53 protein-coding genes (2 of these 53 running past the window's edge) are annotated in these 55,932 nt (G+C 66.5%); 15 read left to right on the forward strand and 38 right to left on the reverse strand.

Annotation, left to right across the window (positions count from 1 at the left end):
- The 3 genes in view from shn_RS16535 to shn_RS16545 are tightly spaced (at most 33 nt apart) and all read right to left on the reverse strand, a layout consistent with a single transcriptional unit that may run on beyond the window.
- On the reverse strand, nt 1-507 hold the 5' portion of the coding sequence (locus shn_RS16535) for a DUF2249 domain-containing protein (RefSeq protein WP_064331386.1). It extends 27 nt beyond the left edge of the window; the window shows 507 of its 534 coding nt (coding positions 1-507); the start codon lies at nt 505-507; its stop codon lies off the left edge, out of view.
- 3 nt (nt 508-510) lie between these two features.
- Nucleotides 511-1,863, reverse strand: a complete 1,353-nt coding sequence (locus tag shn_RS16540; RefSeq protein WP_064331387.1) for a hypothetical protein — start codon at nt 1,861-1,863, stop codon at nt 511-513.
- A gap of 33 nt (nt 1,864-1,896) precedes the next feature.
- Nucleotides 1,897-2,175, reverse strand: coding sequence for a DUF2249 domain-containing protein (locus shn_RS16545; protein WP_064331388.1), 279 nt, complete (start codon nt 2,173-2,175; stop codon nt 1,897-1,899).
- Nucleotides 2,176-2,402: 227 nt separating this feature from the next.
- Here shn_RS16545 and hemN point away from each other — a divergent pair, with 227 nt between their 5' ends.
- Complete coding sequence (gene hemN / locus shn_RS16550) at nt 2,403-3,755, forward strand: oxygen-independent coproporphyrinogen III oxidase (RefSeq protein WP_064331389.1); 1,353 nt, start codon at nt 2,403-2,405, stop codon at nt 3,753-3,755.
- A gap of 66 nt (nt 3,756-3,821) precedes the next feature.
- Here the strand turns inward: hemN and shn_RS16555 are convergent, their stop codons facing one another.
- The 6 genes from shn_RS16555 to shn_RS16580 all read right to left on the reverse strand — a co-directional run bounded on the left by shn_RS16555 (nt 3,822) and on the right by shn_RS16580 (nt 9,483).
- Nucleotides 3,822-5,720 (reverse strand): nitric oxide reductase activation protein NorD, encoded by a 1,899-nt coding sequence (locus shn_RS16555; RefSeq protein ID WP_064331390.1) that lies wholly within the window; start codon nt 5,718-5,720, stop codon nt 3,822-3,824.
- Between the two features lie 9 nt (nt 5,721-5,729).
- Nucleotides 5,730-6,542, reverse strand: a complete 813-nt coding sequence (locus shn_RS16560) for a CbbQ/NirQ/NorQ/GpvN family protein (RefSeq protein ID WP_064331391.1) — start codon at nt 6,540-6,542, stop codon at nt 5,730-5,732.
- A 65-nt stretch (nt 6,543-6,607) separates the two neighbouring features.
- The gene (locus shn_RS16565) at nt 6,608-7,954 is read right to left on the reverse strand and encodes a nitric-oxide reductase large subunit (RefSeq protein WP_064331392.1); all 1,347 of its coding nucleotides are present in this window, start codon (nt 7,952-7,954) and stop codon (nt 6,608-6,610) included.
- An 84-nt stretch (nt 7,955-8,038) separates the two neighbouring features.
- Nucleotides 8,039-8,491 (reverse strand): c-type cytochrome, encoded by a 453-nt coding sequence (locus tag shn_RS16570; protein WP_064331393.1) that lies wholly within the window; start codon nt 8,489-8,491, stop codon nt 8,039-8,041.
- Between the two features lie 157 nt (nt 8,492-8,648).
- On the reverse strand, nt 8,649-8,924 hold the full coding sequence (locus shn_RS16575) for a cytochrome C oxidase subunit IV family protein (RefSeq protein ID WP_064331394.1): 276 nt from the start codon (nt 8,922-8,924) through the stop codon (nt 8,649-8,651).
- A gap of 7 nt (nt 8,925-8,931) precedes the next feature.
- Nucleotides 8,932-9,483 (reverse strand): cytochrome c oxidase subunit 3, encoded by a 552-nt coding sequence (locus shn_RS16580; RefSeq protein ID WP_133033755.1) that lies wholly within the window; start codon nt 9,481-9,483, stop codon nt 8,932-8,934.
- A gap of 109 nt (nt 9,484-9,592) precedes the next feature.
- On the opposite strand from shn_RS16580, the gene shn_RS36440 reads away from it, so the two are divergent.
- Nucleotides 9,593-9,748, forward strand: coding sequence for a hypothetical protein (locus tag shn_RS36440; protein WP_023514989.1), 156 nt, complete (start codon nt 9,593-9,595; stop codon nt 9,746-9,748).
- A 9-nt stretch (nt 9,749-9,757) separates the two neighbouring features.
- The gene (locus tag shn_RS16585) at nt 9,758-10,219 is read left to right on the forward strand and encodes a hemerythrin domain-containing protein (protein ID WP_064331396.1); all 462 of its coding nucleotides are present in this window, start codon (nt 9,758-9,760) and stop codon (nt 10,217-10,219) included.
- Nucleotides 10,220-10,225: 6 nt separating this feature from the next.
- Here shn_RS16585 and shn_RS16590 read toward each other — a convergent pair whose 3' ends face one another.
- From shn_RS16590 to shn_RS16600, 3 genes are read right to left on the reverse strand one after another with little or no spacing between them, the layout of a single operon-like run.
- A complete protein-coding gene (locus tag shn_RS16590; protein WP_064331397.1) occupies nt 10,226-11,161 on the reverse strand; it encodes a U32 family peptidase in 936 nt (311 codons plus the stop codon).
- 9 nt (nt 11,162-11,170) lie between these two features.
- A complete protein-coding gene (locus tag shn_RS16595) occupies nt 11,171-12,148 on the reverse strand; it encodes a peptidase U32 family protein (RefSeq protein ID WP_064331398.1) in 978 nt (325 codons plus the stop codon).
- Nucleotides 12,139-12,645: an SCP2 domain-containing protein gene (locus tag shn_RS16600; RefSeq protein WP_064331399.1), complete on the reverse strand. Its 507-nt coding sequence runs from the start codon at nt 12,643-12,645 to the stop codon at nt 12,139-12,141. Before shn_RS16600 ends, shn_RS16595 begins: the two co-directional genes overlap by 10 nt.
- Before the next feature lie 104 nt (nt 12,646-12,749).
- On the opposite strand from shn_RS16600, the gene shn_RS16605 reads away from it, so the two are divergent.
- Both shn_RS16605 and shn_RS16610 read left to right on the forward strand, forming a co-directional pair.
- Nucleotides 12,750-14,261, forward strand: a complete 1,512-nt coding sequence (locus shn_RS16605; RefSeq protein ID WP_064331400.1) for a UbiD family decarboxylase — start codon at nt 12,750-12,752, stop codon at nt 14,259-14,261.
- Nucleotides 14,258-14,836 (forward strand): UbiX family flavin prenyltransferase, encoded by a 579-nt coding sequence (locus shn_RS16610; RefSeq protein ID WP_064331401.1) that lies wholly within the window; start codon nt 14,258-14,260, stop codon nt 14,834-14,836. The genes shn_RS16605 and shn_RS16610 overlap by 4 nt, the downstream gene beginning before the upstream one ends.
- A gap of 53 nt (nt 14,837-14,889) precedes the next feature.
- On the opposite strand, the gene putA is transcribed toward shn_RS16610, so the two are convergent.
- On the reverse strand, nt 14,890-18,576 hold the full coding sequence (gene putA / locus shn_RS16615) for a trifunctional transcriptional regulator/proline dehydrogenase/L-glutamate gamma-semialdehyde dehydrogenase (protein ID WP_064332655.1): 3,687 nt from the start codon (nt 18,574-18,576) through the stop codon (nt 14,890-14,892).
- A 176-nt stretch (nt 18,577-18,752) separates the two neighbouring features.
- On the opposite strand from putA, the gene shn_RS16620 reads away from it, so the two are divergent.
- Entirely contained in the window at nt 18,753-19,226 is a 474-nt protein-coding gene (locus tag shn_RS16620) for an Lrp/AsnC family transcriptional regulator (RefSeq protein WP_064331402.1), read from the forward strand.
- Nucleotides 19,227-19,232: 6 nt separating this feature from the next.
- Here the strand turns inward: shn_RS16620 and shn_RS16625 are convergent, their stop codons facing one another.
- The 12 genes from shn_RS16625 to shn_RS16680 all read right to left on the reverse strand — a co-directional run bounded on the left by shn_RS16625 (nt 19,233) and on the right by shn_RS16680 (nt 31,228).
- Nucleotides 19,233-19,982: an ABC transporter ATP-binding protein gene (locus shn_RS16625; protein WP_064331403.1), complete on the reverse strand. Its 750-nt coding sequence runs from the start codon at nt 19,980-19,982 to the stop codon at nt 19,233-19,235.
- Nucleotides 19,979-20,812 (reverse strand): ABC transporter ATP-binding protein, encoded by an 834-nt coding sequence (locus tag shn_RS16630; RefSeq protein WP_064331404.1) that lies wholly within the window; start codon nt 20,810-20,812, stop codon nt 19,979-19,981. Before shn_RS16630 ends, shn_RS16625 begins: the two co-directional genes overlap by 4 nt.
- On the reverse strand, nt 20,809-21,726 hold the full coding sequence (gene nikC / locus shn_RS16635) for a nickel transporter permease (protein WP_064331405.1): 918 nt from the start codon (nt 21,724-21,726) through the stop codon (nt 20,809-20,811). The genes shn_RS16630 and nikC overlap by 4 nt, the downstream gene beginning before the upstream one ends.
- Entirely contained in the window at nt 21,723-22,769 is a 1,047-nt protein-coding gene (locus shn_RS16640) for an ABC transporter permease (protein WP_064331406.1), read from the reverse strand. Before shn_RS16640 ends, nikC begins: the two co-directional genes overlap by 4 nt.
- A gap of 39 nt (nt 22,770-22,808) precedes the next feature.
- Nucleotides 22,809-24,458 (reverse strand): ABC transporter substrate-binding protein, encoded by a 1,650-nt coding sequence (locus shn_RS16645; protein ID WP_064331407.1) that lies wholly within the window; start codon nt 24,456-24,458, stop codon nt 22,809-22,811.
- A 222-nt stretch (nt 24,459-24,680) separates the two neighbouring features.
- On the reverse strand, nt 24,681-25,646 hold the full coding sequence (locus shn_RS16650) for a glucokinase (protein WP_064331408.1): 966 nt from the start codon (nt 25,644-25,646) through the stop codon (nt 24,681-24,683).
- A 10-nt stretch (nt 25,647-25,656) separates the two neighbouring features.
- Nucleotides 25,657-26,682: a Gfo/Idh/MocA family protein gene (locus tag shn_RS16655; protein WP_064331409.1), complete on the reverse strand. Its 1,026-nt coding sequence runs from the start codon at nt 26,680-26,682 to the stop codon at nt 25,657-25,659.
- A complete protein-coding gene (locus shn_RS16660; protein WP_145925949.1) occupies nt 26,673-27,740 on the reverse strand; it encodes a Gfo/Idh/MocA family protein in 1,068 nt (355 codons plus the stop codon). Before shn_RS16660 ends, shn_RS16655 begins: the two co-directional genes overlap by 10 nt.
- Nucleotides 27,741-27,799: 59 nt before the next feature.
- A complete protein-coding gene (locus shn_RS16665) occupies nt 27,800-28,843 on the reverse strand; it encodes an ABC transporter substrate-binding protein (RefSeq protein WP_064331411.1) in 1,044 nt (347 codons plus the stop codon).
- A 23-nt stretch (nt 28,844-28,866) separates the two neighbouring features.
- Complete coding sequence (locus shn_RS16670; RefSeq protein ID WP_084438078.1) at nt 28,867-29,646, reverse strand: ABC transporter permease; 780 nt, start codon at nt 29,644-29,646, stop codon at nt 28,867-28,869.
- Nucleotides 29,643-30,434: an ABC transporter permease gene (locus shn_RS16675; RefSeq protein ID WP_064331412.1), complete on the reverse strand. Its 792-nt coding sequence runs from the start codon at nt 30,432-30,434 to the stop codon at nt 29,643-29,645. The genes shn_RS16670 and shn_RS16675 overlap by 4 nt, the downstream gene beginning before the upstream one ends.
- Nucleotides 30,431-31,228: an ABC transporter ATP-binding protein gene (locus tag shn_RS16680; protein WP_064331413.1), complete on the reverse strand. Its 798-nt coding sequence runs from the start codon at nt 31,226-31,228 to the stop codon at nt 30,431-30,433. The genes shn_RS16675 and shn_RS16680 overlap by 4 nt, the downstream gene beginning before the upstream one ends.
- Nucleotides 31,229-31,486: 258 nt before the next feature.
- Between shn_RS16680 and shn_RS16685 the strand changes: the two genes are divergently transcribed.
- The 8 genes from shn_RS16685 to shn_RS35860 all read left to right on the forward strand — a co-directional run bounded on the left by shn_RS16685 (nt 31,487) and on the right by shn_RS35860 (nt 40,713).
- Nucleotides 31,487-32,590, forward strand: a complete 1,104-nt coding sequence (locus shn_RS16685; RefSeq protein WP_168168921.1) for a GntR family transcriptional regulator — start codon at nt 31,487-31,489, stop codon at nt 32,588-32,590.
- A 154-nt stretch (nt 32,591-32,744) separates the two neighbouring features.
- A complete protein-coding gene (locus tag shn_RS16690; RefSeq protein WP_064331415.1) occupies nt 32,745-34,295 on the forward strand; it encodes a hypothetical protein in 1,551 nt (516 codons plus the stop codon).
- Between the two features lie 76 nt (nt 34,296-34,371).
- Nucleotides 34,372-35,727, forward strand: coding sequence for an extracellular solute-binding protein (locus tag shn_RS16695; RefSeq protein WP_168168922.1), 1,356 nt, complete (start codon nt 34,372-34,374; stop codon nt 35,725-35,727).
- Nucleotides 35,728-35,737: 10 nt separating this feature from the next.
- Complete coding sequence (locus shn_RS16700; protein ID WP_064331417.1) at nt 35,738-36,673, forward strand: carbohydrate ABC transporter permease; 936 nt, start codon at nt 35,738-35,740, stop codon at nt 36,671-36,673.
- Nucleotides 36,670-37,497: a carbohydrate ABC transporter permease gene (locus shn_RS16705; RefSeq protein WP_064331418.1), complete on the forward strand. Its 828-nt coding sequence runs from the start codon at nt 36,670-36,672 to the stop codon at nt 37,495-37,497. The genes shn_RS16700 and shn_RS16705 overlap by 4 nt, the downstream gene beginning before the upstream one ends.
- Nucleotide 37,498: 1 nt before the next feature.
- Entirely contained in the window at nt 37,499-39,034 is a 1,536-nt protein-coding gene (locus tag shn_RS16710; protein ID WP_064331419.1) for a sulfatase, read from the forward strand.
- Complete coding sequence (locus tag shn_RS16715; RefSeq protein ID WP_064331420.1) at nt 39,027-40,091, forward strand: ABC transporter ATP-binding protein; 1,065 nt, start codon at nt 39,027-39,029, stop codon at nt 40,089-40,091. Before shn_RS16710 ends, shn_RS16715 begins: the two co-directional genes overlap by 8 nt.
- A gap of 412 nt (nt 40,092-40,503) precedes the next feature.
- Nucleotides 40,504-40,713, forward strand: a complete 210-nt coding sequence (locus shn_RS35860; RefSeq protein ID WP_145925950.1) for a hypothetical protein — start codon at nt 40,504-40,506, stop codon at nt 40,711-40,713.
- A gap of 179 nt (nt 40,714-40,892) precedes the next feature.
- Here shn_RS35860 and shn_RS16720 read toward each other — a convergent pair whose 3' ends face one another.
- Genes shn_RS16720 through shn_RS16755 form a run of 8 tightly spaced genes read right to left on the reverse strand, consistent with a single transcriptional unit; the run spans nt 40,893 to nt 50,209 of the window.
- Entirely contained in the window at nt 40,893-41,777 is an 885-nt protein-coding gene (locus shn_RS16720) for an ABC transporter ATP-binding protein (RefSeq protein WP_064331421.1), read from the reverse strand.
- Nucleotides 41,774-42,577, reverse strand: a complete 804-nt coding sequence (locus shn_RS16725) for an ABC transporter ATP-binding protein (RefSeq protein WP_064331422.1) — start codon at nt 42,575-42,577, stop codon at nt 41,774-41,776. Before shn_RS16725 ends, shn_RS16720 begins: the two co-directional genes overlap by 4 nt.
- The gene (locus shn_RS16730; RefSeq protein WP_064331423.1) at nt 42,574-43,464 is read right to left on the reverse strand and encodes an ABC transporter permease; all 891 of its coding nucleotides are present in this window, start codon (nt 43,462-43,464) and stop codon (nt 42,574-42,576) included. Before shn_RS16730 ends, shn_RS16725 begins: the two co-directional genes overlap by 4 nt.
- 1 nt (nt 43,465) lies before the next feature.
- Nucleotides 43,466-44,446, reverse strand: coding sequence for an ABC transporter permease (locus shn_RS16735; protein WP_064331424.1), 981 nt, complete (start codon nt 44,444-44,446; stop codon nt 43,466-43,468).
- A 51-nt stretch (nt 44,447-44,497) separates the two neighbouring features.
- The gene (locus shn_RS16740; protein WP_064332657.1) at nt 44,498-46,147 is read right to left on the reverse strand and encodes an ABC transporter substrate-binding protein; all 1,650 of its coding nucleotides are present in this window, start codon (nt 46,145-46,147) and stop codon (nt 44,498-44,500) included.
- A gap of 5 nt (nt 46,148-46,152) precedes the next feature.
- The gene (locus shn_RS16745; protein WP_064331425.1) at nt 46,153-46,650 is read right to left on the reverse strand and encodes a GNAT family N-acetyltransferase; all 498 of its coding nucleotides are present in this window, start codon (nt 46,648-46,650) and stop codon (nt 46,153-46,155) included.
- A gap of 15 nt (nt 46,651-46,665) precedes the next feature.
- Nucleotides 46,666-48,687, reverse strand: coding sequence for a beta-N-acetylhexosaminidase (locus tag shn_RS16750; RefSeq protein WP_064331426.1), 2,022 nt, complete (start codon nt 48,685-48,687; stop codon nt 46,666-46,668).
- A 28-nt stretch (nt 48,688-48,715) separates the two neighbouring features.
- The gene (locus tag shn_RS16755) at nt 48,716-50,209 is read right to left on the reverse strand and encodes a M81 family metallopeptidase (RefSeq protein WP_064331427.1); all 1,494 of its coding nucleotides are present in this window, start codon (nt 50,207-50,209) and stop codon (nt 48,716-48,718) included.
- Between shn_RS16755 and shn_RS35865 the strand changes: the two genes are divergently transcribed.
- Nucleotides 50,208-50,456: a hypothetical protein gene (locus tag shn_RS35865; RefSeq protein WP_145925951.1), complete on the forward strand. Its 249-nt coding sequence runs from the start codon at nt 50,208-50,210 to the stop codon at nt 50,454-50,456. The genes shn_RS16755 and shn_RS35865 overlap by 2 nt on opposite strands.
- A 279-nt stretch (nt 50,457-50,735) precedes the next feature.
- Here shn_RS35865 and shn_RS16760 read toward each other — a convergent pair whose 3' ends face one another.
- The 5 genes from shn_RS16760 to shn_RS16780 form a co-directional block, all read right to left on the reverse strand.
- Nucleotides 50,736-52,241 carry an aldehyde dehydrogenase gene (locus tag shn_RS16760; protein ID WP_064331428.1) on the reverse strand — a complete coding sequence of 502 codons (1,506 nt, stop codon included), beginning with the start codon at nt 52,239-52,241 and terminating at the stop codon, nt 50,736-50,738.
- A 21-nt stretch (nt 52,242-52,262) separates the two neighbouring features.
- Complete coding sequence (locus shn_RS16765; RefSeq protein ID WP_064331429.1) at nt 52,263-53,051, reverse strand: ABC transporter permease; 789 nt, start codon at nt 53,049-53,051, stop codon at nt 52,263-52,265.
- Between the two features lie 10 nt (nt 53,052-53,061).
- Entirely contained in the window at nt 53,062-53,931 is an 870-nt protein-coding gene (locus tag shn_RS16770; RefSeq protein ID WP_064331430.1) for an ABC transporter permease, read from the reverse strand.
- Nucleotides 53,928-55,037, reverse strand: a complete 1,110-nt coding sequence (locus shn_RS16775) for an ABC transporter ATP-binding protein (protein WP_064331431.1) — start codon at nt 55,035-55,037, stop codon at nt 53,928-53,930. Before shn_RS16775 ends, shn_RS16770 begins: the two co-directional genes overlap by 4 nt.
- Nucleotides 55,038-55,112: 75 nt before the next feature.
- Nucleotides 55,113-55,932, reverse strand: partial view of an ABC transporter substrate-binding protein gene (locus tag shn_RS16780; RefSeq protein WP_064331432.1) — the 3' portion only. It continues 239 nt past the right edge of the window; only the last 820 of its 1,059 coding nucleotides appear in the window; its start codon lies beyond the right edge, outside the window; the stop codon is at nt 55,113-55,115.

Consider the following 55,932-nt stretch of genomic DNA (forward strand, 5'->3'; position numbering starts at 1 on the left):
CAGGATGCGATAGGCCGAACCCGTCTCGTCGAAATTGCCGGCCCACTGGTGGCCGCGCTTCGTCAATTCGGGGAACAGGAACAGTGGCTCGCGGGACAGGAGCGCGAAGAGGACCTCGCCCGGTTCCAGCGTCTCGGCCGCCGCAAGGATGCGGACCATCGGCTCGGGCGGATCGAGGTCGCTGAGGTCGAGATGAAGCGAGGGATCCGGCCAGGTCTCCGGGCGGTCCGCATTGTCGGAGGTCTCGACCGGCGCGGCCGCCTGCTGCGGCGTGAAGAGGACCTCCCAGTCGCCGCCCTCGATCTCATGGGCCTCATGGTCGAAGCCGCGGCTCGCCATGACGCGGAACAGCGGCTGGGGACGGAAGGTGGCGAAGAGCCGGAGCCCTTGCCCGGGGCCGAGCGACTGCACCGCCTCCATGATCGCCTGGAACGGCTCGCCGCCGCTTTCCAGGATCGGCCGCACGTCGAGGGTCTTGGGGGCGATGGCGTTTGAGACGTCGGACATCGGTTATCTCCTTGAAACAAATGTAGGCAGGAAGAGATGGGGGCGCACCGTGCCGACCGGCGCCCGCAGCGCTTTCGGCACGATGCAAAGCCGGCGCGCGCGGATGAATTCTCCTATCAACCCCAGCGTCGCGGCCAGTTGCACGAGGACCGCCGCGCGAAAAACGCCGGAAGTCTCCGAGAAAAGCGCGAGCGTGGCCGCCGCCACCGCGCCGTAGTAGAACCAGAACAGGACGCGACCACGCCCTTCATCGACCAGATCCTGCACGCGCGGCACCGGCGCGCGGCCGAGCACCGGCCCATAGGCCTCCAACCATGTCAGGAAGGCGACGATCTTGTAAAGCTGGGCAAGCCCCAGCCCCGTCAGCCAGCCGAAGACGAAAAGGTAGACGACCGCCGCAAGCCCCTCGCCCGCCCGGATGCCGGGCAGGTTGAGCAGGGCAACGGACAGCACAAGTGCGCCAAAGGCGGCGAAGGTCGCCCGGATGTTCAGTTCCGCCTGCTTGCGCTTGCGCGCACGGTAGAGATGCACGACGTCACCGCCGTAGAGCAGCGCCGCGGCAAGCGTCAGAAGGAGGGCGGCGGCAAACAGCGCCGTCACGCCGGAGGCGGCGAGAAGGATGACGGGAATGCAGGCGGCGACAAGCCCGATGGCAAGGCTTGCCGCCCACCAAACGATGCGGCTCGTCGGCCGCTCCGTCTCGGGCGCCAGCAGGAACATGGCGAGCAGCCGGTAGCTGACGCCGACCGCGGTGACGCTCAGCCAGCCGCCAAGGCCCAGCGCCGCATGCAAATCCACGCCGTCGGCGACGAGCCGGACAAGCAACAGGCTGTCGCTGGTGCCGGAAAGGGCAAGCGTGAAAGCGAAACCGGCAAGGGCAGCGCCGACGAGCGCCGACAGCCCGACGGCGACGAAGCGCGCCGGTAGCGGCAGGGGCCGCGCCGCAAGAAGCGTGGCGGCAAGGATGGCGGCGAGGAGGACGAAACCGGCGAGCAGCAACCCTCCCCCCACCGGCAGGAGCGCGAGCGGCAGGTCGATGGCGCCGGACAGCGCCACGAAGCCGCCGACCAGCGCGCAGAGCCCGGCAACGATCAGAAGCAAGGCAGGCGCCGCAAACTGCCCGCCGACCAGCGGGCGGGCGATCAGCACCGGCACGAACTGCAGGAGCGCCCCCGCCATCAGGAGGCTCAGCCAGCCGATCGCGAGGATATGGACGAGCACCAGGGTTTCCGGCGCGCTGACGGCGACGGCCGGATAGCCGTAGCCCGCCAGCATCAGGCCCTGACCTGCGACGAGCATCAGACAGGCCAGGGCGAAATAGGACATGGTCCAGCGGGAGAGCGTCGCGCCCTGCATAAGGTTTCCCCTTCGCCGTGTGCCGTCTGCTGCCTAGTGGTCCGAGCCGCAGCAGCAATCGCAGCCGCGATCCTCGATCCGGTCGATTTCGACGCGCCAGACCTCCGGTCCCTGTTCGAGATAGTCCCAGCCGAACTGGCCCGGGAAATTCGTCTCCAACTGATAGTGCAGCGGCCGCGGGTCGTGGTCGCTGGTGATCAGCATCGATTTACCGGGAAGCAGCGCGCCGAGCATGCCAAAGATGCGCGGATGACGTTCGCGCGGGGCAATGGTGCGGACATCGATGGAAGGCTTGGCCTGGTCGTCTGACATGGTTTTCTGTTCCGTCCCGGCCGCTCCGATCCCGTTCCGGAAGGCACGGCCCGACCGACCGGAACCAGCCGACGCTAACCCCGCGACCTGCCCGCCACTTTGACGTTGCGCAAACAATTCCGGAAATGCGCGGCCGCGACGTCCCGCTGCTTGGCTTTTCGCAAAGAAGCACTCCGGCTCGGCCCCTAGGCTCCTCCCATTCATCCACCCGGACAAAGGAATGCGCCATGCAACAGGCCCTGATCGAAAAATACGGCGAGGCACGGCTGCCGCGGTATACGAGCTATCCGACGGCGCCGGGCTTTTCGCCGACCGTCGGCACCGGCACCTATGGCGACTGGCTTGCCGCCATCCGGCCCGGCACCGATGCCTCGCTCTACCTGCACATCCCCTTCTGCCGCTCCATGTGCTGGTACTGCGGCTGTCACACGACGATCACCCAGCGCGACGAGCCGATCCTCGACTATATCGACATGCTCCGAAAAGAGATCGACCTCGTCTCCAGGACGGTCGGCGGCCGGCCGACCATCCGCCATGTGCATTTCGGCGGCGGCACGCCCACCATCATGCAGCCGGAGGAGTTCCGCGACCTGATCGGCCTCTTGCGCGCCCGCTTCGCCTTTGCCGGCGGCGCGGAGATCGCCGTCGAGATCGACCCGCGCACCCTCTCCGCCGAGATGGCGACGGCGCTCGGCGCGGCAGGCGTCACGCGCGCGAGCCTCGGCGTGCAGAGCTTCGACCCCGTCGTGCAGAAGGCGATCAACCGCATCCAGAGCGAGGCGCAGACGGCCGAGGCCGCCACGCGGCTGCGCAAGGCCGGGGTCAGCGGCATCAATTTCGACCTCATCTACGGCCTTCCGCACCAGACGGTCGCCTCCTGCATCGCGACCGCGCAGGCGGCGATCCGCATGCGGCCGGAGCGTTTCGCCGTCTTCGGCTATGCCCACATCCCGTCCTTCAAGAAGCACCAGCGGCTGATCGACGAGCGGGCGCTGCCCGACGCGGCCCTTCGCAGCGCGCAGGCCGAGGCGATCGCCGAAACGCTTGGCGGCGCCGGTTATGTGCGCATCGGCCTCGATCACTATGCCCTGCCGGAAGACAGCCTCGCCCTCGCCGCCAAGCGCGGCCGGCTGCGCCGCAACTTCCAGGGCTATACGACGGATGCCTGCACCACGCTGATCGGCTTCGGCGCCTCGTCGATCGGCCGCACGGCGGAAGGCTACGTGCAGAACGAGGTGCCGCCCGGCCTCTATGCCCAGCGCATCGCCTCCGGCCGCCTCGCCACCGCCAAGGGCTACCGGCTGACGGCGGAGGACCGGCTGCGCGCCGAGATCATCGAGCGCCTGATGTGCGATTTCCGCGTCGACGTGACGGGCATCGCCGCGCGGCACGGCTTCGATGCGGCCCCGCTTCTCGACGGCAATGCCAAGCTGGCGGCGCTTGCAGAGGATGGCGCGATCGACATCCGCGGCGGCACCGTCACGGTGCGGCAGGACCACCGCTTCATCATCCGCGCGGTCGCCGCCGCCTTCGACGCCTATATCGACCGGTCGGCCCGCACGCACAGCAAGGCGGCCTGAAACCCAAACGAAAAAGGGCCCGGCATGGTGCGGCATGCCGGGCCCTTCCTCGCAGATCTTGCGCCTCTATCCGACAAGACCGCGATAGATCGCCGGCAGCGCCGCAGGCAGCCGAGCGATATTGCTGACGATGGCATAGCCGTTGCGGCCGAAGATGGCCGGCACATAGGCCTGCGCCTCCCGGTCGACCGTCACCCCGAACACGCTGACGCCGGTGCGCCGCGACTCGTTCACCGCCCGACGGCTGTCCTCCAGCGCGAAGCGGCCCTCATAGTGGTCGACGTCGTTCGGCTTGCCGTCGGTGAGCAGCAGGAGGAGCTTTCGCCGGTTCGGCTGCTCGCGCAGCTTTGCCGCCGCATGGCGGATCGCCGGGCCGATGCGGGTGTAGAAACCCGGCTTCAGCGCCGCGATGCGCGCTTCCACGGCATGGTTCATCGTCTCGCCGAAATCCTTGACCGTCTCGACCCGCACCCAGGAGCGCCGCCGCGAGGTGAAGGTGAGGATCGAGTGGCTGTCGCCGCAGGCGGCAAGACCGTGCGCCAGCACCAGCAGCGCCTCCTTCTCCACGTCGAGCACCCGGCGGTTGTCGAACCAGGCGTCCGTCGAAAGCGACACGTCGACGAGGATGGTGACGGCAAGGTCATGCGCCTGCGGCCGGCTCATCAGGTGGATGCGGTCGCTGCCCTGCCCGCCGGCGGCAAGGTCGCTGCGGGCGCGCACCACGGCATCGAGGTCCAGCTCCGCCCCGTCGAGCTGCGCGCGCAGCATTTCATGGCGCGGCCGCAGCACTTCGAACTGCCGGCGTACGCGGCCGATCAGGCTCTTCGTGTCGGCGTCGGCCTCGGGCACGGCAGCCATGTCGGGTGCGGGAGAAGCAAGCACCCGGCAATGGTCGGGCAGGTAGGTGCCGGTACGGAAATCCCATTCGGGATAGGTGTGCTCGCCGGTCAGCCGCGTGCGGTCGAGCGCTTCCGGCGGCAGGTCGAGATCGAAATGGAAGCGGGCGGACGGGCGGCCCTTGCGCTCGCCGAGCGTCATGTCGTCCAGTTCGTCGGCGGCGCTCGAATCGTGGTCGTCGCTATCATCGCCGGGGCGGTCGACATTGACCATCTCCGCCATGGCGAGGATCTTCTCGAAGCGGTTGAGAATGAAGGGGCTGCGCTCGTTCTTGCGGTTCTCGGCCTTTTCGCGCAGCGCGACATGGCGGCCGGTCTCCGGGGTCTCGGGCGTGCCGCCCGTTGCCGGCTGGTCCTCCTCGCCGCGCCCCTCGCCCTCCTCGCGCAGGAGCGCATCCGGCCATAGCGGCACAGGCAGCATCGGCAGGTATCCGGCCGGCGCCCGGTGCGGGAAGATGACCGGCAGCGTATCGTCCGCAAGGCCGGCGCCCTTCCTCAGGAGGCTGAGGATACGGTTCTCCACATGCCGCTCGACGGAGGGAAGCGGCCGGCTGCGGCGCGCCGAAAGCGTGGCGGCCGAAAGCCGCCGGTAGCGCCGCGCAAGCCCCGGAAAGGCCGAAAGCACCGCCTTCACCGTCGCCTCCGCCCGCTGGAGAATGGCAAGGTCGCGCTGCAGAGGATCGCTCTCGACAACCGGGTCGAGCGGCATCACCGCCATCGTCGCCGCGAGCCAGACGTAGAGGTCCCGGTTGAGGCTACGATCGGCGAAGAGGTCGATCGCGCCGGGCAGCATCAGGCTCGCATGGTCGCGGCCGGGCTGCACCAGCTTCTCCTCGCCGAGCCCCATGCGCTGGCGCAGCCTCAGGCGATGCGCCGAGGTGCGCCCGCGGGCGGGCGCGATCTGCACCGCGCCCTCGCCGCCGAAGCCGCGGAAGCAGACGGCGAGCACCGGCCGGACATCCTCCAGCCGCACGGCATGCTCCGGATGACGCGGCCAGGTGCCGGTATTGCCAACGAGCCGGTGCCAGGCCCGGCCGACCGTTTCCTCAAGCTCCAGGAAATCCAGCATGGCGGTTCCTCAGCGGATCATCGCGTCGGCGATTTCGAGAAGGGCGGCCCGGACATCCGGCTCGTCGGTCAGCGGCTCGATCATCGCCGCCCGCACCGCCTCGCGCATGGTCATGCCGCTGTCGATGAGGCAGGCGCAGTAGACGAGGAGGCGGGTGGAGACACCCTCTTCCAGGTCGTGCCCCTTGAGCGCCCTCAACCGATGTGCCAGCGCGACGAGCGGCGCGACCTGCGCTTCGTCCAGCCCGCTTTCACTCGCGACAACGGCGATTTCCTGGGGTTTCGGCAGGAAGTCGAACTCGATGGCGACGAAGCGCTGGCGGGTGGAGGGCTTCAGCGCCTTCAGGAGGTTCTGGTAGCCGGGATTGTAGGAGACGACGAGCATGAAGCCGGGCGGCGCTTCCAGCACCTCGCCGGTGCGCTCCAGCGGCAGGATGCGCCGGTCGTCGGTGAGCGGATGCAGCACGACGGCGACGTCCTTGCGCGCCTCGACGATCTCGTCGAGATAACACACGCCACCCTGGCGCACCGCCCGGGTCAGGGGCCCGTCCACCCAGACCGTATCACCGCCCTTCAGGAGGTAGCGGCCGGTGAGGTCGGCGGCCGAAAGATCGTCATGGCAGGAGACGGTGGAGAGCGGAAGGCCGAGCCTTGCCGCCATGTGGCTGACGAAACGGGTCTTGCCGCAGCCGGTCGGCCCCTTCAGGAGCAGCGGAAGCTGGCGCGTCCAGGCCGTCTCGAACAGGGCGCATTCGTTGCCGGAGGGGCTGTAGGCCGGGATATCCGGAACGGGACGGGGCGTATCCTTGAGGAGGACGTTCATTCTGATCTCCAAGAAACTGTCGAAAGAAGGTGCCGGCCCCGCGGGATGACGGGGCCGGCCAGCGCTCACTCGGCCGGCTGGACCATCCGGGTGAGGCTGTCGCTACGCTCCCGGCCGGGCACGAGCACCGCCCAGATGAACATCAGCGCCGAGACGAGCACGACGGCGCCCGAGCCGAGGCGCACCCAGTAGAACAGCGCGAGCTGGTCCTGGACGTCCATGAAGCCCTCGCCGAGCACGCGCTGCAGGTGGACCTGCACGACGCCGGCGAAGGTGAGCGCGAAGGTCATGACAGACATGGCCGTGCACATGATCCAGAAGCTGGCGATGGAGAGCCACTGGTTGAACGGCGCGCGGCCGCGGATTTCCGGGATCGCATAGGCCATCATGGCAAGGTTCAGCATCACATAGGCGCCGAAGAAGGCGAGGTGCCCATGCGCGGCGGTGACCTGCGTGCCGTGGGTGTAGTAGTTGACCGACGACAGCGTGTGCAGGAAGCCCCAGACGCCCGCGCCGAAGAAGGCCATGACCGAGCAGCCGATCGACCAGAGGAGAGCCGCCTTGTTCGGGTGGTTGCGGCCGGCCTTCCAGGTCATGACGAAGGTGAAGATGACCATGGTGAAGAAGGGCGCCACTTCCAGCGTCGAGAACAGCGAGCCGATCCACTGCCAGTAGCCCGGCGCGCCGATCCAGTAATAATGGTGGCCGGTGCCGAGGATGCCCGAGAAGAGCGCGAGGCCGACGATGACATAGAGCCACTTTTCCACGACCTCGCGATCGATGCCGTTGAGCTTGATCATCAGGAAGGCGAGCACGGAAGCCATGATCAGCTCCCAGACGCCTTCGACCCACAGGTGGATGACGTACCACCAGTACATCTTGTCGAGCGCCAGGTTGACCGGGTTGTAGAAGGCGAAGAGGAAGAAGAGCGCAAGCCCCCACAGGCCGAAGAGCAGGATGTTGATGACCGTGGTCTTACGGCCCTTCAGCGCCGTCATGGTGATGTTGAAGAGGAACATCAGGACGACGACGACGATGCCGACCTTGGCGATGAAGGTCTGTTCCAAAAATTCGCGGCCCTCATGGATGCGGAACATGTAGCCGACCACCGTCAGGCCCGCTGCCACGAAGAACATCCAGAACTGCAGGACGGCGAGCTTCGGGCTGTACAGCTCCGTCTCGGTCTCCTCCGGGATCATGTAGTAGGTGGCGCCCATGAAGCCCATGAGCAGCCAGACGACGAGCGCATTGGTGTGGATCATGCGCACGATGTTGAAGGGCAGCAGCTCGGAGAGCGTGTTCGGCAGCACGTAGATCGTGCCGGCAAGGACGCCGAAAGCCACCTGGGCGAGGAACAGGCCGAGCGCGCCGTAGAAATACAGCATGGCGACCTTTTGCGTTTGATATTTCATCTCTTGTCTCCTGAACGCCGGGAGCAATTCCAGCAAAAGTGCGACGCGGTTTTGCGTCCGGAATTGCGTAAGAACGGAAAGGCTTCAGCCGGCATCGTTCGGCGGCCAGTTCTGGGTGTTGATCTTGCTCGTCCATTCGAGGAAGTCGGCGAGATCGTTGAGTTCCTGTTCGGTGAGGTTGAACTGCGGCATCTGCCGCCGGCCCTCCGCCCCGCTCGGCTGCGCCGCCATCCAGGCCTTGAAGGCCTCGCGCGCGCCTTCCGGATCATCGGCACCGCCGTAGCGCTTCCACACATTGCCGAGCTCGGGCGCGAAATAGGCGCCTTCGCCGAGCAGCGTGTGGCAGTTGATACAGGCGTTCTTCTCCCAGACATGCTTGCCGCGCGCGACGCTGTCGGTCAGCGTCGTCTCGTCGGTGGCGGTCGTGCGCATGTAGTAATGGGAGTGGGCGGTCAGCCCGACGAAGATCGTGAAGAAGAAGATGGACCCGCCATAGAAGACGTTGCGGGCCCCGGTCTTGGTAAGGCGCTCTGCCATCCCATGGTCCTTTCCCTTGCCGGAAACTCCATGGCTCCGGCGAAAAACCCCCGCCGACTTTCTGCCGGCGATCCCCTCGCCGGCATTGCGGGACGTCCTTGTTCTAGCGGCAGGGGAAAAGCCTTCTTTGCGCATTGGCAAAGAGCGGGGCGGTTCGTCAGCCGATGAGCGCGCCGAGGACCGAGCGGGCGAGCGCCAGCGACAGAAGCAGCGCCGGCCAGGCAAGCAGGGCCGGCCGCAGCGCGCTGCGGCTCGCGCGCAACTCCATGAAATCGAGGATGACGAAACGGCCCTTCGCATAGGCCATGATCAGCACCGCGGTGATCGGCACCAGGAGCCCGCCGCTGAGCCCGCCGACGAGGGCGCCGCCGACGGCGAGCGTCAGCAGCATGGCGAGGGTGGCGATGAACTGTTCGCGGGCCTGTCGGGTCATGGCGGTCTCAGGTGAGGTAGACGATCGGGAACATCACGAGCCAGACGAGGTCGATCGCATGCCAGAGCGTCGCGATCATCACGACATTGCTCCGCGACGGGCGCCAGGCGACAAGGAAGAGGATGGCCGCGCCGAAGACGACGTGCAGCAGGTGGAAGCCGGTGACGAGGAAATAGAGTTCGGCAAGCGTGCCCGCCCCGCCGATGCCGGAGCGGACCTCCATCCCATATTCGGCGAGTTTCACCGCCGCGAAGGCAAGGCCGAGAAGGCCCGCAAGGACGAGGGAGCGGCGAACGCCCGAAAGATCCGCCCCGCGGCGAACCGCCAGCGCCGCCTGCCAGCCGCTGAGGACGAGAAGGACCGTGTTGAGCGCGGCAAGGCCGGGATGAAGATGCGCGCGCAGGAAGGATGCATTGGCGACGTCCACCAGCGTCATCACCATGAAGGCGACGAGCAGCGCGCCGAAGGCCGCAAGTTCGCTCCACACCAGGATCCAGAGAAGAAGGCAATCGCCCTCCCCGCTCTCCGCCTTCGCAACCGCCGTGCGCATATCGTCCATCGTCGCCATGGTCCAGCCCTAGCCCAGGAAGCCGCGGGCTTCTTTGCGCCGGCGCAAAGAGCGGCAATGCCGGACACGGCATGATGGCGGCAACGGAAAGGACCTTCCCATGACGGATGCACAGTTCGGTCTCCTCATCGCCGCTCCGGTTATCGCCGGCTTCGCCCTGATGCTCTACCGCATGGGCGTGCTGCAGGGCGCGGGAACGCTGTCCGCCGTCAGCGCCTCTGTTGTCATCGCCGCCGTGCTCTTCTTCGGCCAGTAGGAGGCGGCGATGGACGATGCGAGCCTTAACGCCGCCGATATCGACCGGCTGGAAACGCTTCACCAGGCCCTGCTCGATCTCTGCCTGCATCTCGAAGAGATCGCAGGCGAACCGGGCACCGCCGGTGAGCTGCGTGCGCTCGCCGACGCCATTCCGCCCGCCCTCAGGGCCGTGCACGAGCTGGAGGAGCGCCTGCTCTTCCCGGATTTCGACCGGCATGCCGGCTCCTGCTTCGCCGCCCTGGCGATCGAGCGCCTGAAGGCGGAGCACCGTTGCGACCGGCTCGCCGCCGAGGAGCTCTCGCTGACGCTGAAGGCCGTCGCCGACGGTCACTGCGGGCTTTCGCCCGAGACGGTGTCACGCATGATAAGCGGCTTCCAGGAAAGCCTGCGCCGCCATGTCTTTTCCGAACAGATGATCCTGGAGACGCTCATCGCCGCCAAGGCGGAGGCGCGCGACGTCTTCGCCTGACCGCCCTCAGTCCCGTCCCATCGCCGCGTTCCGCCCGCGCGACACCCAGGCCGCGCCCTCCTGCCGGTGCAGGAAACCGTTCGAGAAGCGCACGCCGGGATAGACCCTCGCCAGGTCCGCGATCGCCTCCTCGCCATCGATCCTGCCGTCGAGCACCCCGCGGTAGAGCCTTGCCACCTTCACCATGTCGCAATCCTGCGGCGAGAGCCGCACGCGCGAAAGACCCGCTTCGACGAGCGGTGCAAGATCATCGACGAGCACGACGCAGCTGTTCGACAGGGTCTGCACGCCGTTCAGCACGAGGAAGGACTGGCGGTCGAGCGTGCGCAGCGGCAGGCCGTCGAGCTCCTCGCCGCAGACGAACTGGCAATTGTCCTTCGTCAGCCCCTTGGAGCGCGCATGGGCGCAGCGCGCGGAAATGGCGAGCGGCATGCGGCCGAAGGCGAAGACCTCGAAGGAGAGATCCGGCATGGCCTCCAGCATCTGCCGGATGGAGCCTGCGGGCAGCTCCGGCGGCAGACAGATGTTCTCCGCCCCGCGGGCGGCAAGCGTGCGGGCCGTCGCCGCATTGTAGACATTGACCAGCGGGCCGATCGAATGCGGCCGGCCCTTGAGGAGGCCGAGCGCGGACAGGTCGTTCGCCTCCACCGGATGCAGGCTGTCGGCGATCAGGTCACGCACATGCCGGCTTTCGCGCGGCAGCGTGACCATGGCGAGCGTGGAGAGCGTCACGCGCTTGCCCGCCGCCTCCAGCCGCTCGACGACCTCGGCGACATGCGGCTCGCTGAAATGCTGGCGCTTGGAACAGACCGTTTCCCCGAGCGTGACATGCTCGACCACCGCCTCGTCGGCGATGCGGAAGTAGAAGTCCCGCCATTTCGGCCCGTCCCAGAGGAAGTAGACCGGGCCGAGGCTCAGCGCCGGTTTGCCTGTCGTCACCATCACCGTCTCCTATCGCCAGCGTTTGTCATAGGCGCCCGTCGTCGTGCGCTGGCCCTCGCTCATCGCGCGGAGCCGGGCGACGAGTGCCGCGCGCTCACCGGGCGAGGCACCGAGCGCCTTCTTGAGCGACGACACCACCTCGGCGACATAGGCCTTGCCGCGCTGGCGCCCCTCGATCTTCAGCGCCGAGACGCCGGCCGCGCGCAGCGCGTCGATCTCGTCGATGACGTCGAGCGAGACGGGGTCCTCGAAGGCGTAGCCCTCGACGTCGCCGATCTCGAAGCGCCCCTTGCAGAGCGTCGGATAGCCGGAGGCCTCACCGGGGCCGAAGCGGTTGATCGTGTAGGCGCCGAGCTCGGAGACGAGGTCCGCGCCGTCCTGCCGGTAGCGGACATGGCTCGCCGGCGAGCAGACGCCGTTCATGTTGGGCGACTTGCCCGTCGCATAGGAGGAGAGCGAGCAGCGCCCCTCCGCCATGACGCAGAGCCCGCCGAAGGCGAAGACCTCGACCTCGCAATCGATCTGCCGCGTCAGCCGGGCGATGTCCTGCACGGTCAGCACGCGCGGCAGCACGACGCGCTTTGCCCCGAAGGCTTCGACGAGGAAGCGGATCGCCTCCGGGTTCGAGGCGGAGGCCTGGACGGAGACGTGCAGCCGCTGCTCCGGATACTTTTCCGCGACATAGGCCATCAGGCCGAAATCGGCGAGGATCAGCGCATCGGCGCCCATCGCCACCGCATCGTCGGCGGCCGAATACCAGAGCGCCTCGTCGCCCGCCCGCATGAAGGTGTTGAGCGCGACGAAGGTCTGCACCTTCTTGCGGCGGGCAAGCGCGATCGACTGGCGCAGCTCCTCGCGGCTGAAGTTGAGGCCCGGGAAGTTGCGGGCATTGGTCTCGTCGCGAAAGCCGCAATAGACGGCATCGGCACCGGCCTCCACCGCCTCGCGGAAGGCGGCGGGCGTGCCGGCGGGGCAGATCAGTTCCATGTCGCGTCCCTTCCTTCGAGCGCCTTGCCGCGGATATAGCGCGCCATGCCGGCGACGAGCGGCGAGAGCGGGCCGGCCAGCGCGCCGAGCTCGCGCGGCAGGTCGATGGCGCTGTCGTCGAGCGCGTTGCGCAGCGCCAGCATCGCCTCCATGTCGCCGGTGACCGAAAGGTCGCGCGAGAAGAACAGCGCATCCGCATCGCAGCGCCCTTCGAGCAGGCCGAGAAGCAGCACCAGCGGTCCCTCGATGCGCGCATCGACCGGCGGCGGAGCGCCGCGCGAGACGGCGAGCGTCTTCATGGCCGGCACGACGGTGAAATGCAGCGGCAGATCGACGGGCGAGAAGCCGTAACGGGTCTCACGATAGGCGCCGAGCCGTTCGAAGAGATCGGGATGGGCCTTCAGCACGCCGGAAAACAGGTGGCGCGCCACCCGTTCCACTAGCCAGAGAGGCGCAAGATCGACCGGTTTGACGAGAAGAGGCGGAAGCGATGGCATGCGGGACTTTCCAGAAACGAACGTCTGGACCCTAGGGAGCCTCGGGCGCCAAGAGTTTGCGCCAGCACAAAGACCGTGACGTTTTTCCCCGGCAAGGGAGCGTCATGAAAGCCGATGCCCCCGTTCCGCGCCGTTTCGACGGCCTTCAGGATTTCGTCGCCCTCCTGGAGCGGCGGGCGCGGCTGACGCGCATTTGCGAGCCGGTATCGCTCGTCCACGAGGTGACGGAAATCCATCGCCGCGTGCTGGCCGAGGGCGGGCCGGCGCTGCTCTTCGAACGGCCGGTGGATGCCGCGGGCCGCATCCAGCCCATCCCGCTTCTCGCCAATCTCTTCGGCACGCGCGAGCGCATCGAATGGGGCTTGGGCCTTGAGGCCGGCGGCCTGCCGCACCTTGCCGCCTTCCTCGCGGACCTGCGCGACCCGCAGCCACCACGCTCCCTGCGCGATGCCTGGCAGAAGCTGCCCCACCTGAAGGCCGCCCTGTCGATGAACCCGCGCACGGTCCGCCGCGCCCCTTGCCAGGCGATCGTCTGGCAGGGTGAGGAGGCCGATCTCGACCGCCTGCCGATCCAGACCTGCTGGCCGGGCGAGCCTGCCCCGCTCGTCACCTGGCCGCTCGTCATCACCCAGGCGCCGGACGACCCGGCGGACATCAATGTCGGCATCTACCGCATGCAGAAGCTCGGCAAGAACCGGCTCATCATGCGCTGGCTCGCCCATCGCGGCGGGGCGCGCCACCATCGCCTCTGGCAGGCGTCCGGGCGCGACATGCCCGTCGCGGTCGTCATCGGTGCCGATCCCACGACGATCCTTGCCGCCGTCATGCCGCTGCCCGACGGCTTGAGCGAACTCGGCTTTGCCGGTGTGCTGAACGGCCGGCGACAGGAGACGGCCTGTGGCCTCACCGTGCCGCTGCCCATCCCCGCCAGTGCGGAAATCGTGCTGGAAGGCACGGTCTCGGCCAGCGAGACGGCGGACGAAGGCCCCTATGGCGACCACACCGGCTACTACAATGCCGTCGAGCCCTTCCCGGTCATGACGCTCTCGGCGATCACCCTGCGGAAGGACCCGCTGTACCTCTCCACCTATACCGGCCGGCCGCCGGACGAGCCGTCGAGGCTGGGCGAGGCGATGAACGAGCTCTTCGTGCCGCTGGTGAAGCGCCAGTTCCCGGAGATCCTGGACCTCTGGCTGCCGCCCGAGGCCTGCTCCTACCGCGCCATGGTGGTTTCCATCGACAAGCGCTATCCCGGCCAGGCGCGGCGGGTGATGATGGGTCTCTGGTCCATGCTGCCGCAGTTCAGCTACACCAAGCTGATCATCGCCGTCGACGGCGACATCGACGTGAAAAGCTGGCCGGACGTGATCTGGGCGCTCTCCACCCGCTTCGATGCCGGCCGCGACCTGATGCTCGTGGAAAACACGCCGATCGACTATCTCGACTTCGCGTCCCCGAAATCCGGCCTCGGCGGCAAGCTCGGGCTGGATGCGACGCGGAAGATCGGCACGGAGAGCGAGCGGGAATGGGGCCGGGTCCTCGCCATGACGCCCGACGTGGTCGCCAGGGTGGACGGCCTGTGGGCATCCCTAGGCCTTCCGGAGCCGTTCGCATGAAGACCGAACGGGTGATCGTCGGCATCACGGGCGCTTCCGGCGCGGCACTGGCCGTGCGTATCGTCGAGCGGCTGGCCACGCTCGGCGGCGTCGAAACCCATCTCGTGGTCTCCGATGCCGCGCGCCGCACGCTGGACCTCGAATGCGGCACGGACGCGCTGGAACGCCTGTTGCCGCTCGTCCATCGCCATCATCCGACAGGCGATATCGGCGCATCGATCGCCAGCGGCTCGTTCCCCGTCCGCGGCATGATTGTCGCCCCCTGCTCCATGCAGACGCTTTCGGCCATCGCCACCGGTCGCACCGACACGCTGATCGGCCGCGCGGCCGACGTGCAGCTGAAGGAGCGGCGCCGGCTCGTCCTTCTGGCGCGCGAGACGCCGCTGCATCTCGGCCATCTGCGCAACATGTGCGCCGTCACAGAGATGGGCGCGATCGTCATGCCCCCGGTGCCGGCCTTCTACCATCGCCCGCAATCCGTGGCCGACATCGTCGACCACCTCGCCGCCCGCGCCATCGATCTCCTGGCAATGCCGCACCCGTCCCTTGCGAAGCCCTGGGAGGGTGCCGGATAGTCGGAAAACGAAACCGGGCCGCTCGAAGGAGCGGCCCGGTTTTTTATCATGCCTTAGCCGATGCTCATCAGGCTGGCATTGCCGCCGGCGGCCGCCGTGTTGATGGAGGTCGAGACCTCTTCGAGCAGCCAGTTGAGGCAATAGGCATCCGCACCCGCCCGGATTTCCGCCGTGGTGGCGGCCTGCGTCAGGACGAGCGGACCGGGCAGTGCGGCGATGCGGCGGGCGGCCTCGACCACCCTGTCCCCGTCCCCTTCGATGAGCGCACCCGCATAGGGACCATCCGCCGCCCAGTCGGATGACCAGGAGATCAGTGCCGCAAGGCTCGCCGGAAGGCCGGCAAGGGCAGGCTGGAGACCGGAGGCGGCGTCGATCACCGCCCTGTTGCCCGTGGCGAATACCGCGCCGAGCTGGGCGAGCAAGCCCTCCTCCGTCGCCGGCGCGAGGAGGATCCGGCCGCGCGGATGGAGCGCATAGAGGTTCTTCTCGCCGACGGGGCCGGGAAGCTCGAGGTCCAGCCCGAGCGCCGAATTGCTGCCGAGATCGCGGACCTGATCGGAAAGCTCGGCCTTACCCTTGCCGCGCAGCCACTGGGCGAAATCGAGCACCGCCGGCTGGATATGCACGGAGCTGTGCTGCGGGGGAACCGGCGGAACCTGCACGAGGCGGCCGATATAGAGCGGGCCGCCGGCCTTGGGCCCGGTGCCCGAGAGCCCGCGGCCGCCGAACGGCTGCACGCCGACGATGGCGCCGATGATGTTGCGGTTGACGTAGATATTGCCCGCCTTCACGCGGCTGGTGACATGGGCGATCGTCTCGTCGAGGCGCGTGTGCAGGCCGAAGGTCAGGCCATAGCCCGTCGCATTGATATCGTCGATCAGACGGTCGACATCCTCGCGCTTGTAGCGGATGACATGCAGGACCGGGCCGAACACTTCACGCTCCAGATCGGCAAGCGACTGCAGCTCAATGATGGTGGGCGAAACGAAGGTGCCGCGATCGGCTTCCGCGGGCAGCGCCACCTGCTCGATCTTGCGGCCACGCGCGCGCATCTTCTCGATATGCGCCTCGATCGTCTGCTTGGCCTCCGCGGTGATGACCGGGCCGGTATCCACACTCAGCTTGTCGGTGCGGCCGATCGTGAGCTCGGCGAGCGCCCCTTTCAGCATGGTGAGCGTACGGTCGGCGACGTCCTCCTGCAGGCACAGCACGCGCAGCGCCGAGCAGCGCTGGCCGGCGCTGTCGAAGGCCGAGGCGATGACATCGAACACCACCTGTTCGGCAAGCGCCGAGGAATCGACGATCATCGCATTCTGCCCACCGGTCTCGGCGATCAGCGGGATCGGCTTGCCGGCGGGCGAGAGGCGGCCGGAGAGTTCCTTCTGGATGAGGCGGGCGACTTCCGTCGAGCCGGTGAACATGACGCCCGCCGTTTCCGGGGCGCCGACAAGGGCGGCGCCGACGCGGCCGTCGCCGGGCAGCAATTGCAGCGCGCCCGAGGGGATGCCGGCCTCATGCAGGATGCGCACGGCCTCGGCGGCGATCAGCGGCGTTTCCTCGGCCGGCTTTGCCAGCACCGGGTTGCCGGCGACGAGCGCGGCCGCGATCTGGCCCGTGAAGATCGCCAGCGGGAAGTTCCACGGGCTGATGCAGACGATCGGGCCGAGCGGCGCATGGCCGGCACCGAGCGTACGCCGCGCCTGTTCGGCATAATAGCGCAGGAAGTCGATCGCCTCGCGCACCTCGGCAATGGCATTGGCGGCGGATTTGCCCGCCTCGCGGATGGCAAGGCCGATCAGCGTCGCAATCTCCGCCTGCATCAGGTCGGCGGCACGATCGAGCCGGTCGCCCCGCTCGCGCGGCGGCACGGCTGCCCAAGCGGGGGCCCCTTCGAGCGCCAGCCTGGCGGCCTTCGCCACGCCCGCATCCGTCGTCTCGACGACGGTGCCGACCATGTCCCTGTGATCGGCCGGATTGAGCACCGGCCGCCGCTCGCCCTCGCTGGAGCCGTCGGCGATGACAGGCGCGGCCTGCCATTCGACAGCCGCGGTCTTCGCAAGGTCCTGCGCCAGCTTCGCCAGCACCGCCTCATTGGAAAGGTCGAGACCGGCGGAGTTCAGGCGGCCCTTGCCGTAGAGTTCCGCGGGAAGCGCGATCTTGTCATGCTTGCCGCCCGGCACCGGCATGGCGCGCACGACGGCAGCCGGATCGGCAATGAGCTCGTCGACCGAGACGGCGGGATCGGCGATGCGGTTGACGAAGGAGGAGTTCGCACCGTTTTCCAGCAGGCGGCGGACGAGATAGGCCAGCAGCGTCTCGTGCGTGCCGACCGGCGCATAGATGCGGCACGGGCGGTTCAGCTTCTCCTCGCCGACGACCTCGTCGTAGAGCGGTTCGCCCATGCCGTGCAGGCACTGGAACTCGTAGTCGCCGACGCGGAAATCCGGACCGGCAAGCTGGTAGATCGTGGCGAGCGACTGGGCGTTGTGCGTGGCGAACTGCGGGAAGACCACATCCTTCGCCGCCAGCAGTTTCCGGGCGCAGGCTATGTAGGAGACGTCCGTGTGGATCTTGCGCGTGAAGACGGGGAATTCCTCCAGCCCGTCGAGCTGCGCGCGCTTGATCTCGGCGTCCCAATAGGCGCCCTTGACGAGGCGCACCATGATGCGCCGGTTGGCGCGGCGGGCGAGATCGATGATGAAATCGAGCACGAAGGGGCAGCGCTTGCCATAGGCCTGCACCACGAAGCCGACGCCGTCCCAGCCCGCAAGGGCCGGATCGTGGCAAAGCTCTTCCAGAAGGTCGAGCGAGAGTTCCAGCCGGTCGGCCTCCTCGGCATCGATGTTGAGGCCAATATTGTAGGACTTCGCGATGGCGGCGAGCGCCTTCACCTTGGGCAGCAGCTCGCCCATCACCCGTTCGGCCTGGGCGCGCACGTAACGCGGATGCAGCGCCGAGAGCTTGATCGAGATGCCGGGGCCTTCATAGATGCCGCGGCCGGCCGAGGCCTTGCCGATGGCGTGGATCGCGTTCTCGTAATCGCGATAGTAGCGCTCCGCATCCGCGGCCGTCGTCGCCGCCTCGCCGAGCATGTCGTAGGAATAGCGGAAGCCCTTGCGCTCCAGGGCGCGCGAATTGCGCAGCGCCTCGTCGATGGTCTCGCCGGTGACGAACTGCTCGCCCATCATGCGCATGGCCATGTCGACGCCGCGACGGATGACCGGCTCGCCGCAACGGGCGATGAGGCGCGTGAGGGCGGCGGAAAGGCCGCGGTCGTTGACGGTGGAGGTCAGCTTGCCCGTGACCACGAGGCCCCAGGTGGCGGCATTGACGAAGAGCGAGCGGCCGCCCCCCATATGCGACTTCCAGTCGCCTTCCGAGATCTTGTCGCGGATCAGCGCGTCGCGCGTGGCGTTGTCGGGAATGCGCAGCAGCGCCTCGGCAAGGCACATCAGCGCGACGCCCTCCTGGCTGGAGAGCGAATATTCGTGCACCAGTCCCTCGACGCCCGAGCCCTTGTGCTTGGCGCGCAGCGCGACGATCAGCGTGCGCGCGGTCTCGCGGATGCGCGCGGCGACATCGGCCGGCAGGCTGGCCTTTTCGAGCAGCGGCCGGACCGCGTCCTCTTCCGGCGTGCGGTAGGCGGCGGTGATGCGCTGGCGCAGCTCGCCCTGCGGCCGGATCGGCGGCGCGAAGTCAGCGAAAGCGGAGATTTGTTGTTCGTTTGCAGACTGGACCATTTCCATCACCATCTCGGGTTCGGCCACTGGATGCGAGGAGAGGATACACCGCTTGCCGATGCATTCCAGCCTCATGGCGCTGGCGCGGAACATAGTCGATTGCCGTGCGACTTTCTCACCATTATATGCGTATATACAGGAGCTATCTCCATATATTGGCGCTTTAGGTGAGACAAATGTCCAAGATAAAGCCAGTTCCTGGCGAAATCGACTCAATCGACCGCAAGATCCTCGATCTTCTCGTTGAAAATGCTCGGATTTCCATTACCGAAATGTCCGAAATCGTCGGGCTTTCGAAGACGCCCTGCACGCTGCGCCTGCAGCGCCTGATCAATGACGGCTATATCGACGGCTTCCGCGCCGTGCTCAACCCAAAGAAGCTCGGGCTCGACCATGTCGCCTTCGCCGAGGTGAAGCTTTCGGACACCAAGGAAGCGGCGCTCAACGCCTTCAACAGCGCGGTGCGCAAGATCAAGGAGGTCGAGGAGTGCCACATGATCGCCGGCCGCTTCGACTACCTGATCAAGATCCGCACCGCCGATATCCGTCGCTACCGGGAGGTGCTGGGCGAGAAAATCTCCAGCCTGCCGAATGTCGCCAGCACCTCGACCTCCGTCGCCATGGAATCCATCAAGGAAGGCGGGCGCTGAGCCCGGTCAACCGTTTCGGCGGAAGCCTTCGCTGGCCGTGAGCAGGCTGCGCGTATAGTCCTGCGTCACCCGGTGCGCCGCAAGGTCCGCGGAGGCGAGCTGTTCCACCGCCTGGCCGTGCTGCATGACCATCAGCCGGTCGCACATATGGGTGACGACGGCAAGGTCGTGGCTGACCATGACGAAGGTGAGCTTGCGCGCCGCGCGCACCTGTTCGAGCAGGTTCAACACCTCGGCCTGCACCGAGGCATCAAGCGCGGAGGTCGGCTCGTCGAGCAGCAGGATGGAGGGTTCGAGGATCAGCGCCCGGGCGATCGCCACGCGCTGGCGCTGACCGCCGGAGAGCTGGTGCGAATAGCGGAAGCGGAAGCTCGCGCCGAGCCCCACCTCATCCAGCGCCCGCACGATACGGCTTTCCGAATTGTCGAAGCCGTGGATGGCGAGCGGCTCCAGCAGCAGCCGGTCGACCGTCTGGCGCGGGTGCAGCGATCCATAGGGATCCTGGAACACCATCTGCACCTGTCGATAGAAGGCCTTGTCGCGCTTGTCGCCGAGCGGCTTGCCGTCGACCGTGATCGTGCCGTCGGAAACCGGCGCGAGCCCGGCGACCGCCCGCAGCAGCGTCGACTTGCCGGAGCCGGATTCCCCGACGAGCCCGAAGGATTCGCCGGGCGCCACCGTGAGGCTGACATCCTGGAGCGCGACGAAATCGTCGAAGACGACGCTGAGGCCATCGATGGCGAGAGCGGCGGTCATAGCGCCCACTCCGGCTTGCGATCGAGGACGGGCAGGGGATGCCGGTCGACCCCGATCTTCGGCATGCAGTTGAGCAGGCCTCGCGTATAGGGATGCTCGGCCTCGGAAAGCCGGGAGGCCGGCAGTTCCTCGACGATGCGCCCGGCATACATGACGATGACCCGGTCGCAGAAGGACGACACGAGCCGGAGGTCGTGCGAGATGAAGATCAGCCCCATGCCGCGATCGGCGACCAGCCTGTGAAGGATGCCGAGCACGTCGAGCTGCACGGTCACGTCGAGTGCCGAGGTCGGCTCGTCGGCGATCAGAAGCTCCGGGCCGGCCACCAGCATCATGGCGATCATGGCGCGCTGGCCCATGCCGCCCGAGACCTCGTGCGGATAGAGGTCGAAGACGCGCTCGGGATCGCGGATCTGCACGGCGGCCAGCATGTCGAGCGCCCGCCTGCGCGCCTCCGCCCTGCCGACCGGCTCATGCGTGCGCAACGTCTCGATGATCTGGCGGCCGATGCTCATGACCGGGTTGAGCGAATATTTCGGGTCCTGCAGGATCATGGCGATGCGCTTGCCGCGCAACGCCCGCCGCTCGGCCTTCGACGCCCGGGTGAGGTCGATGCCGTTGAACTCCAGCTTCTCCGCCGAGATGCGGCCATGCTCCGGCGTCAGGCCCATGATGGCGCGGCCGGTCTGCGACTTGCCCGAACCGCTCTCGCCGACAATGCCCAGCCGCTCGCGGCCGAGCGTGAAGGAAACACCGCGCACCGCCTCCACCACGCCGGTGCGGGTGGGGAAGGAGACGCGCAGGTCCTTGACGTCGAGAAGCGTATTCATTGGCTGCTCCCGCGCGGGTCCAGCGCATCGCGCAGGCCGTCGCCCAGCAGGTTGAAGCCGAGGCTGACGACGAGGATGGCGAAACCCGGCATGGCGGCCACCCACCACTGGTCGAGGATGAAGCGGCGGCCGGAGGCGATCATCGCGCCCCATTCCGGCAGCGGCGGCTGCGCGCCGAGGCCGAGGAAGCCGAGGCCTGCCGCCGTGAGGATGATGCCCGCCATGTCGAGCGTCACGCGCACGATGAGCGAGGAGATGCAGAGCGGCATGATATGGCGCAGCACGATGCGCCAGGGCGAGGCGCCCATCAGCCGCACGGCCGAGATATAATCGGAATTGCGCACCGTCAGCGTCTCGGCGCGGGCAATGCGCGCATAGGGCGGCCAGGAGGTGATGGCGATGGCGATGATGGCATTGCCGATGCCGGGCCCGAGCGCCGCGACGAAGGCGAGCGCCAGCACCAGCTTGGGAAAGGCGAGGAAGATGTCTGTGATGCGCATCAGCACCGCATCCACCCAGCCGCCGGCATAACCGGCGACCGTGCCGACCAGAAGGCCGAGCGGCGCGGCGATGATGGCGACCAGCACCACGACCTGGAGCGTCAGGCGCGAGCCGTAGATGAGGCGCGAGAGGATGTCGCGGCCCTGGTCGTCCGTGCCGAGCCAATGGGCAGCGTCCGGCGGCAGCAGGCGGGATTTGGCGAGATCGCCGACATAGGGCGAGTACGGCGCCAGCAGCGGCGCGAAGAGCGCGAGCACGATCAGCCCGAGGATGATCAGCATGCCGATGACGGCGAGCCGGTTGGCGGCAAACCGCCCCCAGGTGACATAGGCGCGGCCGAGCCGGGCCTGCAGGCGCGATTGCGGCCGGTCGGTCAGAAGCCATTCGCGGCGGGTCATGGCGGTCTCGTTCATCGTGTCCTCGTCCGCGGGTCGAGCATGCGGTAGAGCACGTCGGAAAGTAGATTGATGGCGATGAAGACGGAACCGATGACGATGGTGCCGCCGAGAACCGCGTTCATGTCGGCATTCTGCAGCGAATTGGTTATGTAGAGGCCGAGGCCCGGCCAGGCAAAGACGGTCTCCGTCAGCACCGAGCCCTCCAGCAGGCCGGCATAGGAGAGCGCGATCACCGTGACGAGCGGCACGGCCGCATTGCGCAGCGCATGGCCCCAGATGATGCGGGTTTCCGACAGGCCCTTGGCGCGCGCCGCGACGATATATTCCTGGCTGAGCTCGTTCAGCATGAAGGACCGCGTCATGCGGCTGATATAGGCGAGCGAGAAATAGCCGAGTAGCGAGCCCGGCAGCACGATATGCGAGACGATGTCGCGAAAAGCCGCCCAGTCACGATTGAGGATCGCGTCGAGCAGGAAGAAGCCGGTGATCGGCGTGAAGGTGTATTCGAACACCACGTCCATGCGGCCGGGACCGGACGTCCAGCCGAGACGGGCATAGAACACGAGGAGGGCGAGGAGGCCGAGCCAGAAGATCGGCACCGAATAGCCGACGAGGCCGACGATGCGCACGATCTGGTCGGCAAGGCTGCCGCGCCGGACGGCCGCGAGCACGCCGAGCGGGATGCCGAAGGCGGCGCCGATGACCGTGCCGACGGTGGCAAGCTCCATGGTCGCCGGGAAGACGCGGCGGATATCGGTCATCACCGGATTGGTGGTGAGCACCGAGGTGCCGAAGTCCCCCTGCAGCACGCCTTTCACATAGAGGAAGAATTGCTGGTAATAGGGCAGGTTGAAGCCCATTTCCTGCCGCACGCGTTCGACGACATGGGACGGCGCCCGGTCGCCGACGATCGCCAGCACCGGATCGATCGGCACGACGCGGCCGATGAAGAAGGTCACGGCGAGAAGACCGAGATAGGTGGTGGCGACGACCACGACGAAGCCGGCGATCGATTTGAGGGTCGCGAAGGCGCGCCTGTTGGCGCGCCTTGCCGGCATTCGTCTTTCAGCAGTGCTCAAGGGACCGGTCCTTCAGACTTAGTCCTTGGTCACGGGCGCGAGGAAGTTCGTATCGAAGTTCGGCCCGAGCTTGTAGTTCTTGACGTTGCCGCGCATGCCGGCCACTTCGGTCTGCTGGAAGATCATGACAAAGGGGCTCGTGTCCAGCGCCTGCTGCTGCAGCTTCTCGTACATCTCGGCGCGCTTGTCGTTGTCACGCTCCAGAAGCGCCGCTTTCACCTCTTCCGTCAGCTCTGGGATGTCCCAGGCGTTGCGCCAGGCCAGGGTCTTGACCGAGACCTCGTCGCCATTGTCGGGGTTCGATGTGAAGGCTTCCGCGTTCGAGTTCGGATCCCAGTAGTCCATGCCCCACTGGCCGATATACATGTCGTGGTTGCGGGCGCGGTATTTGGTCAGCGTCTGCTTACCATCACCGGGAATGATCTCGACCTTGACGCCGGCCTGGCCGGCGGTCTGCTGGAAGGATTCGGCAATCCCGGTCACGGGCTGCGTGTTGCGCACGTCGAAGGTGACGGAGAAGCCGTCCTTCAGGCCCGCCTTTTCAAGAAGCTCCTTCGCCTTGGCGACGTCGAACGTGTAGGGGCTCGCATCGAGCGCGCCGAGCACGCCCTTGGCCTGGTAGGTCTGGCGGATCTCTCCGATGCCCTTGATCAGCGTGGCGCCGATCGCATCGTAGTCGACGAGATACTTGAACGCCTCGCGCACTTCCGGCTTGGAAAGGTTCTCGTTCTTCTGGTTGAGGCTGATGTAATAGACCGTACCCTTCGGCGCGCTGGTGGTGGCAAGGTCGGCATTCTTGGAAACCGCCTCGAGATCACCCGGTTCGAGATTGCGCGCGACGTCGATGTCGCCGGCCTCAAGCATCAGGCGCTGGGTCGCGCTTTCCTTGACATGGCGGTAGATGACGCGGGTGAGCGCCGGCTTCTCGCCGTAATAGTTGTCGTTGCGCTCCATCACGAGGATTTCGTTGGCGCGCCAGTCGCGGATCTTGAACGGGCCGGAGCCGGCATAGTTGGTCTTCAACCATGCATAGCCGAAATCCGTGTCGTACTTGTAGTCGTCGCTCGGCGTCCTGGCTTCGGCGTGCTCCATGACGAGCTTCTTGTCGAGCACGGCGCCCACGGTGGCGGTGAGGCAGTTGAGCACGAAGCTCGGCGCATAGGCCTTGTCGACGGTGAAGACGAACGTGCCCTCGTCCACGGCCTTGGCCTTTTCGGTGACATTGTCGCCGTTAAGGCCGAACTGGGTGAGGATGAAGGCCGGGCTCTTGTCGAGCTTGACGACGCGCTCGAAGGACCAGGCGACATCCTCGGCGGTGACCGGATTGCCGGAGGCGAACTTGATGCCCGGCTTCAGCTTGAACGTATAGGTCAGGCCGTCCTCGGACACTTCCCAGCTCTCGGCGATGCCGCCCTTGACCTTGGTCGTGTCGTCGATATCGAGACGCACCAGCATGTCGTAGCCGTTGCCGAGGAATTCGGCGGGGCTCAGCTCGAAGGATTCGGCCGGGTCGAGCGTGATCGTGTCGTCGATCGCCCAGGCCTGCACCAGCGTGTCGGCCGGCGTCTCGGCAAAGGCCGGCGCCATGCCGCCCGAAGCAAGCAACAACGAAAAGGCCACGCCGGCCAGCAGCGGACGAACGCGTACGGTGATGTTTTCCCTGTTCATTCCAGTTCCCCGTTTCACACGATTTTCCCTCGGCACTCCATGCACGCGCGTGCACCCGATGCCATTTTTAAAATTCAATCACGATATCGACGACAAAGACAATCCCCCTTCGGGGCCATACAGGGTAAATCGATTGGCAGCAGTGCCGCAGCCACGGCAAAACCGGCAATTGCCAAGCAATATGAAAGACTTTGCTAACGGAAGAACCGTCGCCAGACGGCATTAGCCCGAGGAAAGGCGCAACCACTCCGCACAGCCCTGGAGCGCCGTCCGGTCGTCGAGGAGCAGGTGAACAGGGAAGCTCTCCATGAAGTCCGTCTGGCGGCCTTTCGCCCGGAAGGCATCGAGGAACACCGGGTCCTGCACCAGAGGCCCGGCAAAGGCGCGCGAGACGCCACCGGAGAGATAGACGCCGGAAAAGGGCAGATAGGCGAGCGCAAGATCGCCGCAGACCCGCCCGAGCAGGCGCATGAACATATGCCCGGCCTGTTCGCAATCCCTGTCCGCCCGGGCGACCGCAAGGCGCGACACCTCCGCAGCCGTCGCAATGCAGGGCGCACGGCCGGCCTCAGCACATTGCCATTGATAGATCTCAAAGAGGCCGCGGCCCGACAGGGCGCGTTCCACCGACGCCCGCCCGCGCCCGGCCGAAAGCGCGCCCTGCAGCGAGAACTCCGCCGCGCCGGCCAGCGGCAGCGTCATATGACCGCATTCCGCCGCCACGACATGCGGTGCCCCGCCGAAGCGGGAGGGACACCACGCCGAGGCATTGAAGCCCGTACCCGCGCCGAGCACCAGACGCGGCCCCGGCTGGCCGGGCGCCCTGCCCGGTGTCAGGCATTGCGTCTCGAGCTTCTCCACCTGCCCCATCGCATAACCCAGCGCCTCGAAATCATTGATGAAATCGACCCGGTCGGCACCGCAAGTCTCCGCCACGCGATCACGCCTGATGGTCCAGTCCCGGTTCGTCAGCGTGGCCCCCTCAGCCGTCGCCACGGCCGCGAGCGCAATGCAGACGCTGTCGACGCGATTCTCCCCGCGTCCGCGCAGGTACGTCGCGGCGACGGCATAGAAATCCTCGAAGCGGTCATTGGCATAGCTGCCCGCGCTCCCGGGCAACAGGATGCCGTCGCGGACAAGGCCGAGGCGGGTGTTGGTCCCGCCGATGTCGCAGGCAAGTGCAAGCATGGAGATCCGCCTATCGCGCAATCGGCTGCGCCGAACCGCTGGCGGCCGCCCGATAGGCGGCATCGATCATCGCGAAGGCCCTGCGGCCGTCCTCTATCGTGACCGGCATCGGGCCGCCGTTCTTCAACGCATCGACGAAGGCCCAGGCGACGTGTTCGTGGAATATGCCCGTCTTGAACGACGGCACGACCGGCAGGGCAGACCATCCCTCCGCCTCGCCGCGCCGGAAGACGCGCAGGAAATCCGCCTCGCGCGTCGGGCGCGAGGCGATGTCCACGCCGGAAAGCAGGATCGAGCCCTCCGTCCCGTAGATTTCGATCGAGGTATCCGCGCCGGCAAAACACCAGCTCGTCGTCACCTCGGCGATCATGCCGTCCGCATAGCGGAAGGTGGCGACCGCCGTGTCCTCCACCGGCAGGCCGAGCGTGGAGGAAAGCGTGGCATAGGCGGTCTCCGGCTCGCCGAACATCCAGCGCAGGAAATCGGCGGCATGCACGCCCTCGTCGAGCAGCGTGCCGCCGCCCGAGCGCGCCGGATCGACGAACCAGACGGAGCGAAAGGCCTCCGTCAGGCCGTGGCTGTGGCCATGCCGCACGCGGCACAGCGTCACCCGGCCGAGCGCCTTCTCCTTGAGGAGGCGCTCGATCTCGTGGTTGGCCGGGTCGAAACGCTTCGGGAAACTCTGCATGAAGCGGATGCCTGTGCGCGCCACCACGTCGGCGATGGCATCGCACTGGGCGCGGTCGATGCCGAGCGGCTTTTCGCAGAGCACCGGCCGGCCGGCGGCGGCCGCCGCCTCCACCAGTGCCAGGTGGTCGCTCGTCGCCGAGCAGATGGCGACCGCATGGCTCTGGCGGATGAGGCCGGGAAGGTCCTGCGCCACATCGAGGCCATGGCGGGCGGCAAACTCCGCGGCCGCCGTTTCGGACGCATCCCAGACGCCGACGACCTGCACCTCGGGCCGCTCCAGAAAGGCGCGGGTCCAGAAATTGGCGTGGTAGTGCGCAACGCCGAGTATCGCGATCTTCAGGCGCATTCGGCCTTCTCCCCTTCCCCGCATACCGGCATCCGCGTGCCGGACCCCGCTGCTGCATAAAGCGTTTCCGCCACCTCGACCGAGCGCAGCCCGGCGGCGGCCGTATCGTCGGCCGGCGCTTCGCCGCGCACGACGGACAGCCAGTGGCGATGATGGGCCGCGCCGAGCGGTTCCTCCGGCAGGTCGGGCGTCACCCAGCCCGCCGCGCCGGTGACGGACGGCGCGTGCATGGCCGCCGCGCCGCGCTCGGTGCGCAGCCAGACCGTGCCGCGTTCGGCATAAAGTTCCAGGCGAAAGCGGTCGCATCCGGCAAGCTCGGTATAGCTCATCTCGTGGCTCACCCGCGCGCCGCCGGCCAGCCGGTAGGTGGCGAGCACATTGTCCTCCAGCTCCGTCCGCACGATGCGCCCGTCGGCAAGCCGGCGCTCCGGCCTCGCCGTCTTCATGTCGGCGGCAACGGTTTCAATCGGGCCGAGGAGGTGCTGGACGAGATCGATGCCGTGCACGCCGAGTTGCATGACGACGCCGCCCGAAACGTTGCCGGGCTTGAAGAACCAGTCGTTCCAGTCCGCCCCCGGTGTGGCGTTGCGAAGACGCACGGAATGGACCGCGCCAAGCGCGCCGGCCTCGATTTGACCGCGCAGCCAGCGCACCTCCGGGAAATGGCGGTGCATGAAGCTGACGGTGAGGCGCCGCCCCGCCCGTTCGTCCGCGGCGAGGATGGCGCGGCACTGGGCGCTGTTGAGCGCCATGGGCTTTTGCAAGAGCACGAACTTGCCGGCCTCCAGCGCATCGATGGCGATGCGCTCATGCGTGTCGTCGGGCGTCGCGATCACCACGGCGTCGATGGCGCTGTCGTCGAGCACCCGGCGATAGTCGGTCTCGGCCCGGCCGATGCCGAGCGCTTCGGCCTTCGCCTGCGTCGCCTCCGCCCGCCGGCCGACGAGCGCGGCGACATCCGCTCCGCCGGCGGCGCGAAGGCCGTCGATGTGGTAATCGGCGATGAAGCCCGCGCCGATGACGGCGACGGCGATCCGATCGGCAGCCGAACGGGACATGGTGATCAATCCGCTTGGATGGCAGGGGGGCGCCGGCCCATGGCAGGCGCCCGGTTTCTTCAGGGCGTCCACTGACCCTCGACCGACACGGCCGCGGTATTCACAGCCTTCAGCGGGGCGGTATAGGTATAGGTGAGCACGTCCTTCGCCTCGCCCGGAATGCGGTTCGTCGCCTTCAGGTAATCGACGATCGCCGCCATGTCCTCGACATAGGACGGATCGACATCCGGCGTGAAGGTGTAGTCGCCGAGGAGCGCGGCGTTCATCTCCACCGGCTGCTTCTGAAAATCGGAGAATATCTTCAGGACCTCGTCCTTGTTGGCGGGGTCGGCCACATAGGCCTGCGCCTTGGCGAGCACCTTCACCAGCGCTTCCGTCGCGACGGGATGGGCGCGCACCCAGTCCTGCGAAGCGACCCAGACGGTGCGGTTGTTGGAAACGGCGACGTCCTCGCCGCTGTTCTTGGCGAAGAAGCTCTTCGTGCCCGTATGCACGATCTTCGCACCCTGCTCCTGCACCGCGCGATAGGGGAAGGGCTCCCAGAAGACGATGCCCTGGATCTCGTTGTTGGCCATGGCGGCCATCGCCTCCGGCGGCGCAAGGTTCACCGTCTGGAGCTTCGTCTCGTCGAGGCCGTAGTGCTTGGCGACATTGGCAAGCAGGGCGCCTGACGTGGAGGAGACCAGAAGGCCGAGCTTCACATTGGTGAGGTCTTCCGGGTTCTCGACGCCGGCATCCTGGCGCACCACGATCTTCTCCAGCCCGTGGCTGACGGCATTGGTGCCGAGGACCACCACGGGCACACCATTGTGCGCCATCGAGACCGGCGGCAGGTTGCCGGGCGTCCAGAGCTGGATCTCGTCGGCAAGAAGCGCCTCGCCGGCGAGATTGCCGGAGGCGAAGGTCTTGAACTCGACGTTCTTGAAGCCGGCCTCGTCGAACCAGCCCTTCTCCTTGGCGACGATATGGACGAGGAACGGCAGGTCCGGGCCGATGCTGATGGACAGCGTGTCGGTTTCCACGTCCGCGGCGGCGGACGGGCCAGCCGCCAGGAGCATGCCGGCCATGGCGGCGGATATCAGGGATTTCAAGACGATGCGCATGTGGTTCTCCCTCTCGTTATACGTCAGGCGCCGTGCCAGCGCCCGATCCAGCGTTTGATCGCGGCGCCGATCGCCGCGTCGGTGATGAGGTTGAGCGCGCCGATGAGCAGGATGCCGACGACGATGACGCCGACGGAACCGCCGGTGTTGCGCTCGTTGATGATCATGTAGCCAAGCCCCCGGTCGGCGGCGATCAGCTCGGCGGCGACCAGCACCCCGAAGCTCAGCCCCCAGCCGATGCGCACGCCCGTCGCAAGATCGGGCGCGGCGGCGGGCACGGCGACGCGCAGGAGGAGCGGTACGCCGCTGAGGCCGAAGGTCTGCGCCGCCTTCAACAGCATCGGATCGATGCCGCGCATGCCCTGATAGGCCGCCGTGACGACGGGAAAGAAGGCGCCGAGGAAGATGATGAAGAATTTCGACGGCTCGCCGAGACCGAACCAGATGATCGCAAGCGGGATCCAGGCGAGCGGCGGGATCGGGCGCAGAAGCTCGATCAGCGGCCGCGCGAGGGCGCCGAAGCCGCGATACCAGCCCGCCGCGATGCCGACCGCCGCCCCGGCCAGCGCACCCAGCAGGAAGCCGGAAAAGACGCGCAGCAGGCTCCAGAACAGGTTGTCGGCGACGGTCTCGGCCGTGAGGCGCTCGGCCGCCGCGCGGATGGCGAGCGACGGGCTCGGGAAGATCGCCGGGTCGATCAACCCGGTGCGGGCGCTGATTTCCCAGGCGGCGACGGCGAGGAACGCGCCGATGAGGCCGAGGGTCAGGTCGCTGGCGGCAGAAAGGCGGGAAAGCGGCTTCATCGGCGCACCCGGTCGAGATCGCCCGCCCAGGGCAGCATGGCGCGTTCCAGCGCCGTCAGGCCGGCGGAGATGGCAAAGCCGATGAGGCCGATGACCAGCATGCCGATGATGGTGATCTCGCTGCGATAGAAGGTGCGCGCCTCCATGATCAGCGCGCCCAGCCCCTCGATCGTGCCGATCATCTCGGCGCCGACGATGACCATGAAGCCGACGCCGAGCGCCATGCGCGCACCGGCAAAGATGCGCGGCAGGGCGGCCGGCAGCACGACGCTGCGATAAAGCTCCAGCCCCTTCAGGCCGAAGGTGCGCGCGGCCCTGACGAGCGTCGGATCGACATAGCGCACGCCGGCGATCACATTGGACAGCATGACCCAGAAGCAGCCGTAGCCGATGAGGAAGACCTTGGTCAGCTCGCCCGCGCCGAACCAGACGATGACGAGCGGCAGGAGGCTCAGCGTGGCGACCGAGCGGCAGAACACGATGAGCGGCGCCGTCAGCTTGTCCACGACAGGCAGGGCACCGATGACGAGGCCGAGCGGGATCGCCAGCGCGAGCGCCGCGCCGTAGCCCTGAAGCACGCGCAGGATGGTGGTCAGCGCATGCGACCAGATCGACACGCCCGTCGGAAAGCCCGTCGTCGACAGTTCGACGAATCCCCGCGCGATGCGGCTGACCGGCGGGAACTGGTAGGGCTTGAGTAAGCCGTAGCGCACCCCGGCCTCCCAGAGAAGGAGAAGCACCGTGAAGGCGGCGAGCGGCGGAAGCGCCTGAACGAGTTTGCGCGTCATGTCGAAAGCTCGTTCCAGATGGCCTGGTAGAGCGCATTGAAACCCGGATCGGTGCGCAGGCGCGGGCCCGGCAGGTCGACCGGGAAGATGCGCTTGATGCGCCCCGGATTGGGCGCCAGCAGCACGATCCGGTCCGACAGCGTCAGGGCCTCGCTGATCGAATGGGTGACGAAGACGATGGTCTTGCGGCGCGCCTCCCAGATGCGCAGCAGCTCCTGCTGCAATTCGATGCGCGTCAGTTCGTCGAGCGCGCCGAAGGGTTCGTCCATCAGGAGGATCTGCGGATCGAGCGCCAGCGCGCGGGCAATGGAGACGCGCTGCTGCATGCCGCCGGACATTTCGCGCGGATAGCGCCCTGCCGCGGCTTCCAAGCCGACGAGCGAGAGGAGTTCCAGGGCGCGCCGGCGGCGCTCGGCCTTGGCAAGGCCCGACTTGCGGAAGCCGAAGGCGACATTGTCCACCGCCGTCAGCCAGGGAAAGAGCGCATGCTGCTGGAAGACGACGCCCTGCCCTTGCCCCGGCCCGGTGACGACCTTGCCGGCAATGGCGATCCGGCCGGCCGAGACGTCCTCCAGACCGGCGATCATGTTGAGGAGGGTCGTCTTGCCGCAACCGCTGCGGCCGATGAACGAGACGAACTCGTTCTCGGCGATGGCGAGATCGACATTGTCGAGCACCGGCACGGCGCCGCCGCTGCGCTGCGTGAACACCTTGCGCGCGCCATCGATGCGGATGAAGGCCGCTTCGACAGGCCCGCGGCCTCCCACGCCGGTATCCGGGCTGCGTCGTTCCATGACAGGGCTCTGCGACACGACGGACTCCCCTTCCGATCGCTGCGACGGATGGCTTTTGCCATTCCGGGATCAAAGCGTATACGTGAAAATCAAATTGTAAAGTGCAATTTGTATCCGCTATAATACAATCAGGCGTGAACAGGAGGCCCACCTCCCCGCATCATCAGCCGAAGAGGCGGGATTGCCGGGGCGGGATTCAAAATGTATCCGGTTGGAAGCAACAAGAAGCAGACACGAATCGACGATCGGGGCAGACCTTTGCGCGCAGCCTCTTCACATGCGGTCCTTGCATCCCTGCGGGACCAGATCGCCCGGCTGGACGACGGCGCGCGGCTGCCGACGGTGCGCGAGCTGATGCGCAGCCACCAGGTCAGCCAGGCGACCGTGCAGGAGGCGCTGACGCGCCTGCGCGAGGAAGGGCTCCTCACCTCGCAGGTCGGCCGCGGAACCTATGTCGTCAAGGATGGCGAGGCGGCCGCGCAGGACGGCGCCGATGCCACCAGACACCTCGACAGCCTGCTGATCCTGTCGAATGCCAGCCTCAACGAGCGCTGCGTGCTGGTGCAGAACCACATCGTCGGGCACCTGTCGCGCACGGGCAGCAAGGTGGTGCAGATCTCCTACCACAATACCGGTCACCTGCTGGACATCCTGACGTCGGTTCCGGATTTCGACGCCGCGATCCTGCAATCCCACTACGAGAACATCCCGATCCGGCTGCTCCATCTCCTCCAGGGCAAGACGCGCGCCCTCGTCGTCGACGGGAATTCCGTGGCGGGCGTCGACATCGACCGGGTCGGCACCGACTGGGAGGAGGCGCTGGATCTCGCGCTGGAGCATCTTTCGGAGCTGGGACACCGCTCCATCGCGCTGGTTTCGCTGGATTCCATGGCCCAGCCCATTCTCTCCGTACGACGCGCCTTCGACCGGCTCGGCCGCCGCCACAAGACCGGATGGGAACACACCGAAAGCATCGCGCTCGGCGGGGTGCTGCATCCCACCCAACGGGTCGGCGACGCCCTGAAGACGGCGCTCGGCGCATTGGTCGACCGGCACGGCCGGCTTCCCTTCACGGCGATGGCGACGCTCGGCATTTCCGATTCCCTCGGCATCCGGCAATGCCTTACCGAAATGGGCATCTCCTGCCCGCGGGACCTCAGCCTCGTCGTGCTCGGCCACCACGACGTTCCGACCGAGCATTTCGGCTTCATGAGCATGGCCGGCAGCTCGTATCTGGCCGCCGCCAGGAGCCTGATCGAGGTCATCCACAAGCGCATCGCGGCGCCGCGCGAGGCGCCGCAGATCGTCTATCTCGACTGCCTCGCCGAGTTCCGCGACAGCACCGGCACGCCGCCCCGCTGAAACACAGACGCCGGCCGGACGACGGCGCACGCCCTCACCTAAAAAACAGGCTTGCATCGAGGGATGCATCTGCTACGGTACAATACATATTGTATCAGTCGAGTTTGCCCGGAGCATGGCGCGTCCTGGCCATTCGCAATGGGGAGGGTGCAGTATGTTGGGTGAGCGTCTGCCGGAGCGGCTCCAGCCGCTTGCCTCGCGCTTCGGCGTCCGGCCCTATTACGGCGACATCCACAATCACTGCGACATTTCCTACGGCCATGGCAGCCTCGAACAGGCGCTGCGCCGGGCGCGCCGACAACTGGATTTCGTCTCCGTCACCGGGCATGCCTACTGGCCCGACATGCCGGTCGACGACCCGCGCGTCGCCCATATCGTCGATTTCCACGTCAAGGGCTTCGCCAGGCTCGAAAAGCTGTGGGGCGCCCATTTCGATACGCTGGCGGCGGCGGACGAGCCGGGCGTCTTCACCGTCTTCCCGGGCTACGAAATCCATTCCTTCGCCCATGGCGACTATACGATCGTCTATCGCGACATCGCCCGCCAGGAGGTGATCAAGGCCGATACGCCGGCAGAACTGCACGCCCGGCTGCGCGCCGCCTATGGCGACGGCGTCTTCGCATTCCCGCACCATATCGGCTACCGCCTCGGCGCGCGCGGGGTGAACTGGGATACGGTCGTCGAGGACCTCTCGCCTGTCATGGAGATCATCTCCATGCACGGTTGTTCCGAGACGTCGGTCATGGACCGGCCGTTCCTGCATTCCATGGGCCCGAGCGACGGCCAGTCCACCGCCCGCCACGGCCTCAACCGCGGCATCCGCTTCGGCTTCCTCGGCAATACCGACCATCACAGCGGCTATCCCGGCTCCTACGGCCACGGCCGCTCGGCCGTCTATGCGCCGGAGAATTCCCGCACGGCCCTGTGGGACGCCATCCACCGGCGCCGCACCAATGCGCTGACCGGCGATGCAAGCCATCTCTTCTTCGCGATCGGCGAGGCCATGCAGGGCGGCAGCATATCCACCGGTGGACCTGCAGCGCTGGAGCTTGAAGCGGTCGCGGGCGGCGCCATCGACTATATCGACCTCATCCGCAACGGCAACGTCGTCGGCCGGGTGACACCGGACCTGCAACAAAGCCCGATCGACACCGCCGACGGCAGCATGGAAACCCTGCTCGTGCTGGAACTCGGCTGGGGCGCACGCGGAAAATTCCACGACTGGCAGGGCTCGCTGGAGCTTTCCGGCGGCGACATCCTCTCCGTCGAGCCGCGCCTGCGCGGTTCCGAAGTGGTCTCGCCGCTGGAGGGTGGCGGCGACGCGAAGGACGAAAACGACATTCGCCTTTCCGGCAACCGCATCGACTTCACGATCCGCTCGATCGCCAACCCCAACAACACCACCGCCGCCATGCAGGCCATCGCGGCTCGCATCCGCATCACGCCGGATGCGAGGGTCCGCTTGGTGCTCGACGGCCAGAGCTTCGAGGCGAGCGCCGAGCGCCTGCTCGAAGGCGCGCTTTCGGGCAATCTGGGCCCGATCGACAGCCCCGCCTTCCGCCTGCACCCACTGCCGCGCCCGCATCAATGGCAGTGGCGCGGCGGGCTCGCCATCGAGCCGCTGCGCAAGGGCGACTGGATCTATGCCCGCATGCGCCAGGCCAATGGCCAGTGGAACTGGGCGAGCCCGATCTTCTGCGAATAGGAAACCGGGGAAGCCCCGTTTTCCGCGATGCCGAAAGCAAGCACTGAACATTCATGAGGCAATGGGAGACTCATCGATGACCTCTACGACCCGCATTCCAAGACGCAACGTCCTCAAGGGCGTTGGCATGGCGGCCGCCGCCAGTCTCGTTCCCGGCGCATTCCGGCCGCTTTACGCCGCCAGCGTCGCGCCGATCACCATCGTGATCAACCAGTCGCCCTGGTTCGAAAGCTTCCGCAAGACGGTGGAAGTCTACGAGGCCGAAACCGGCAACAAGGTCGAGCTCGACGTCAACCCCTTCGCGGGTTCGCTCGAAAAGCAACGCAATTCCGTGCGAGCGAGCGCGGGCCAGTACGACATCCTGATCATGAACTCCGGCTGGTTCGCCGAGATGTATGCCGGCGGCTTCGTCGAGGCCATCACCGACATCGACCCCGGCTTCCAGCTCGATCCGGAGGTCTACACGCTCGGCGACACGATCTACTATGACGCCGCCGACAAGACGATGACCAAGGCCGGCAAACTGATGTCTATGCCGGTCTCACCGCTGATCCCGATGCTCTACTATCGCGGCGACCTCTACGAGGAGGCCAGCCTTTCGGCACCGAAGACCTTCGCCGAACTGGAAGCCAACGCCAAGAAGTTCCACAACCCGCCGGGCATGTACGGCATCGTGCAGCGCGGCGCGCGCGGACCGCACACCGTCGCATACGACTTCTACCCCTATCTCTACGGCTTCGGCGGCGGCATCTTCAAGGACCAGTCGACGGGCGACTACTCCGTCACGCTGAATTCCGACCAGGGCCGCGAAGCGCTCGACTACTATGTGCGCCTCGCCAAGGAAGCCGGCCATCCCAAGACGGCGGCCTCCGACCAGGCGGAGGTCATCCAGGCCATGGTGACCGGCCATACGGCGCATATCATGATGGTTATCGCCGCCTGGTCGCAGATGGACGATCCCAACAAGTCCGCCATCGTCGACAAGGTCGAATGGGCACCGACGCCCTCCGTCGAAGGCTTCCCCACCTCGCCCGGCCTCGGCCACTGGCTGGCCGGCATTTCCAAGAACGTGCCCGACGACCGCAAGCGCGCCGCCGTGGAGTTCCTGCGCTGGTTCCAGACGAAGGCCGCACAGCTCGAAACGGCCAAGGCCGGCGGCATCCCCGTCCATGCGGCGGTCTACAAGGAGCCGATCGCCGACGAGCGCCGCTACCGCTGGATGAAGCCGCTCGCCGAAGCCCTGCCGCATGCGGTGAACATCTACCAGTTCCCCGAGGCGAGCGAGGTCATCTCGGTGCTGGAGCTCGGGCTCAACCGGGCCGTCGCCGGCGAGATCACGACCGTCGACGCGCTGAACGGCATGTCCGACGAGATCGAGAAGATCATGGCCGGCCATGCCTACAAGACCGGCAAGCTCGATCCGCTGAAGTAAGGACCGGACCATGGCCGCCGCGCAAGCCCAGATTCAATCGTCCCCGCGGCGGCCGACACAGGTCTTCGAAGACCGCGGCCAGCGTCTCTGGCGCTGGCTGACCTTCTCGCCGGCCCTCGCCATGATGCTCGCCCTCAGCATCCTGCCCATCGCAAACCTGTTCCTCACCAGCTTCCAGAACATCACCTGGGCGGACGGGCAGCAGGTGCGCACTTGGGTGGGCCTCACCCATTACCAGGCGTTGTTCTCCGACAGCCTTTTCGGCGCCGGTATCTCCAATACGCTGATCTTCGCCTTCGGCGCCGTCGCCGGCCAGATGGTCCTCGGCTTCGCCATGGCGCTGCTCTGCACCAAGATCGTACGTGGCCGCGTGCTCTACCGGGCGATCTTCATCCTGCCGATCCTCATCCCGGGCATCGTCATCGGCGCCATCTGGAAGCTGATGCTCAATTTCGACTTCGGCCTCATCAACAAGGCCCTAAACCTCGTCGGAATCCTGCCGCATGACTGGCTGGGCAGTCCCGAAACAGCCCTCTTCTCGGTCATCGTCGTCGACATCTGGCACTGGACGCCGTTCTGCTTCCTGCTGTTCCTGGCGGGGCTCGAATCCCTGCCGCAGGATGTCTTCGAGGCCGCCAGGATGGACGGCGCGGGCGCCTGGCAGGAGCTGATCTACGTCACGCTGCCGCTGATGATCCCGACGATCGTCGTCACCTTCGCCTTCCGCCTCGTGCTCGCCTTCAAGGTCTTCGACGAGGTCTATCTCCTCACCAGCGGCGGCCCCGGCACCTCGACCGAGGTCATCAGCTTCACGCTCTACCAGCGCTTCTTCACCGAGGACAAGGCGGGCTACGGCTCGGCCATGTCGGTCACCGTCATCTTCCTCGTCTCGCTGCTTCTCGTCCTCGCCCTTTCGGCGCGCCGCCGCACGGGAGCCGCCTCATGAGCCGGCGCACCCATTCCGCCCTTCCGGTCCATATCACATTGGCGATCGGCGCCGCGCTCGTCCTCGTGCCGATCGTCTGGACCGTCGCGGCCGGCTTCCGCACGCAGATCTCGCTTCTGATGGGTGACGTTCTCTTCACGCCGATCGGCAGCAACTTCGCCGAGGTGCTCTGGTCGAAGACCTCCGACTTCCTTCTCAACTACCGCAACTCGATCATCGTCGGCATCGCCAGCACCGTCCTGTGCGTCGTCGTCGCCACGCTTGCCGCCTTTTCGCTCAACCGGATGCGCTGGCCCGCCTGGACCGTGCATCTCTTCCTCGCCTGGACGATGATCTTCCACATGATCCCGCCGGTGGCACTGGCGAGCGCCTGGTTCACCATGGCGCGGGCGGTGGGGCTGGAAAACACCTTCACCGGCCTGATCCTCGCCCATGCGACGCTCAACCTGCCGATGGCGATCTGGCTGATGGCTGTCTTCGTGCGCGACGTGCCGAAGGAGCTGGAGGAGGCGGCGATCATGGACGGGGCGGATACGCCGCATATCCTGTGGCATGTCGTCCTGCCGCTGATCACGCCAGGCCTTGCCGCGACCTCGATCCTCACCTTCATCTTCTCCTGGAACGAATTCGCCGTCGCCCTGACGCTGACGATGAAGCAGACGGCCACCGTGCCCGTCGCCATCGCCAAGTTCGCCCAGGATTTCGAGATCCAGTACACCCAGATGGCCGCCAGCGCCGCGCTGGCCATGGTCCCGGCCATCCTCGTGCTGCTCGTGGCGCAGCGCTACATCGTCAAGGGGCTCACGCAAGGAGCGGTGAAATAGCATGAAGGCGGTTTTTGTCCTGTTCGATTCCCTCAACCGGCACCTGCTCGGGCCCTATGGCGGAACACGCATCCCGACGCCGAATTTCGACCGGCTCGCCGCCCGCAGCGTGACCTTCGACAAGCACTATGTCGGCAGCCTGCCCTGCATGCCGGCAAGGCGCGACATGCTGACCGGCCGCCTCACCTTCCTGCATCGCAGCTGGGGGCCGCTGGAGCCCTTCGACAATGCCTTCCCGGAAATCCTGCACCGGGAGCGTGGCACCTACAGCCATCTGGTGACCGACCACTTCCACTATTGGGAGGACGGCGGGGCGACCTATCACAACCGCTACGATTCCTATGAATTCGTGCGCGGCCAGGAGGGCGACCGCTGGAAGGCGATGGTGCAGCCGCACTGGGAGCGCCTGCGCGAGAAATACCACGCCCGCCAGTTCAGCGACCAGCGGCGATCCTATTTCGGCCAGAACATCATCAACCGCGAGTTCGTCAAGGAAGAGAAGGACTTCCCCTCCGTGCGCTGCTTTGCCGAGGGCTTCGACTTCCTCGACCGCAACCGCGACGCCGACAACTGGATGCTGCAGATCGAGACCTTCGATCCGCACGAACCCTTCACGGCGCCCGAGCGTTTCAAGGCGCAGTTCGATACCGGCTGGCAAGGCCCGATCCGCGACTGGCCGCGCTATGGCCGCGTCGACGAGCTGCCGGAGGAATGCGAGGAGCTGCGCGCCAACTACTATGCGGTGGTGGCGATGTGCGACCACCTGCTCGGCGAATTGCTGGACTATTTCGACCGTCACGAGCTGTGGAAGGACACCGCCCTCGTCGTCACCACCGACCATGGCTTCCTGCTCGGCGAACACGACTTCTGGGCCAAGAACCGCATGAACCTCTACGAGGAAGTGGCGCATATCCCGCTCTTCCTGCACGATCCGCGCCATGCGGCACGCGCGGGAAGCCGGTCTGAGGCCCTCACCCAGTCGATCGACCTTGCGGCGACCTTCCTCGACCTCTTCGGCGCCACACCACCGGCCGAGAACGAAGGCTTTTCGCTTTGCGCCATGGCCGACGGCACAGCGCCGCGCCAGGGCGCTCTGTTCGGCTATTTCGGCGGGGCTGTGAACGTTGCCGATGGCCGATACACCTATCACCGCTTCCCGGAGGACCTGTCGCAGCAGGAACTCTACCAGTACACGCTGATGCCGACGCATATCTTCTCGCCGTTCACGCCGGCCGAGCTTGCCTCCGTCGAACTCTCGCCGCCGCTTGATTTCACCAAGGGCGCGACCCTCCTAAAGGTGCCGGTGATCGAGCGTTCGCCGATGTACAACAACTACGGCCCCGGCGCGCTGCTCGAATCCGAAACGCGCCTCTACGATCTTGAAAACGATCCCGGGCAGGAAAAGCCGCTCGTCGATCCCGGTGAGGAACAACGCCTTGCAGAACTGATGAACCGGCTGATGCAGGCGAACGGCGCGCCGCCCGAAGCCTTTTCGCGCTTGGCCTTCGATGCCGTTTCGGGAGAAGACCATGGCTGAAGTCCAGATCCGGGACGCCCGCAAATCCTATGGCGCCGTGGAAGTGCTGCGCGGCGTCGATGTCGAGGTCAGAGACGGCGAGTTCGTCGCACTGGTCGGGCCATCCGGCTGCGGCAAGTCCACCCTCTTGCGCATGATCGCCGGGCTGGAGGGCATTTCCGGCGGCGAGATCCGCATCGGCGCGCGCGTCGTCAACGATATCCCGCCGAAACAGCGCGACGTCGCCATGGTCTTCCAGAACTATGCGCTCTATCCGCACATGACCGTCGCCAAGAACATGGGCTTCTCGCTGAAGCTCGCCGGCAAGCCGAAGGACGAGATCGACAGGCGCGTTGCGGCCGCCGCCGAGATTCTTGACCTCTCCACCCTGCTCGACCGCCTGCCGCGCCAGCTCTCGGGCGGGCAGCGCCAGCGTGTGGCGATGGGCCGCGCCATCGTGCGGAACCCACGCGTCTTCCTGTTCGACGAACCCCTGTCCAACCTCGACGCCAAGCTGCGCGTGCAGATGCGCGCGGAAATCAAGGCGCTGCACCAGCGCCTCGGCACGACGACGGTCTATGTCACCCATGACCAGGTCGAGGCGATGACCATGGCGGACAAGATCGTCGTCATGCGGGCCGGCGTGGTCGAGCAGGTGGGCTCGCCGCTCGATCTCTACGACCATCCCGCCAACATGTTCGTCGCCGGTTTCATCGGCTCGCCGGCGATGAATTTCATCGAGGGGCACATCGAGAAGGGACGGTTCATTTCCGGCTGCGGCCTGTCGGTCGCGACGGGACCGACCGCCGACACCGCCCGGGCCGTGCTCGGCATCCGCCCGGAGCATCTGACGCTCGATCCCGCAGGCACGGCCGCGACCGTCGTGGTCGTCGAGCAGACCGGTTCTGAAACCCTGCTGCTGCTTGAAATGGCCGGGCAGAAACTCACCTATCTCGGCCGCGACCGCCTGCCCATTCGGCCTGGCGAGACCGTCCACATCCTGCCGGACGCCACGCGCCTGCATCTCTTCGACCCGCAAAGCGGCCACCGATTGGGCGACAGGCCGGGCGCCGCTTGAACCCGGCACCCCGACCGTCAAGACGGCGCGCCGAAAGCGCTACACTTTTCCGATACCGGCTATGAAGCCCGTCTCTGCCTGTCGGCATCTCCCTACAAGGGCGAGAGGGCTGGCAGCCTGCTTTTCCCGCCAATTCTCCCTATGAGAGTGCCGCAGGTTAAGCCCCTCCCCCTGGTGGGGAGGGGTCTTCAACTCATATCGATTGCCCTGCCGAGCCCAGGACGGAGACATTGCCGCTGGCGCAGCATGGCTAAGCCCATCGACCGGTGACGCATTTCGGCACATCTGATAACCAATTGCTTACCCTTTGCGGAGTCGATCGGCGCATACAATCAAGAGTAGGTGGGACCACGCGAATGGCTGGGTAAACGTGAGCCCGCTCCATGATGGAGCCGATTCGAGGTGCCATTTCATGCCCATGCAGACCGTTCATCGTCTGACCAACGACCCGACACCCGCCCAGCGTCTTGCCCGTGCCATCAAGGACATCGACAGGCGACTGGACTGGATCCACCGACACAATCTGCCCGTTCCCCTGAACGCCTATCGTGCCCGACGCATCCTGCACGAGGCGCTTGCCCGTTGTCGCGAGCGCAATAGCACTCTCCCGCCGGCTCGCTGACGGGAGACACTGCGCGAGCGGATGCGATGCCCAAGCCGCGCCGGTCGCGCAGGGACCCGGTCGAGCGATACGAGGCGCTCCCGGGTCTTTCCTTTGCAATCAGAACTCAATGCCCGAAGCAGAGCGGGCAGCCACGCACCGCACCGCCGAGCCCAACGCGGCACGGCTGAAGGCTCTTTTCAGACGGCGAGGACGAAGTGGTTTTCGCCTGCCGTGACGACCTCGCTCTGGTCCTTCGCCGCGATGCGGCGGACGGCCTCCACCGCGCCGGGGTCGATCCGCGAGGCGGCATCGGAGAAGCGGCACGCCGGATCGGGCACGGCCGACAGCAACAGCTTTGTATAGGGATGCTGCGGGTTGTCGATCACCGCGCCGCAATCGCCCCATTCGACGATCTGGCCGCTATACATGACCGCGATATCCTCCGCGACATAGCGGGCGGTGGCAATGTCGTGGGTGATGTAGAGGAGGCCGAGATTGCGCGCCGCCTTCATCTCGTTGAGCAGGTTCAACACGCCGAGGCGCACCGAGACGTCCAGCATCGAGGTCGGCTCGTCCGCGACGAGGACCTGCGGGCGGGCGATGTTGACGCGCTGGCGCTGGCCGCCGGACAGTTCGTGGGGGTATTTCGGGGCGACGATGGCGGGATCGAGCTTGACGCCGGCAAGCTGCTCGAAGACCGCGGCGTCGAGGTCGGCAGATCGGATATCCGGGCGGTGCAGGCGCAGCGTCCGCTTCAGGTGATAGGCGATGGTGTGCGCCGGGTTGAGCGAGGCGAACGGATCCTGGAAGATCATCTGCACGGCCTGCCGGTAGGCGGCAAGGTCGCGGCCGCGCCGACCCGCCGTCGGCTCGCCCTTGAACAGCACGCGGCCGCTCGTCGGCAGGTATTCCAGCATGGCCATGCGCGCGCAGGTCGTCTTGCCGCTGCCCGATTCCCCGACGATGGCGAGCGCCCGCCCGCTGTGGAGTGCGAAATTGACCGAGCGCGCGGCCCGCACGCCGCCCGTTTCGCTGCCGAAGGTCTTGCTGACAGTGTCAAAGCGCAGAAGCGGTTCGTTCATCCGAGCACACCTCCCTTGAGCGAGGGGAACGAGGCCCAGAGCCTCTTCGTATAATCGTGTCGCGGCGTGCGGAAGATCGCCTCCGACGGTCCCTGTTCCACCATCCTGCCCGACAGCATGACGCCGATGCGGTCGCAGAACTGCACCATCAGCCCGAGATCATGGGTGATGAACAGCACGGAAAAGCCGCGCTGGCGGCGCAGTTCGTCGATCCGCTGGAGGATTTCGCGCTGCACCACCACGTCGAGCGCCGTTGTCGGCTCGTCCATGACGACGAGCTTGGGATCGAGCGCCATGCAGATGGCGATGACGATGCGCTGGCGCATGCCGCCGGAGAACTGGTGCGGATAGTCGCGCATGCGCTCCGGCCTGATGTCGACGAGCGTCAGCATCTCGGCGGTGCGGTCGCGCGCCTCCTTGCGCGTGCAGCCGGTATGGGTGCGCAGCACATCGTAGAACTGCTCCTCGACGCGCAGCACCGGGTTCAGCGAGTTCATCGCGCTCTGGAACACCATCGCCACCTCGCGCCAGCGGAAATCGGCGAGCGCCCGTTTGTCGAGGCCGAGCACGTCGCGGCCGGCAAGGCGGATCTCGCTGCCCTTGCGGATCAGCGCCGGCGGGCCATGCAGCCGGCTGACGGCAAAGGCGATAGTGCTCTTGCCGCAGCCCGATTCCCCGGCAAGCCCGAAGACCTCCCCCGGCGCGACGTCGAAGGAGACGTCGTCCACCGCACGAAAATCCGTCTCCGCGCCGATATAGTCGATCGTGAGGTTCCTGACGGAAAGCAAGGCGTCGCTCACAGGCGTCCCTCCCCGGATCTGATGAGGCTCGACCAGCGGGCAAGGCGCCCGCCGGTGCGCAGCCGCGGATTGGCAATCTCATCCACCGCGAAGTTGACCAGCGACAGTCCGATGCCGAGCAACGCCAGCGCCAGGCACGGCGCAAGGATGTCCCACCAGGCGCCGACCGAGAGCGCCGAGGCCTTCTGCGCGTTGTAGAGCATGGTGCCCCAGGAGATGACGTTGGGATCGCCGAGCCCAAGGAATTCCAGTGTCGCCTCGGTGATGACGGCGAAGATGACGCTGCCGATGAAATTGATGCCGACGATGGAGAAGACGTTCGGGAAGATCTCGAATGCCATGATGCGCCATTGCGGCTCGCCCATCATCTCCGCGGCCTTCACGAAATCCCGCTGCTTGACGGACAGCGTCTCGGCCCGCGTGACGCGCGCGCCCCAGGCCCAGGAGGTGAGGCCGAGGATGAGCGCGATGACCATAGGCCCCGCCTGCCCGACGAAGGAGGCGATGACGAGCAGCAGCGGCAGGTTCGGCACGACCAGCACCATGTTGGTGAGGAAGCTGATCACCTCGTCCGTCTTGCCGCCGCGATAGCCAGCGATGATGCCGAGCGTCGTGCCGACGACGGTGATCAGCAGGCCGGCGGCAAAGCCCACGGCGAGCGAGGTCTGCGCGCCATAGATCAGCCGCGCCCAGACATCCTGCCCGAGGCGGGTCGTGCCGAGGATATGTTCGGCCGAGGGCGGCTGGTGCGGCCGGCCGGTGCGGCCGGCGGGATTGTATTCCGTGAGCAGCGGCGCGGCGACCGCCACCAGCACGATGAGGAGCACGATGGCAAGGCCGACGAGCGCCTTGCGGTTGCGGCGAAGGCCGATCAAGAGCTGGCCCATGTCAGCCACTCCCCTTCAGACGCGGGTCGAGCAGAACATAGCTGACATCGACGAGGAAATTGGACACCAGCATGGCGGCGGTCATGACGAGGAGCTGGCCCTGGATGACCGGATAGTCGCGGGCGAGGATCGCCTGGTAGAGCGTATTGCCAAGGCCCGGATAGTTGAACACCACCTCCGTCACCAGCGAGCCGCCGAGCACGGTGCCGAGCGCGATGGCAAGGCTGGAGACCGTCGGCAGCAGCGCATTGCGCGCCGCATACCAGACCATGACGCGCCGGTCGGAAAGTCCCTTGGCGCGGGCCATCACCACATAGTCCTGCCCGAGCAGGTTGATCATATTGTTGCGCATGGTCACGGTGAAGCCGCCGGTCAGGACGAAGCAGAGCGTGACGAGCGGCAGGATGGCATGATGGGCGACGCTGGCGAAAAAGGCGAGGCTGAAGGACGGATCGAGCGCCGGGTCATGCGCATAGCCCGTCGGAAACCAGCCGAGCGTGAAGCCGAAGACGAAGAGCGCGACGAGCGAGGTGACGACCGCCGGAATCGAGGTGGCGAAGATCGCGGAGACCGACACCACCACGTCGAGCCGGCTGCCGCGCCGCCAGGCGGCGACCATGCCGAGGAAACTGCCGAGCGCGAAGGAGATCAGCGTCGCCGTGCCGACGAGACCGACGGTCCACAGGAGCGCCCGCCCGAGCAGGTCCGTCACCGGCAGCGGGAAATATTTCACCGAGACCCCAAGGTCGCCGGTGAAGATGCTGGAGAGATAGGTGAGGTACTGCTCCCAGAGCGGCCCGTCGACGAAGCCGAAGGTGAGCTTCAGCGCCTCCAGGCTTTCCGGCGGCAGTTCCGAGCCCGCCGAGGAGAACATCAGCGCCACCGGATCGCCCGGCATCAGGCGCGGCAGGAAGAAGTTGATCGTCGCCGCCGCGATGAAGGCGGCGAGGTAGAACAGGATTCGGCGAAGCAGGAAGGGCATGGTGTGGAACCGGCGGGGCCTGTCACGGTCCCCGCCTCCTCTATGGACGGATCACGGAACCGGCTGGAGAGCCAGGAGGTTCAGAAGACGTGCGCGATTGTTCCTGGTGATCGACGGATTGGCGAAGGGATTCTCCTTCGTCGACCAGCCGGTGAAGCGGCTCGTATTGTACTGATACCAGTTCGGGTTGTTAAACACCGGCATCAGCGGCAGGTTCTCCGCAACGATGCGCTGGGCCCTGTTCATGATATCCTTCTGCTTGGCGAGATCGGCCGTGTGGGTGAACTCCCCGATCAGCTTTTCGACATCCGCATTGAACCAGCGCTGCGCGGTGAAGCGCGTCTTGCCCTTGTCGGCCTCGGTGAAGGCGCGCTTGTAGGGATAGTACGGCGAAGCTGCGGCCGGCAGACTGTTGATGGCGGCGTCGAACTTGCCGGAGATGAGGTTCTGGCTCCAGACGGCCTCTTCCGGCGTCTCGATCCTCGCATCGATGCCGACCGCCTTCATGTTGTCGATGGCGATGTTGACGGTGTCGATCCAGTCGGTCCAGCTCGCCGGAACGATGATCGAGAAGGCGATCTTCGTGCCGTCGGGGTTGTCGCGCATGCCGTCGCCGTCCTTGTCGACATAACCGGCCTCGTCGAGCAGCGCCGCGGCTGCCGCCTCGTCATAGGTCGCGAACTTGCCGAAATCGGTGGTGACGGACGGATCGGCCCAGGCCTTGTAGAGCTCGCCCATCAGGCCCGGGTCCTCGTTCAGCGTCGGATAGCCGTAGCCGGCGATATCGACCATGCCCTGCCGGTCGAGCGCCATGGAAACGGCCTGGCGGAACTTCAGGTCGGAAAAGGCCTTGCGATTGTCCGCATTGGCGCTTTCCTGGTTGAAGACGAAGGCCACCATGCTGCTCGGCGAATACCAGTAGTGGAAGTGCTCCGGGTTCTTGGCGACATAGACCTTCTCGATATCGGGGATGAAGGAGACGCCCCAGTCGAGCGTGCCGTCCACCGTCGCGGTCAGGATCTGGTTGTTGTCGGCAAGCTGCGGGAAGCGCATGCAGTCGACCTTGAGCTGTTCTGCGTCCCAGTAGTTCGGGTTGCGGCACTGGTCGTAGGTCTGCCCGGTGAAGCGGGCGATCTCCGTCATCGGACCGCTGCCGACCGGCGTCTCGTTGGAGAAGGTGACGGGATCGGCGATGTCCTTCCAGGCATGCTGCGGCACGATAGGGATCTGCACCAGCGTTTCGGCGGCAAGCGAGGTCGGCTCCTTCATGGTGAAGCGCACGGTCTCGGCATCCGCCACCTCGACACCGTCGATCTGCGTCCAGATGCTGACGAAGTCGAGCGCCGGGAATCTCTTCACGAGGTCGAAGCTGAACTTCACGTCCTCGGCGGTCAGCGGCTGGCCGTCGGACCATTTCAGGCCGGAACGCAGCTTGAAATCGATGCTCTTCAGGTCGTCGGAGAGCGTGAAGCTCTCGGCAAGACGATAGACCGGCTTGTTGCTGTCGAACTGGTTGAAGATGACCAGCGGCTCATAGATGAAGTCGAGCGTGCTCTGGCGCGCGGACGTCTGGTTGAAGGGGTTAAAGTTGCGCACCCACGTCGTCGCGGGCTCGATGTTCACGGTCAGCACGGTCTGGGCAGCCGCGGGCGCGGCGCTCAGCATCAGGGCCGCAACGGCCGTCAGGGTCTGGAACTTCATGTCGTTCACTCCTCTCTTGAACTGTCGGGTTTCGGGCGGCGCAGCATGCCCTCGTAAACGCCCTTGTCCTGCGCGGGGATCGGCATCGCACCGACCGCACCCACATAAAAATCCACCGGTCCGGCATCGCCGATCACCGCATAGGCATACCCGTCGGCCTTGAGTGCGAGGAGCGCGCCCGCAAGCAGCGCCACGCCCACGCCCCTGCCCCGCGCGTCAGGATGCACGCCCGTCGGCCCGAAGAAGCCGCGCGCCACGATGTCGTGACAGGCAAAGCCGAGAAGCCGCCCTTCAGACACCGCAACGAGGCAGGCGACCGGCCGGCGCGAAAAGGCGACGGTCACCTCGCTCGCCCAGTTGTCGGAAAAGTTCTCGCGCACCCAGTCGACCACGAGCGCCATTTCCGGCGCCAGCGCCGGACGGATCGTGACGCCCTCGACCGGCGGACGCGCCGCAAGCGCCGCGAATTTTTGCGAATGGAGATTGACGAGAAGATCGGGCATCGTTTGCGTTCTCCGTCAGGCCCAGTGGCCGTAGAGGTTGGGCATCAGCGCCGCGTTGACGATGAAGCGGTCCCAGTCCTTCTGCTCCCAGGGCGTCCAGGCCGTCTCGGCAATGGCCGAAAGGCGAGGGAAGACGAGGCGATCGAAGATCGCGCGGTCGGCCATGGATTCGTTCCAGATGCAGGCCTGGACGCCCTTGAAATGGGCCAGCTGCTCGCCCGTCCACCCTTCGACGGGGTCGAAATCATAGGTGTCGCGCGGGGACGGGGAGCCCGCCCAGCCGGCGCCCGGCTCGTTCCAGTCGGTGGACTGGCCCATGTCGAGATAATAGGCCTGCCCCGGCGCCACGACGATGTCGTAGCCCTCCTGCGCAAGACGCGCGCTTACCGGCACGTCGCGCCAGCCGATGAGATAGGACGATGCCTTGTCGAGCACGCCGCCATGCGCCGCCTCCTGCCAGCCGCCGGTGACGCAGCCGAGCGCCTTGACGCTCGCATGCACCTGCCGCAGGAAGGCCGCCTGCAGCACGGCGGTCGGCGCGCCTTCGATGTCGTCGGCGCCGTCGTGGTTGGTCTCGACATTGTTGTGCCGCGCATGGGCCTTGGCCGCGTCCGCGCCGGCAAGATCGGCGAGCATGGCAAGCGCCAGCGGCGAGCCGGACCAGGCCCCGAGCGGCACCTCGTCCGCACCGACATGCAGGATGCCGGCGGGAAAGAGCCCGGCAAGCTCCTGCATCACCGTCTCCATGAAGGCGATGGCCTTCGGCTGGGCCGGGTTGAGGCAATTGTTCGGCATGCCCTGCACGGAGGCATACTCGCCGGTCTCGTCCGGATCGCGCAGCTCCGGCAGCGCCTGCAGCAGGGCGAAGCTGTGGCCGGGCACGTCGATTTCCGGGATGACGGCGATGCCGTAGCGACCGGCATGCGCCACGATCTCGCGCACCTCGTCCTGCGTATAGTAGCCGCCGGTCGGGAACGGCCCGGAGCCGAAGAGCGGCGGCACAGGCAGGTCATGGCCGCGCCAGGCGGCCTTTTCCGTCAGTTGCGGATAGGCGGTGATCTCGATGCGCCAGGCCTCGTCGTCGGTGAGGTGCCAGTGGAAACGGTTGAGCTTGTTCCAGGCGAGAATCGCGAGGAACTGCTTGACCTCGGCGCCGGCATAGAACTGGCGCGCCACGTCGAGATGGCAGCCGCGGAAGCCCATGCGCGGGGCATCCTCGATGCTGCCAGCCACAGGAAAGAGGAAGGTGGCGGGGTGGCGCCGGGCACCGCGGAAGATCTGGCCCAGCGTGATCAGCCCGTAGAGGAAACCCGCAGGCGCAGACGCCGTGACGAGCACGCCATCGGCCGCAAAGTCGAGGCGATAGGCCTCCACCTCGCCTGCCCGTTCGGCAAAACGAACCGGCAGGCCGCCCTGGTGGATGTCCCGCACCAGCCCCTCACCCTGGAAAAGCCGCGTGGTGATATCGCGGAAGGCATCGGCCGCTTCGGCGGCCGCGGCCGGGCCGTCCGCAAGGGCGAGCCCGTGCGGCACCTGCCCGCCGGCAATGCCGGCGACCTCTTTCGGCCAGGGGACGATCGACAGCGGCTGCGGCGCGTTCAGCGGAACCGGCGCGCGGGCGGTGCCGCGGCGCGGCGCATTTTCCGCGACGGTGGAGACGGTGGGCAGCACGCGCGCCGGCAGGATGGTTCCCTCGGCGGTGACGACATAGGCGTTGCGCGCGCCGTCGCTCCAGTGGCGCAGCGGATAGGAAAGCTGGCGGCTGCTCGCCTCCCAGACCGCGCCGGGCGCCAGCACGAAGCCGTCCGGCGGCGCGATGGTGCTGTGGTTGGAAAAGCGCCGCACCAGCCGGCCGTTCTCGATCGCCGCGCCGGCCTGCAGCCGCGCCGGACCGCTGAAGCACAGCACGAAGCCGGCAAGCGGCGTGGCGCCGAGATTGGTGAGGCGGATCGTATAGACAGGCGCCTCTTCGCCGGCCGGCGGCGTCCAGAGCGTTTCGAAGAGCAGGGAATGGTTGGGGTCGACGGAGGCGGTCATCGGGTCAATTCCTGGGTCATGAAAGGGATCAGGCAGCGGCGCCCGGCTCCAGCCCGAGCGGATCGTCGACGCGTGGCCAGAGTTCGAGACTGGCCTTGCGATAGGCGGTTGTTGCCGGATCGGTCGGGTAGGAGGTCGGCGCGGCGACGTAGACGATCTCGGAGGAGACCGGCTGGAAGCCGGCATGGAAGTGGTTGGTGGACTTCACCAGCAGGAAGGCCTTCGCCGTGAAGTCGATGCCCTGGTTGGCAAAGATGTCGGGCTCGTAGGTCTGCGTGCGGCTGGTGATCAGCACGATGTCGATCGTCGTGCCGAGCGGACGCACCACGGCGGCAGGGCCCAGCGTCACCCGGCTGTTGCGGAAGCTCTGCCAGCCGGCATCGAACACGGCTTCGACCGTCACGTTGAGGTCGAGCGGCTCGCCGCCCTCCGGCCCCGACTTGCCGCCGAGGCGCAGCGCAAGCTCCGCCCCTTCCCCCGCCGCATGGCAGAAGGAGACGGCGATCGGGTCCCAGATCGTCGCCACCGCGACATCGTCAAAGCCCCGCGCCATCATGCGGCGCAGGATATAGGTCGCATCGCCCGCCACCCCGCCGCCCGGATTGTCCCAGACGTCGGCGATGACGACGGGCATGTCCGGCCGCTCGTCACGCACGGCCAGCGCCCGGTCGAGCCCGGCCTCCGTGTCGAACATCGGCATCGCCGTCTTGCGGCGCAGGCCGTAGAGCTCGTGGCCGAGCCTTTGCGCCAGCGCGTCGCCCTTCGCCTTGTCGCCGTCGGCAACGACGACGATGCGCGTGCCCATGTCCGGCACGTCGCCGGCCATGAAGCCGTGGATGACGGAGATGGAGAGGATGCCGTCCCTGCCCTCCATCGCCTTCAGCCGGTCGATAAAGGCGCGCATCGGCTCGCGGCTCGTCGGGTAGAGGGTGATCATGCGGCAGTCGAAGGTGGAGATGACGGGGCGGATCTCGCCGCGCAGCGTGCGCAGCGCAAGCTCGACGACATGCTCGCCGCGCTCCTCGAAATCGGTGTGCGGGAATTCGAGGAAGGTCGCCATCAGGTCGAGATGGGCGACGCGCCGGGCGGTGAGGTGGCTGTGCGGGTCGAACTCGGCGGCAACCAGCACGTCCGGCCCGACGATCGCGCGCACCCGCTCCAAGAGGTCGCCCTCCGGATCGTCATAACCCTGCGCCACCATCGCGCCGTGCAGGCCGAGCACGACGGCATCGACCGGCAGGGCGGCCTGCAGTTCGCCGAGGATGCGGTCGCGCAGGGTCTCGTAGGTCCGGCGCTGGATGAGGCCGGCGGGCTCGGCCCAGCAGGAGGTGCCCTCGATGACGGCAAAGCCTTCCGCCCGGCCGCGCCGGCGCAGGATCGGCACGACGGAGGAGCAGAGCGTGGGCGTGTCGGGATGCTCGCCCGGGCCGGCATAGAAGGCGGCCTTGAAGGCGTTCATGTCCGTGGGGACGGGCGAGAAGGTGTTGGTCTCGGTGGCAAGCGAGGCCGTGAAGATGCGCATGGGCGTCCGTTCCGCTGGCGTCCAGGCCGGCCGCTGCCCGGCCGTCATCGCCCGCCGCGTGGCGCGCCGGTGCCTGGCCGAACGGCGTGATGCCGTGCTGTTGGATCGCAAAGTTCCCGTCAACGATCATCGCTGGAGCGATGTAATTTGTTTTCTCGATAATGCGATAATTTCACCGGAAGTCAATGGATTCACCCAGAATTCCCAGCCGTCATGTAATCTGTTTTCTTTTTGTTGTTTGATCTGAAAATTTTCACGACGGCGATCGTGAAAACGGGAAAGCCGATGATCCCGGCTTTCCCAAATCCCGCTTGAATATCAAACCATTCGCGGGCGCCGGCCCGGATGTCCGCTGCCGGATACGTTGAAAACCACCGCAACGGGGTGAAAATCGATGCCGGAAAAGGCGCGCGAGTTTCATCGTCACGCCACGGCCATCGGCGCGCCGCAACAAATGGACGCGAAACGGCGTAAACTTTTTCTGAAAATCATGAGGGCGGCGGCCCCGGGCCGCCGCCCCTGCCGGTCAGCCGAGGTTGAGCCAGACCGACTTGGTCTGGCTGTATTGCGTCAGCGCTTCCAGGCACTTGTCGCGCCCGTCGCCGGTCTGCTTGAAGCCACCCCAGATCGAGGTCATGTCGCCATGGTCGAAGCAGTTGACCCAGACGACGCCGGCCTCGACATCGCGGGCGAAGCGATGCGCCTTGCCGACGTCCCGCGTCCAGACCGAGGCGGCCAAGCCGTAGATCGAATCGTTCGCGATCTCGATGGCATCGTCCAGGCCTGCGACGGGAATGATGGCGGCGACCGGCCCGAAGATTTCCTCGCGGGCAATGCGCATGCCGTTGTCGACGCCGGTGAAGAGCGTCGGCTCGACGAAGGCGCCCTCCGGTGAGGCTGCAAGCGTGCCGCCGCCGAAGCGCAACGCCGCCCCCTCCTGCCGGCCGATGTCGATATAGCTCAGCACCCGCTTCTGGTGCGCCGCGGTGACGAGCGGCCCGATGGTCGTCGACGGATCGAGCGGATCGCCCAGCACGAAGTTTTCCCGCGTGCGAGCGGTGAAACGCTCGACGAAATCGTCATGGATGCTCTTTTCCACCAGGATGCGCGAGCCGGCATTGCAGACCTCGCCCTGGTTGCCGTAGATGCCGTTGACGGCATAGGTGACGGCGGTGTCGAGATCGTCATAGTCGCCGAGCACGATCTGCGGCGTCTTGCCCCCGCATTCCGTCGAGACGCGCTTCATGTTCGACTGGCCGGCATAGATCATCAAGAGCTTGCCGACCTCGGTGGAGCCGGTGAAGCCGATCTTGTCGACGTCGTCATGCAGCGCCAGCGCCTTGCCGGCCTCCTCGCCGAGCCCGTGCACGACGTTGAAGACACCCGCCGGGCCGCCCGCCTCGATGAAGAGTTCGGCAAGAAGGTTCGCGGAGAGCGGCGATTGCTCGGCCGGCTTGAGGACGACGGAATTGCCGGTCGCCAGCGCCGGCCCGAGCTTCCAGGCGGCCATCATCAGCGGATAGTTCCACGGCACGATGAGGCCGACGACGCCGAGCGGCTGGCGCAGGATATAGTGCAGCGCATTCGAGGCCGTCGCGGTGACCGCGCCCTCGATCTTGTCGATCGTCTCGGAGAAGAATTTCAGCGCGGTGACGGAGCCGGGAATGTCGATGTTCATCATGTCCATGACCGGCTTGCCCATGTCGAGGCTGTCGAGCACGGCGAATTCCTCGGCATGGCTCTCCACCAGCGCGGAGAACTTTTCCAGCACCGCCATGCGGGCGCGCGGTTCCATGCGCGACCAGATGCCGGAACGATAGGCCTTGCGGGCGACGGCGACGGCCCGGTCGATCTCCGCCGCACCGCCCCGGGCAACCTCGGCGATGGTCCCGCCGGTCGCCGGATTGATCGTCGGGAAGGTCCGTCCGTCGGCGGAATCGACATAGGCCCCGTCGATGAAATGTTTCGTGCGGAACCCGAGCGATCCAGCCTTGGCGCGCCAGAAATCGATTGTATAGGTCGAGGCATCCATGCGTGTTCTCCCTTCCATGGATCAGGATTGATGCCGGTCGCGCAACAGCGTGACCGAGAGGACGATGAGCACGAAGGACACGGCGACGATCACCGTGCCGATGGCATTGATCTCCGGCGTGATGCCGCGCCGGAGCGTCGAATAGATGTAGATCGGCAGCGTCACCTCGCGCCCCGTCAGGAAATAGGTGACGGGGATCTCGTCGAAGGAGAGCGTGAAGCAGAGCAGCGCCGAGCCGACGATCGAGCTGCGGATCGCCGGAAGCGTCACGCGCCGGAAGGTCTCGAAGGGCGTGGCGCCGAGATCGGCCGAAGCCTCGAACTGGCGCCGGTTGACCTTGGAGAGCCGCGCCATGACCTGCGAGACCACCACGCCGAGCAGCGCCGTCGCATGGCCGATCACCACGGCGGTGAGGCTCTGGGGAATGCCGATCTGCTTGTAGAAGTTCAGCATCGCAATGCCCGTGACGATGCCGGGCAGGCTGAGCGGCAGCAGGATGACATTCTGGAAGAGGCGCTTTCCGGGGAATTCGTAGCGATCGAGCGCCAGCGCCGCCGTCACGCCGATCAGCACGGCAAGCGCGGTTGCAAAAAGGGCGACCCACAGGCTGTTGCTCAGCGCCCGCAGCATCTGCCCGTTGGCGAGGAAAGCCTCGTACCAGTGCAGCGTGAAGCCCGCGAGCGGGAAGGAGGTCACCTTGCTGTCGTTGAAGGAGAACATCACCAGGATGACGATCGGCAGATACAGGAAGGCGAGGACGCCGAGGCTCACCCCCACCATGCCCTTCTGCCACCATCTCAAGCGCAGCATGCCCGCCTCCTCACGAAAGGTCGACCCGGCCGGCCCGGTCGAGACGGCTGGAGAATTGCAGGAGGATCAGCACCAGCGCGAGAACGAGCGTCGCCAGCGCCGAGCCGAGCGGCCAGTTGAGCGCGGCACCGAACTGCGTCTGCAGGAGGTTTGCCACCATGATCCCGTCCGGCCCGCCGACGAGGACGGGCGCCACGAAGTCGCCGAAGGACAGGCAGAAGGTCATCGTCGCGCCGGCCACCACGCCACCGAGCGACAGCGGGAAGATCACCTTCCAGAAGGTCATGAACGGGCCGACGCCGAGGTCTTCCGAAGCCTCGACGAGGCGGCGCGGAATGTTGTCGAGCACGGTGAACAGCGGCATCACCATGAAGGGCACGAAGATATAGACGAGCGTCACCACCATGGCGGTCTGGTTGTAGAGGAAGACGTCGAGCGGCGCCGAGACGATGCCGGTGGAAACCAGAAGCGAATTCAGCGCGCCATCCGTGCCGAGGATGATCTTCCACGTATAGGCGCGCAGCAGGTAGGACACCCACAGGGGCACGATCACCGACATGTAGAGAAGGTTGCGCAGCCGCGGCGAACGGACGGTGAAGACGAGGAAATAGGCGAGCGGATAGCCGAGCAGCAGCGCGCAGACCGTGACCAGGGCGGCGATCTTCAGCGTGCGCAGGATGACGGTCGTATATTGCGGGTCGGCGAAGATCTGGGCGTAGTTGCCGAACTGGAAATCCGGATGGAACAGCGGGAACTGCCGCGTCCAGAAGCCCACCGAGACCATGATGGCATAGGGCACGACCATCAGCAGCAGCACCCAGGCGAGCGGGGCGGAGAACAGGGCGGCAAAGCCGGGGAAGGTACGGCGCGTCAACGTCATTTGCCCCCTCCCGCATCAAAGACCATCACGTCGGCCGGGTCGACATGCACGGCAAGGCGGCTGCCGGGGGAAATCGATGCCGGAAGCGCGGTGCGGGCGAGCTCGGCAAAGAGCGGTTTTCCGCCTCCCTCCGGCACAAGCTCGATGCGCAGGCGGTCGCCATGGAAAAGCCGCTCCAGGACGCGGCAATCGAGGGCGTTCGCCTCCCCCGTCTGCGGGCGCGCCGTCATCAGCCGCTCCGGCCGTACGCCGAGCGTCACGCGGTTGCCCGCCGCGACCGCGGCAGCGCCCGGACGCCGGCTGCGCAGCACGGCACCATTGGCAAGCTGGAAAGCACAGAGATCGCCCTCGCAGCCGAGCGCCTCGGCCTCCAGCAGGTTCGCCGCGCCGATGAAATCGGCGACATAGGGCGTTGCCGGATGGTCGTAGAGATCGGTGGGCGAACCGATCTGGGCGATGCGGCCCTCCCGCATGACGACGATGCGGTCGGAAAGGGCGAGCGCCTCGGTCTGGTCGTGCGTGACCATCAGGAAGGTGATGCCGAGTTCGCGGTGCAGCCGCTTCAATTCCACCTGCATGCCCTCGCGCAGCTTCACGTCGAGGGCCGAGAGCGGCTCGTCGAGCAGGAGGACGCGCGGGCGGCGCACGACGGCGCGCGCCATGGCGACGCGCTGGCGCTGGCCGCCCGATAGCGCGCCGGGCCGACGATCCGCCATGCCCTCCAGCCCGACAAGGGCCAGCGCCTCGGCGACCCGCCGGCGGCATTCCGCCTTCTCCACCCGGCCCGACCGGACGGAAAGGCCGTAGCCGATATTCTGCGCCACGCTCATATGCGGGAAGAGGGCATAATCCTGGAACACCGTGTTGACCGGCCGGCGATAGGGCGGGCTTTCCGTCACGTCCTGCCCGGCAATGGCGATGCGGCCGGCGCTCGCCTGTTCGAAACCGCCGATCAGCCGCAGCGTCGTCGTCTTGCCGCAGCCGGATGGGCCGAGCAGGGTGACGAACTCGCCCTCGGCTATGGCAAGGTCGGTCTCGTGAAGGGCGACGAATGCGCCATATCGTTTCGCAACGCCGTCAAGCGCCACAATCGGGCTGGAGGTCATCGGGTCCCCGCGTCGTGTGAACTGTCTCGTGCGATGACGGAAGGCGCCGCCCGTCGCGGCGCCGTCCGGCAGGCGTCAGGGCGCGGCCTTCACGGCGTTCCAGGTCTCGAGATACTTGTCGAGACGCGCCGGCTGCTGCCACATGACGAGGCTCTTGACGAACTCGACATTGTCGACCTGCCGCTCCTTCTTGAGCGCATCGTTCATGCAGCCCTGGACGGCCTTCGGATTGACCGGGAAATAGCCGGTGGCCTCGGCAAGGCCGCACTGGCCGTCGGCCGACTGCATGAAGCTCATGAACTTGTAGGCGCAGTCCTTGTTCGGCGAATCCTTCACCAGCATCATCGAATCCATCCAGCCCTCGGCCTTTTCCTTCGGCGTGAACTCGACGACCTCGAACCCCTTCTTCAGGTTGTTGACGTCCTTGCTGGTCAGGCCCGTCCAGGCATTCGAGACATAGACCTCCTGGTTGGCCATCAATTCGGTCAGTTCGCCGGCCGACGCCCAGTATTTGCGGATCAGCGGCTTTTGCTCGATCAGCTTGGCCTTCACGGCCTCCAACTGCTCGTCCGTGAGATCGAAGACATTGTCGTAGCCGAGGTAACGGGCCGTCCAGTAGAGCGCGGACTTGTCGTCCCACAGCGAGACCTTGCCCTTGTAGGCCGGGTCGAACAGCACGGTGATCGAATCCGGCTTGGTCTCGAACTTGTCGGCGCGGTAGATCAGCGACACCGAGCCCCAGATCAGCGGCACCGCCCAGGTCTCCCCGTCGGCTACCACGTCGCTTTCCTTGGAGAATTCCGGATAGATGCCGTCGAAGCCCTCGATCTTCGCCGTATCGATCGGCGCGACGAAGCCGGCCAGCCGCAGCATCGGCACGGTGTCAAGTGAGGGG

It is taken from the genome of Shinella sp. HZN7, from assembly GCF_001652565.1.
Classification (GTDB): Bacteria; Pseudomonadota; Alphaproteobacteria; order Rhizobiales; family Rhizobiaceae; genus Shinella; species Shinella granuli.

What these genes read in the sequence shown, in the direction of transcription:
- shn_RS16765 (WP_064331429.1), bottom strand. Translation starts at nt 53,051, where the DNA reads ATGCTGCGCTTGAGATGGTGGCAGAAGGGCATGGTGGGGGTGAGCCTC.
- shn_RS16585 (WP_064331396.1), top strand. Translation starts at nt 9,758, where the DNA reads ATGGACGATGCGAGCCTTAACGCCGCCGATATCGACCGGCTGGAAACG.
- shn_RS16660 (WP_145925949.1), bottom strand. Translation starts at nt 27,740, where the DNA reads ATGTCCCGTTCGGCTGCCGATCGGATCGCCGTCGCCGTCATCGGCGCG.
- shn_RS16745 (WP_064331425.1), bottom strand. Translation starts at nt 46,650, where the DNA reads ATGCCCGATCTTCTCGTCAATCTCCATTCGCAAAAATTCGCGGCGCTT.
- shn_RS16650 (WP_064331408.1), bottom strand. Translation starts at nt 25,646, where the DNA reads ATGCTTGCACTTGCCTGCGACATCGGCGGGACCAACACCCGCCTCGGC.
- shn_RS16775 (WP_064331431.1), bottom strand. Translation starts at nt 55,037, where the DNA reads ATGACCTCCAGCCCGATTGTGGCGCTTGACGGCGTTGCGAAACGATAT.
- nikC (WP_064331405.1), bottom strand. Translation starts at nt 21,726, where the DNA reads ATGAACGAGACCGCCATGACCCGCCGCGAATGGCTTCTGACCGACCGG.
- shn_RS16630 (WP_064331404.1), bottom strand. Translation starts at nt 20,812, where the DNA reads ATGAATACGCTTCTCGACGTCAAGGACCTGCGCGTCTCCTTCCCCACC.
- shn_RS16640 (WP_064331406.1), bottom strand. Translation starts at nt 22,769, where the DNA reads ATGCCGGCAAGGCGCGCCAACAGGCGCGCCTTCGCGACCCTCAAATCG.
- shn_RS16590 (WP_064331397.1), bottom strand. Translation starts at nt 11,161, where the DNA reads ATGGTGACGACAGGCAAACCGGCGCTGAGCCTCGGCCCGGTCTACTTC.
- shn_RS16575 (WP_064331394.1), bottom strand. Translation starts at nt 8,924, where the DNA reads ATGACCCGACAGGCCCGCGAACAGTTCATCGCCACCCTCGCCATGCTG.
- shn_RS16715 (WP_064331420.1), top strand. Translation starts at nt 39,027, where the DNA reads ATGGCTGAAGTCCAGATCCGGGACGCCCGCAAATCCTATGGCGCCGTG.
- shn_RS16755 (WP_064331427.1), bottom strand. Translation starts at nt 50,209, where the DNA reads ATGCGCATCTTCACGGCCTCGCTTGCCACCGAGACCAACACCTTCTCG.
- shn_RS16600 (WP_064331399.1), bottom strand. Translation starts at nt 12,645, where the DNA reads ATGCCATCGCTTCCGCCTCTTCTCGTCAAACCGGTCGATCTTGCGCCT.
- shn_RS35865 (WP_145925951.1), top strand. Translation starts at nt 50,208, where the DNA reads ATGGGCGTCCGTTCCGCTGGCGTCCAGGCCGGCCGCTGCCCGGCCGTC.
- shn_RS16565 (WP_064331392.1), bottom strand. Translation starts at nt 7,954, where the DNA reads ATGAAATATCAAACGCAAAAGGTCGCCATGCTGTATTTCTACGGCGCG.
- shn_RS16625 (WP_064331403.1), bottom strand. Translation starts at nt 19,982, where the DNA reads ATGACCGCCGCTCTCGCCATCGATGGCCTCAGCGTCGTCTTCGACGAT.
- shn_RS16680 (WP_064331413.1), bottom strand. Translation starts at nt 31,228, where the DNA reads ATGGAACGACGCAGCCCGGATACCGGCGTGGGAGGCCGCGGGCCTGTC.
- shn_RS16545 (WP_064331388.1), bottom strand. Translation starts at nt 2,175, where the DNA reads ATGTCAGACGACCAGGCCAAGCCTTCCATCGATGTCCGCACCATTGCC.
- putA (WP_064332655.1), bottom strand. Translation starts at nt 18,576, where the DNA reads ATGGTCCAGTCTGCAAACGAACAACAAATCTCCGCTTTCGCTGACTTC.
- shn_RS16740 (WP_064332657.1), bottom strand. Translation starts at nt 46,147, where the DNA reads ATGAAGTTCCAGACCCTGACGGCCGTTGCGGCCCTGATGCTGAGCGCC.
- shn_RS16540 (WP_064331387.1), bottom strand. Translation starts at nt 1,863, where the DNA reads ATGCAGGGCGCGACGCTCTCCCGCTGGACCATGTCCTATTTCGCCCTG.
- shn_RS16690 (WP_064331415.1), top strand. Translation starts at nt 32,745, where the DNA reads ATGTTGGGTGAGCGTCTGCCGGAGCGGCTCCAGCCGCTTGCCTCGCGC.
- shn_RS16570 (WP_064331393.1), bottom strand. Translation starts at nt 8,491, where the DNA reads ATGGCAGAGCGCCTTACCAAGACCGGGGCCCGCAACGTCTTCTATGGC.
- shn_RS16710 (WP_064331419.1), top strand. Translation starts at nt 37,499, where the DNA reads ATGAAGGCGGTTTTTGTCCTGTTCGATTCCCTCAACCGGCACCTGCTC.
- shn_RS16645 (WP_064331407.1), bottom strand. Translation starts at nt 24,458, where the DNA reads ATGAACAGGGAAAACATCACCGTACGCGTTCGTCCGCTGCTGGCCGGC.
- shn_RS16605 (WP_064331400.1), top strand. Translation starts at nt 12,750, where the DNA reads ATGAAAGCCGATGCCCCCGTTCCGCGCCGTTTCGACGGCCTTCAGGAT.
- shn_RS16750 (WP_064331426.1), bottom strand. Translation starts at nt 48,687, where the DNA reads ATGACCGCCTCCGTCGACCCCAACCATTCCCTGCTCTTCGAAACGCTC.
- hemN (WP_064331389.1), top strand. Translation starts at nt 2,403, where the DNA reads ATGCAACAGGCCCTGATCGAAAAATACGGCGAGGCACGGCTGCCGCGG.
- shn_RS16760 (WP_064331428.1), bottom strand. Translation starts at nt 52,241, where the DNA reads ATGGATGCCTCGACCTATACAATCGATTTCTGGCGCGCCAAGGCTGGA.
- shn_RS16595 (WP_064331398.1), bottom strand. Translation starts at nt 12,148, where the DNA reads ATGGAACTGATCTGCCCCGCCGGCACGCCCGCCGCCTTCCGCGAGGCG.
- shn_RS16665 (WP_064331411.1), bottom strand. Translation starts at nt 28,843, where the DNA reads ATGCGCATCGTCTTGAAATCCCTGATATCCGCCGCCATGGCCGGCATG.
- shn_RS35860 (WP_145925950.1), top strand. Translation starts at nt 40,504, where the DNA reads ATGCCCATGCAGACCGTTCATCGTCTGACCAACGACCCGACACCCGCC.
- shn_RS16580 (WP_133033755.1), bottom strand. Translation starts at nt 9,483, where the DNA reads ATGGACGATATGCGCACGGCGGTTGCGAAGGCGGAGAGCGGGGAGGGC.
- shn_RS16670 (WP_084438078.1), bottom strand. Translation starts at nt 29,646, where the DNA reads ATGAAGCCGCTTTCCCGCCTTTCTGCCGCCAGCGACCTGACCCTCGGC.
- shn_RS16700 (WP_064331417.1), top strand. Translation starts at nt 35,738, where the DNA reads ATGGCCGCCGCGCAAGCCCAGATTCAATCGTCCCCGCGGCGGCCGACA.
- shn_RS16735 (WP_064331424.1), bottom strand. Translation starts at nt 44,446, where the DNA reads ATGCCCTTCCTGCTTCGCCGAATCCTGTTCTACCTCGCCGCCTTCATC.
- shn_RS16610 (WP_064331401.1), top strand. Translation starts at nt 14,258, where the DNA reads ATGAAGACCGAACGGGTGATCGTCGGCATCACGGGCGCTTCCGGCGCG.
- shn_RS16555 (WP_064331390.1), bottom strand. Translation starts at nt 5,720, where the DNA reads ATGCTGGATTTCCTGGAGCTTGAGGAAACGGTCGGCCGGGCCTGGCAC.
- shn_RS16675 (WP_064331412.1), bottom strand. Translation starts at nt 30,434, where the DNA reads ATGACGCGCAAACTCGTTCAGGCGCTTCCGCCGCTCGCCGCCTTCACG.
- shn_RS16730 (WP_064331423.1), bottom strand. Translation starts at nt 43,464, where the DNA reads ATGGGCCAGCTCTTGATCGGCCTTCGCCGCAACCGCAAGGCGCTCGTC.
- shn_RS16770 (WP_064331430.1), bottom strand. Translation starts at nt 53,931, where the DNA reads ATGACGTTGACGCGCCGTACCTTCCCCGGCTTTGCCGCCCTGTTCTCC.
- shn_RS36440 (WP_023514989.1), top strand. Translation starts at nt 9,593, where the DNA reads ATGACGGATGCACAGTTCGGTCTCCTCATCGCCGCTCCGGTTATCGCC.
- shn_RS16720 (WP_064331421.1), bottom strand. Translation starts at nt 41,777, where the DNA reads ATGAACGAACCGCTTCTGCGCTTTGACACTGTCAGCAAGACCTTCGGC.
- shn_RS16705 (WP_064331418.1), top strand. Translation starts at nt 36,670, where the DNA reads ATGAGCCGGCGCACCCATTCCGCCCTTCCGGTCCATATCACATTGGCG.
- shn_RS16655 (WP_064331409.1), bottom strand. Translation starts at nt 26,682, where the DNA reads ATGCGCCTGAAGATCGCGATACTCGGCGTTGCGCACTACCACGCCAAT.
- shn_RS16620 (WP_064331402.1), top strand. Translation starts at nt 18,753, where the DNA reads ATGTCCAAGATAAAGCCAGTTCCTGGCGAAATCGACTCAATCGACCGC.
- shn_RS16560 (WP_064331391.1), bottom strand. Translation starts at nt 6,542, where the DNA reads ATGAACGTCCTCCTCAAGGATACGCCCCGTCCCGTTCCGGATATCCCG.
- shn_RS16695 (WP_168168922.1), top strand. Translation starts at nt 34,372, where the DNA reads ATGACCTCTACGACCCGCATTCCAAGACGCAACGTCCTCAAGGGCGTT.